This window comes from Planomicrobium stackebrandtii (assembly GCF_030814955.1).
Taxonomy (GTDB): Bacteria; Bacillota; Bacilli; order Bacillales_A; family Planococcaceae; genus Planococcus; species Planococcus stackebrandtii.
In genome coordinates this window covers 171,238-228,908 of the sequence record NZ_JAUSWB010000002.1, presented here as the reverse complement: position 1 = coordinate 228,908, position 57,671 = coordinate 171,238, and the positions used below count along the sequence as shown (strand labels likewise).

Sequence of the window (57,671 nt, the reverse complement as noted above, 5' to 3'; positions counted from 1 at the left end):
CCTACAAAAATCCGGCATTGCATTGTGCAGAAGCACGACCCGACCGATACCTTAATTTCTTCGTATTCATCAGCTTCATTTTTCACTTTTCCAAACAAACGGGAAGAAAAATGCAACCCAACTTGTTCATCCTGCAAAACTCCGTCCACAAACAGTTTTTCATTGGTCCATGTATTGACGACTCGGATTGTGTGTTCACCATACTTCACTGTCCATACATCCTTCATATGCTGGCCCCCTGTTCCTGCTTTTGACAACAGTATAACAGAAAAAGAAATATTCCACTGCAGCGGTTTGGTTCATTCTTCTCCAGTGTAAGTTTAAAAACCGTAAACTACTCGATTACTCAAGTAATTTACGGTCTAGTTTATGAATAGCGCACACTTTTTGTTGATTTCTTACTGGATTAATTCCAATTCTACCGGAATTGAAGCTTCAACTTCTTCTCCATCAAGTGATTGGACTGCTGTTTCAACAGCCATTTCTCCGATCATTTCAGGTTTTTGTGCAATCGTCCCACCGAGACGCCCATCTTCTACAGCTTGGACAGCATCGTCAGTGGCATCAAATCCGACAACAGTAATATCTTTTCCAGAAGCTTCGATTGCTTCAAGAGCTCCTAGGGCCATTTCATCGTTATGAGCAAAGACTCCCGTAATGTCAGGATTAGCTTGAAGAATATTTTCCATAACCGACAAGCCTTCTGCACGGTTAAAGTTCGCAGTTTGCTTAGCCACAACATCCAGGCTATCAGCAGCAATAGTATTAAAGCCTTCTCCACGTTCACGTGCAGCGGAAGATCCTGGTACGCCTTCCAGCTCTGCAACTTGTGCCCCTTCACCCACGATTGAAACCAAGTGTTCTCCTGCCATCTCACCGCCTGCAATGTTGTCAGATGCGATATGGGAAACCACTTCGCCTCCTGCCGCACTACGGTCTACTGTAATGACTGGAATGCTTGCAGCATTGGCTGATTCTACAGCCGCCGCAACTGCTTCAGAATCGACAGGATTGATCATGATCAAATCCACTTCCTGCTGAATCAAATCTTCTATATCGCTTGCCTGCTTTGAAGCATTGTCCTGTGCATCTACTACCGTTAGATCAGCGCCCAGCTCTGCAGCTTTCGCTTCAGCGCCTTCATTCAATGTAACGAAGAAAGGGTTGTTCAATGTCGAAACTGAAAAACCGATTGTATAATCTCCGCCCGCTTCGCCGCCATTGGTGCTTTCCTCTTCAGAACTTGACCCTGGAGCTTCCATCGAACACGCTGCCAAACTTGTCATTGCCAATACCATGAACCCCAATTGCATTTTTTTCATTTTCCTGCACCCCTTATGTTGTTTTTTTACGGTCCAGAAGAACCGCTAATAATATGACTGCACCCTTCACCACTTGCTGGAAAAAGGACGGAACCCCGATTAAGTTCAAACCATTATTCAGTACCCCTATGATCAATGCGCCGATTAACGTACCGACAATCCACCCACGGCCACCAGTAAGGCTCGTGCCTCCCAGGACAACTGCCGCAATCGCATCGAGTTCAAACATTTCACCCGCAGTTGGCTGGGCCGAATTTAGGCGGGACGTTAAAATCAGCGATGCCAATGCCGCCAATAATCCGAGCAGCGAGTAGACATAAATCTTGATACGATCTGCATTGATTCCCGATAGGATCGACGCTTCTTCATTGCCGCCTATCGCATAGACCCGGCGACCAAAGGTTGTCTTTTTCAAAATGAAGTACAATATTCCGAAACTGGCAATCATGGTCACTACCGGAATTGGAATTCCAAGGAAATATCCTTTGCCGAGCATCTGGAACGTCAGGCTATCGCCCAATCCGGAAATTGGCCGTCCGTCAGTGTAGACGAGAGTCAACCCTCGATAAATGGTCATCGTTGCCAATGTTGCGATAAATGGTGCTACTTTTCCTTTTGCGATGATGATCCCGTTAATTGCTCCCAGCACAGCTCCAAGCAAGAGTCCCAACAGCATCGCAAAAATAGGATCGATTCCGCTTGCCATCATTCCGGCTGTTACAGCTCCCGTCAGCGCAAGCGTTGCCCCGACTGATAAATCAATGCCTCCTGTCAAAATAACAAAGGTCATTCCGAAGGCAATCAAAGCGTTGATGGAAACCTGCCGGAGTACGTTCATCAAATTGGATACGGATAAAAAGCCTGGATTTAAAATAGTAATAATCACGATGATCAAGATCAAGCCGATAAACGGGGCAATCTTCTGAAGCAATGATTGATTATTGGTTTTCAATTGCAAGTTTTCCACCTCCTGTAGCAAAATGCATAATTCGTTCCTGTGTCATTTCTTCTTTCGGCAAATCAGCTGTTATTTTCCCTTCATGCATCACCAATACACGATCAGCCATGCCAATCACTTCCGGCAGTTCGGACGATATCATCAGAATGGCAACGCCACGTTCAGCCAGCTCATTGATGATCGAATAAATTTCTTTTTTCGCTCCGACATCAACTCCGCGTGTCGGTTCATCCAATATCAAAAGTTCCGGTTCAATGCCCAGCCATTTCGCGATGACCACTTTTTGCTGATTGCCGCCGCTTAAAGATTTTGCTGCTTGGTCAGGTCCAGATGTTCGAATACCCAGCCGTTTGACCATAGTGTCATAAAGCTTGCGTTCTTTATCCTTGGAAATCAATCCATTTTTAGAAATGGCAGCGAAGTTGGTCATGCTGACATTTTCTTCTACCGTAAAATCGACAACCAAACCTTCTGATTTACGATCTTCCGTTACATAGCCGATGCCCATTTCCTTGGCTTTTCTCGGCGTATCGATTTTAACTTGCTTGCCGTCAAATTCAATTGTGCCGCCATTCAACTTCTTATAACCGAACAACGACTGTGCCACTTCTGTCCGGCCAGCACCCATTAGACCTGCAATCGACAGCACCTCGCCTCTTCGAAGTTCAAAAGAAATGTCCTCGAAGCAATCTTTCCGGTTTAATCCTTTAACAGCCAGTTTGATTTCGCCCATCGTTGATTTCCGTTCTGGGAAACGATCTCCAAGTTCACGGCCGACCATCATCTGAACAATTTCATCAAAGGAAGTTTCACTGATTTTGCGCTCTCCCACAAATTCGCCATCGCGCAAAATTGTAATCCGATCGCATAAAGAGAAAATCTCCTCCATCCGGTGAGAAATGTAAATGAAGGAAACACCGCGTTTCTGAAGTTCGCGTATGGTCTTGAACAAGCTGTCAATTTCCCGGTCTGTTAAGGCCGCAGTCGGTTCATCCATGATAATCACTTCCGCATCCACCGAAATCGCTTTGGCAATTTCAACGATTTGCTGTTTTCCGACTGACAGGGTGCTTGCCGGTTCAGAAGGATTTACATCCAGTCCAAGATCCAATAGAATTTGGCGTGTCTTTTTTTCCATTTGCTTAGTTTTCAGTATCCCTGTGCGCCCAATTGTCTCTTCACGTCCGAGAAATAAGTTATCAGCAATCGATAAGTGAGGCAGTATATTCAGTTCCTGATGAATGACTGCAATGCCTGCTTCTTCTGCTTGCTTCGGAGAAGTGAAATCGACTTTTTGGCCTTTCACTTCGATGGTCCCAGAATCCCGTGTATAGATTCCAGACATGACTTTCATCAAAGTCGATTTCCCTGCACCATTTTCACCCATAAGGGCATGAATTTCGCCCTTTTCTAACGTGAAGTGAACGTTTTTTAAAACTTTATTGCCGCTGAATGATTTGGAGATATCGGTCATTTTGATCATTAGAATCACCTGCCTCCTTTAAAAAATAACGCCGGAACGAAGGACGATGTTGGCATATGGTGTCGCTTCTCCTGTGCGGATAATCAATTTTGCATCTTTGCTGAGGGTTTTCAATTCATCATGTGTAATATAATCTGCAGCTATTTTTTCCATAATTGCTCCTTCCACAACAGGATTTCCAGCAGTAATTTCCCGGGCAATAGATGCTGCTTCTGCCTCGAAATCATCCAGTACAGCATCGAGTATCGTCAAAAATGCAGGTTCACCTATTTTATAGGACAAGTCAATGCACGGGACGCCTTTTGGAATCGGCAAACCACAGTCACCGATGACCAATAAATCGGTATGGCCAAATGAAGCTAAGGCTGATGCAATATCACGGTTAATGATGCCATGCTTTTTCATAAGCTTCCGCCTTTCAATCGTTCATTTACCGCTTTTCGATCGGGCATGCCACCCTGGGCACCGAATTTTTCCACAGACAGCGAGGCTGCCGCATTTGCAAAGCGCACTGCTGCTTCAAAATCCTGGCCTTCTGCCAGTGCTGCAGCAAGTGCTCCATTAAAGGTATCGCCCGCGCCTGTGGTATCTACTGCGGTAGTCGGGAACCCTTCAACAATGACGTGCTTTTCTCCGTCATAAAACTGCGCGCCTTTTTCTCCAAGGGTCACTACAAGACGATTTGGATAATCGAGCAGCGCCTTTTCCCAATTACCCCCAAAAAGTTCTTCTGCTTCTGTTTCATTTGGTGTCAAGTATGTGCAAAAAGGAAGAAAATCAGCCGTGAATCCACTTGCAGGTGCTGGATTTAAAATTGCAGGAACACCGTTTTTATGGCATATTTCCAAGGTTCGTTGAATAACTGGAATCGGCATTTCCAACTGCATGATAACCAAATCACTGTCCGCTAACTTTTCTGCAAAAGCATTAATTTCTTCAACTGTTACGCTATGGTTAGCACCCGGCACTACAATGATTCGATTGTCTCCTTGCGACAAGAGGATATTGGCAATTCCGCTTGCACCTTCACTTTGTTTGACGTTCTGCACCTGGACTCCTTCAGCTTCTAATCCTGTCAATAGTTCGGTTCCAAAAGCATCCTGTCCGACCGCCCCGATCATCTGGACTGCTGTTCCCAATCTTGCGGCTGCCACTGCCTGGTTTGCTCCTTTGCCTCCTGGAACTGTCGTATATAAATTTCCTAAAGTTGTTTCACCCTGCTTGGGAAAATGATCTGTCTGTATGACCAAATCCATATTGATGCTGCCGACTACTGTAATCATTCCTCCACACTCCTCGTTGTTCCGCGAATAATCAATTTCACTGGCACTTCATAAAATCTCTGATCGATTTTCTTATTTTCAATTTGTTTAATTAAGACACGAGCTGCAATAGCGCCCATCTTATAGACGTCTTGTGCGACTGTGGTTAAGCCGGGCGATAGCATTTCACCCATTGCCACTCCATCAAAACCAACAATTTGCAGTTCTTCCGGTACACGCTTTCCTACCAGACTTGCAGCTTTTAAAGCCCCTGCAGCCGAAACGTCACTGCTGGCAAAGATGCCATCGATTGTCGGGTCTTCCTTTAGCACGCGCGCTACAATTTCCTGCGAGTCAGCAAAATGGAAGGGGCAAGTCACGACTTGATACTGCAAATTCGAACTCTGAATAGCTTCCATAAACCCCTCATACCGATCATTTGCCGGGTTCAATTCTTCAGGGCCTCTCAAGAAAAGAATATTTCGGCATCCTCTTTCAAGCAATGCATTCGTGCCCATGATTGCCCCTTCTTTGTTGTTGGAGGAAACCGTTGGAATTTTCTCGTTAATAGTCCGGTCCAGCGCCACAATTGGTACGTTGGCATTAGCGTAATGCGGCGCATCGAGCTGGTTGGACGTCACAATAAATCCGGCAATGTATTTTTTCTTTAAAGTTTCAATATAGTTTTTTTCTTTCTCAGGGTTTTCATCTGAGTTGCATAGCACCACTGTGTAACCATACGTTAAAGCAACATCTTCGACTGCACGTGCAAGTTCCGGAAAAAATGGGTTGGTTATGTCCGGAAGAATCAATCCAATCAAGTTTGATTTTTTGGTGTTCAATGAGCGCGCCACCGGATTTAATTCATACTTGAGCTCTTCTACTGCAGCGGTTACCGCTTTGGCTGCTTCTGCGCTAACATATCCACTGTCATTTAAAAACCGTGAAACAGTAGCTACTGAAACTCCTGCTTTTTTTGCTACGTCTTTGATCGTGGTCATCTATAACGACTCCGTTTCTTTTCGGTGTGTAACCGGTTACACATAATATATAATGCTGTATGTTCATTGTCAATGCAGAAATTTTCCTGTTGATTAGGTAAATATAACTGTTTTCTTCATAACAAAAAGAGTTCCCACATCTCTGCGGGAACTCTCTATGATTAAGCGTTCATATTTTCCAGACGTTCGTCTCTGTCTTTTTCTGTCTCTGCTACATAAACTGCGCATGCGGCATCCCCTGAAATATTGACAGCTGTTCGGGTCATATCCAACAAGCGGTCAATACCGATAACGAGGCCGATCCCTTCAGGAGGAAGTCCCACACTGCCTAATACCATGGCAAGCATAATCAGTCCAACACCCGGAACCCCAGCTGTACCAATACTTGCGAGTACCGCCGTCAATACGACAGTTGCAAGATCTACCGCAGACAATTCAATGCCATAGGCCTGGGCAATAAACATTGTTGCGACCCCTTGCATAATGGCAGTGCCGTCCATATTGATCGTAGCGCCTAAAGGCTGAACAAACGAGCTGACAGACTTCGGCACCCCTAATTTATCCTGCGCCACTTCCATCGAAATCGGCAGTGTAGCGGTACTGCTCGACGTACTAAAGCCGACACTCATTGCAGGGGCAAAGTTTTTGAAAAACCAGATGGGGCTTTTCTTTGCCAAAAACTTAATGGTTCCACCATATGTGAAAATCGCATGAATCAAAAGAGCTGCTAAAATAACCAGCATATAAGAACCCATCGCTTTCATTGCTGAGAATCCTTGAGATCCCACGGCTGTAGCGATCAAGCCGAATGTACCGTAAGGAGCGAACTTCATAACAATCCCAACAAGATACATCATGACATCATTGCCCTGTTCAAACAAATGAACCAGCCCTTTGGTTTTTTCGCCAAGAGCTGTCAATGCCAAGCCGATAAAGACAGCAAATACGATAATCTGCAGCATATTGCCTTCACCTAAAGAGGCAATCGGGTTGGTTGGAATCATGTTCAACAAAGTTTCTCCGACAGAGGGTGCCTCTTCTGCTTCAAACTCCGCACTTGTCAAATCAAAGTCACCCGCAAGTCCGGGCTGAATAACTGCTGCCAGCGACAATCCAATCAAAATCGCAATAGTAGTGGTCACAAGAAAATAACTGACCGTTTTAACACCTATCCGTCCCAATTTGGCTGGGTCGCCCAATCCCGCTGTTCCAAGAATGATCGAAAACAATACAAGCGGAACAACGAGCATATTAATTAAACTCAAGAATATTTGGCCAAGCGGCACAAACAAGTATGTATTCAACGTTTCAAATGAATCAGGGATAAATAAGTTGATCAGCAAACCAACAATTGCTCCCAAAACTAGTCCAGTCAGTACTTTTACGGTTAATCCAGGCTTTTTCATTCATTTCCCTCTTTCGTTTCTAGACGTAAAAACTATTTTATATGAAAGTATCTCTTTCTTACAAGCTTTAATTAATTCACAAAATATACTGTTTATTCTAAGCAAAACCATTATTTCAAGATAGTAAAACTCATAGAAAATGAGTGCCTATTTACACAGTTTCCAGGTGCTAACGCATAATATTCTAGTTGGGCATTTTTTTATAGCTCTGCAAAATTTGATGGTACGCTAGGGTGACGGAAACAGCAAGAGCTTTATTTCAAAAAACTAAACTCTTCATTTTAGCGTCTATCACTCCACCAAAATATAAATTGGTAGGACAAATTCACTATTGAGCTCCACAAAAAAAGCAACAGCTATCCTTCTCAAAAGAAGCATAGCTGTTGCTTTTAAGTTTCAGAATAACTTTGTTCAATCAATCATCTCACTTTTTCTTCAATTACCAACTCATATACTTTTTTAGGACGCCCTGGTCTGCCGGACCCCTGTTCTTCAGCAAGAGTTCGGATCAAACCGATTTGCTCCATTTCATTTAAAATACGCCTTGTATTGCGATCAGTATTTTTAAGTAAAGCCGTTATTACTTCACCAGTAAAATGAGTGAAATTCTTCAATTTTATATAATGATAAATTTTGGCAGGAATTGTTTCTTTGTAATTATGTTTTTTCAGGACAGCTTGCCAGTACTCCGGCAGTTGATAGCTGCTTTCGTAGGTATAATTTAAGATCGTCAAATTTGTAAACACGTTATCCTCATTTACAAACGCGACTTTGCAGTCTTCTCTTGAAGCAGCATATTCAAAAGCCAGCTGAACATGCTGTTCAGCATCGTAAATGGTATAGCCTGCTCCAATTCCTATGTGGAAGTTCAAAGAAGTTCTCATATTAATTTCTTCAGCAATAAAAGAGATCGTATTCTTCGAAGTCAATAATTCATAATCGCCCTGAGTCGTATAGATAAAATAAGTTCCGCCCCCTTTGTCCACTAGAGAACCATTTAACACTTTTGTTACCCGGAGCAGTTCCTGTTGAAATTCCAGCATTTTTTTACTTTCTTCAAAACTGAATACAGCCTTCTTGGAAATTCTTCCTTCAGAAAGCAAGTCAACGCCAATAATAGCCACTTTCTGCTTTTCGTAAACATGGCTCTGCGCTCTTGAAAAAAGGATATCAAAAATTGTCTTTATAGCCATTCGGGAAGGGACTACTCTGTAAACTGGTATTCCGAGCCGCTTCAATTCCAGGTATACCTTCAGCAAACAAGTGAGTGCAAGCTCAGATTTTCCGGCACGATAATTGCTCACATGAAAATCAATTAATTCATTATGATCGGTATATCCTTTAAACGACGATAACTCAAAAGAAATATTATTCAATTGATATTCATTGAATAATGAATGGACAACATGTTCGTCGACCGTATCCAAACTCATTTTCTCAACAAACCGGCCATGATCCTGCATCACTTTTAAACATGTTCCGAGCAGAGCCATCCCGTGAAGTGGCGGAAAGGAAGCTTCATCTGGTGTGATCAGCCCCAGTTCTAGACAATAATGGTATGGGGTAGGTCCTGAAAATATCCATTTTGCAACGTCGTATCGGTGTTTGTTCAAAATATTAGGCAACTCTTCATGATGGAAGTATTCAAAAGCTATAAGCTCGATGCGTGGATCATTGGCGGCAACTTCACGTATGACCTTTAACGAATCGGCGGGCCCTATTGCTCCTATCCGTACTTTCATGCTTTATTACACCCTCTTCATTTTACTTTGGAAATACCTGAATCGGGCAACACATTCGTATCTTCCTGCAAGAGAGGATAGTGACAGGCGACAAAATGATTTGGCAAGATTTCCCGATATTCCGGAACTTCTATTTTACACTTTTCAGTTGCAAAAGGGCATCTCGGATGAAAAGGGCAGCCTGAAGGAGGGTTGATCGGACTTGGAATTTCCCCTTTTATCAATTGGTGCTCTTTTCTTAGTTTTGGATCCGGTATCGGAACTGAGTCCAGCAATGCATACGTATATGGATGCAGCGGGTGTTCAAATAATTCATTTCGGTCAGCAAGTTCGACCATTTTTCCTAAATACATTACACCGATGCGGTCACTTATATGGCGGACGGCAGGCAGCCCGTGCGCAATGAATATATATGTTAGATTCATTTCTTTTTGTAACTTTTTCAATAAATTTAAAATCTGAGCTTGAATGGATACATCTAAAGCTGATACAGCTTCATCACAGACTATTACTTTTGGCTTTAATGCCAGCGCACGTGCAATTCCTATACGCTGTCGCTGGCCTCCACTAAATTCATGAGGATATAATTTCATTTGGTGTTCTCTCAAACCAACAAGCTTCATAAGTTCACGAACCTGTTCTTTTAACTCTTTGCCAGATGCCAAACCGTGCACCACAAGTGGTTCTCCGATAATTTGCTCCACTGTCATCCGCGGATTTAAAGATGAATATGGATCCTGGAAAATTACTTGAAGGTCTCTTCTGGCTTTACGCAGCTCTTCTTGTGACATCGCTGAAATATCTTCATTTTGAAAATAAATATGCCCTTCAGTTGCGTCCAATAGACCCAGCATCAATTGACCGGTAGTTGACTTGCCACATCCCGACTCTCCTACTATGCCAAGCGTTTCCCCTTTGTAGACTTGAAAATTCAAACCATCTACAGCTTTTATTTTTGAATGCGTTTTTTTAATGAAGCCCTTTGTCAAATCAAAATGCTTTTTCAAGTCTATAACTTCCATAATCACTCTTTCCTCTGTTGATTGCATACCGCTACCTCCTAACCTTTAACTTTTATACAGCGTTTTGCATGCTTTTCTGAAATGTATTCTAATTCGGGATGAACTTTTGTGCATTCAATATCCGCTAATGGACAGCGCGGATGAAATTTGCAACCGGTTGGCATATTGGAAGGATTAGGAACTGTCCCTTCAATTGAATATAATTCATCCACCACATCGTGAATTTTCGGAATTGAAGAAATCAGCCCTCTTGTATAAGGATGCCGAGGATTATCAAATAATTCCTGGATAGGCGCCACTTCCACTACTTCACCCGCATACATGACAACCACACGGTCTGCCAGTTCAGCAACAACACCTAAATCGTGGGTGATGATTATGATGCTTGTATTCGAGTTTTTCTTTAAATTTCTCAATAAGGTTAAAATTTGAGCTTGGATAGTCACGTCCAAAGCCGTTGTCGGTTCATCTGCAATAAGCAGTTTGGGATTGCAGGATAAAGCCATTGCAATCATGACCCGCTGGCGCATCCCTCCTGACAACTGATGCGGAAATCTTCCCATTACTCTGTCTGAATCTGGTATGCCAACTGTTTCCAGCATCTCAATGCCCTTCTTGTGTGCTTGTTCCTTATTCATATTATTATGCACAATCAGGGTTTCCCTCAATTGATAGCCGATTGTAAAAACCGGATTCAATGCAGTCATCGGTTCTTGAAATATCATGGCAATATCGTCGCCGCGCATTTTTCGATATTCTTTTTTGCTTAGGCTTCGTAAATCTTTATCTTCAAATGTAATCGCACCTTCATAAATCTCTCCATTAGCCGGCAAAATTCCCATCAAAGCAAGAGAAGTGACACTCTTCCCACTCCCTGACTCTCCAACAATCGCCAAGGTCTCCCCTTGTTCCACTGAAAAACTTACGCCATTGACTGTCGAGACATAGCCTTCATCTGTTTTAAAACGAACTTTTAAGTCGTCGACTTTTAACAGTTCATTGTTCATGATGCCACTCACCTCCATTTATTCTTTAATTTTCGGATCCAACACATCACGCAGCCAGTCCCCCAGGAATATAACACCGAGGACTGTTATGGTTATGGCAATCCCAGGAAATGTGGCGACCCACCAGCTAGTTGCAATGTATTCTCTCCCATCGCTTAGCATCAGTCCCCAGGAAACGTCGGGAGGCTGGATTCCAAGCCCGAGAAAACTCAAGCTGGCCTCAAGAATAATTGTCGTAGCAACATTCAGCGTGGCAATAACAATAAAGGACGAAATAACATTCGGTAAAATGTACTTCATGATAATACGAAAATCCTTTGCTCCGATTGCTTTCGCCGATTTTACATAATCGCGCTCTTTAATGCTCAGCGTTTCACTTCGCACCATCCTTGCATAAACCACCCAGGTCGTTCCGCCCAGCACCAAAATTAATGTTGTAAGGCTTGGTCCAAGAACTGCCAAAATGATTAGCATGAAAAGAATGTTTGGAATTGCCAGCAGGGCATCTACAGTTCTCATAATCACAAAATCCCATACCTTGCCGTAGTAGCCTGCAATTAATCCCAGTGCCATGCCAATAGCACCTGCAAGTAAAACTGCTGAAACACCAATAAATAGTGAAATGCGTGAACCGTAAATAATGCGGCTCAAGATGTCTCTTCCTAAATTATCTGTTCCAAGAAGAAATTCAGGTGACCCACCTTCGCTCCATGAAGGGGGCAACAAGCGATCTACTACATTGGTTTGAGCAGGATCATGCTGTGCCAGTAAAGGGGCAAATACCGCCATCAATATGACCGTCATTACAATTACCAATCCGGTCATTCCAGTTTTGCTTCTGAATAAGCGTGTAGCCAGTTTCCTAAAGGAGGATTGAGCCACACCTTTTTGTTGGTTGATCGTAGTTTCTGATGCTTGCGTCAACTTGAGCCCCTCCTTTATTCATATTTAATGCGCGGATCAAGGAACCGGTAAATTAAATCTGCCAATAGATTGCTGAGAATAACAAAGATGGCAATGATGAAAGTAGCAGCTTGTACAACTGCCATATCCCGCAAGTTCACTGACTGTACAAGCAATTGGCCGAGTCCCGGCCATGCAAAAACAGTTTCCGTAATTAGGGTTCCGCCTACCAGCGTAGCGGTTTGAAGGGCCATGATGGTAACTACTGGGATCAAAGCATTGCGAAACGCATGTTTATTGACAATAATCGATTCGCGTAATCCTTTACTGCGGGCCGTACGAATAAAGTCCTGCTCTAAAATCTCCAACATACTGGACCTGATAAGCCTTGTCATCTCTGCAGCTATTCCTGTCCCCAGCGTAATTGCTGGCAGCACCAAATGCCCCAACGTCCCTCTTCCAGATACAGGGAAAATTTGGAATGTGACAGATAAAAAGAGAATCAGCATAATCCCCAGCCAAAAATTGGGCATCGCCTTCCCTAAAACTGCCCCTCCCGTAATAAATAAATCGAAAAAACTGTTCCGTTTAACTGCCGATAAAATGCCCAGAGGCACAGAAATTATAATGGCTACAACCATTGAGGCAATGGCCAACTCAAAGGTTGCCGGCAGCCTCTCCAATACCAGGCTAAGTGCATCTGTGTTGTAGCGGAAGGAATCTCCAAAGTCTCCGGTCATCAAGTCTCCCAGATAACTGAAATATTGAATCGGCAAAGGCTCATTTAACCCCATCGACTCTCTTAAAGAATCACGCTCTTCTTCGGTAGCGGTTTCTGGAAGCATTAAGGAAACGGGATCCCCAGTCACACGTATAAGCAAAAATACAATTAAAGTTATGAGGAGTAGTACAGGAATGGTCTTTATCATACTTTGGACTAAATATTTCATCGATTTCCTCCTCCTATCGAAAAAAAAGGGGGAATCCCCCCTTTTTACTTCAGTGTAATTGAGTCAGCATAGAACATTTCATTTAGAAGCGGCTCAAATTCAAGTCGTTCGTTGATGCCTGTAATAGCGTCCAATTGGAACATATAAATTTGAGGACGATCTTCAGCAATTATTTCCTGAGCTTCTTGATATTGTTGTGCACGTTCTTCCTCATCCATGTTCTGTTCTGCAGCAAGCAATAAATCATTTACCTGTTGATTGTCATAATCTGTTTCTCCTTCAGCATTTTCAATGGTTAGTCGATCCAATGCCAACGAAGCATCAAACATTGAGTTGCCGTAACCAATGTAAAACATTTCAGCAAAATCACGTTCTTGGTAGCGTTGGTTGAAGGCACTCCATTCAATCAACTCCTGATTGACTGTGATTCCCACTTCAGATAACATGGCAGCGATTAACTCTACCGTTTCTCTATCCTTTAAATATCTTCCATTCGGTCCCGTTAATGTCAGCTCAAAACCATCTGGATATCCAGCTTCTGCAAGCAATTCTCTAGCTCTTTCCGGATCATACAGCGACTCTCCGTAAAGATCTTCATTGGCCCCAACGTTTCCTGGAGTGACTCGGGTGCGTGTAACCGTCCCTGCGCCTTCCAATAATGAATCGACCATTGCCTGTTTATCAATTGCCAAGTCAATTGCTTCACGTACCAGAGGGTCTCCCGTCACACTATCTTCATCTGACCGCAATACCAGCATCATGACCCGCTGTGTCGGCGACTGGACTGTAGTGACTCCTTCTGTTTCATTGATGCGCGCCACGTCCGTTGGCGGAATGTTTACTGCGACATCAACTCCACCCGTCAACAGTTCAGAAACGCGTGTCGAATCTTCTGGAATGCTTCTGAAAACGAGCTCTTCCCATTTTGGTGCATCACCAAAGTATTCCGTATTCGCTTCAAGTGTCAAACGGTCATCCCTTTGCCAGTCCATAAATTTGTAAGGACCTGTTCCAACTGGATTTTCTAAGAATACTTCCCAGCCTTCTGTTTCAATATATTCCTGCGGCAAAATAGCTGATCCTAATCGGGACAAGCGATTTAATAGTGCCGGTTCCGGATTTGCCGTAACAATTTCAAATTCATAATCACTTATTACATTCACAGCTTCAATCTGATTGTAATTGCCGTGTTCCAGCAGCGTGTCGTCTTTCGCTACTCGTTCTAATGTAAACTTCACATCATCAGCGGTCAGCTCTTCCCCATTATGGAAAGTCACTCCTTCTTTCAATTTGAAACTCCACGTTGTATCGTCAATATTTTCCCAGCTTTCGGCTAAATCAGCCTGGAAGCCTTCCTCTCCCTGGTTAGTCACCAAGTAATTGAACATGTTGACATGGACAGCTTCCGTAGAAGTTGTATTGTGGTCATGAATATCAAATGTCACAATGTCAGTACCATTCGCGATCACCAAAGTTTTGCTGTCGCTTGTTTCTACCGGTTCTTCCCCTTCTGTGCTGTTTGTTTCTCCACCTGAACACCCTGCAATAATCAGCGTCAATACTAAAAGCAATAACCATAGCTGTTTCTTCATTCTTTTTCCCCCTTTGTGGTTTGTAAGAATTTATGTGTCAACAAACTTAAAACCGAAATACCGTACAAAAATGATTGTTCATCTACATCAAAACGACTGTTGTGATTTGGAAAAGCCGTCTGTTCACCATTGTTTGTCCCTAAACGGAAGAAGACCGAAGGCACCTCTTGGGAAAAGTAAGAAAAATCCTCGCCTCCCATTGAAGGAGTGGTGATCTGCAGCGCATTGGCCCCAAACAACTCACTCACTGTTTCAGTCAACAGTCCTCGCATTTTTTCGTCAATTTTAATGGATGGTGTGACATGATGATAAGTAAGAATAGCATTGCCTTTAAAACTTCTTGCAATCCCTGCAGCAATCGATTCGATTTTTTCCGGCATTTGAGCCCTTGTCTCTGGTTTTAATGTCCGTACAGTTCCCTTCAGCAACACCGAATCCGGAATAATTGTCGCTTTAGTGCCGCCTTCGATTTGCCCAAAGCTTAGAACTACAGAATCGAGGGGATCGGTTTGCCGGCTTACGACTTGCTGTAAGGCAATCAGGACTTGAGCAGCAATTATAATAGGATCTATCGTTTGGTGCGGATGCGCTGCATGGCCTCCAGCTCCTGTTATGACCAGTTCGAAAATATCAACAGCAGCACAGCTGTATTCTGTATCAGTTACTGAAAACTCACCAGTTTTCAAAGTAGGATGGACATGAAGCCCAGCCATTGCATCGACAGAAGGATTATTCAACACACCATCCTTGATCATTGCATCTGCGCCTTGCCCAATTTCTTCAGCCGGTTGAAAAATCAGTTTCAAAGTTCCCGATTCCAGCCCTTTCGAAGCGAATAACTTCGCCACTCCCAATAGGATGGAAGTATGTGCATCATGTCCACATGTATGGGCCGCACCATCATTTATACTGCGGTATGGCTGATCTATTTTGTCGGTCATGGGAAGAGCGTCCATATCGGCTCTCAAGCCAATCACCGGTCCTGGAGCTGTTCCATGAAGCACACCAATCACTCCGGTTTTCCCCACCCCTTCCCTGACCTCGTATCCCCATTCTTTTAATAAATCAGCGACGATTCTTGCTGTTCTGGTTTCTTCGAAAGCCAGTTCGGGATGCTTATGAAGGTCGCGCCGGACAGCGACTACTTCATCAAAAACAGCTTCTATAGAATTGTGCCAATCGGGATGTGATGATTTCAATTGTTTGAATTCTTTTATGCTGCCCGCCTGTGCTGTCATCGATTCACACTCCCCTGTTTTTCAAATTGCCTGCTGAACTCAAAAACTAATGCTGCAATCATTTTTATTCCTTCGATATAATCCTCCACAAAGATATTTTCATTTGGAGCGTGATTATTCGATTGGAAATTTCCGACGCCAAACGAAGCTGAAGGAATCCCAAGAGCTTGGCATAATTCGTACATCGGTCCGGTTCCTGGAGTATTGGGAACAATATTCGGTTTTTTATCCGAATACTGCTCAGCTACCTCTATCATGGCTTTAACAATTTCCTGATCCGGTTTTGTTCGTGCAGCACGCTCGGAACTGGTGACTTTTATCTTAATGTCTTTAAAGCCTTGATTATTCAAATGTTCCCGCAGCTGCATTAATATTTTTTCCGGGTCTTGCCCGGGTACTAAGCGAAAATCCAACTTTGCTGCAGCTGAAGAAGGCAACACTGTCTTTGTACCTTCTCCTATGTAGCCAGAAACGATTCCACAAATGTTGCATGTCGGTTCAAAAATATGCTTTCTTTTTAGTTGCTCTCCTTCTAGATTCAGTAAAAAGCTATCAAGGTCCAACTTTCTTAAAGTCTCTCCTTCGTCCAACCGATAATTCGCCAGCATTTCTTCATCCAACTGCGTGATTGGTTCGATATCGTCATAAAATCCGGGAATCGTTATTTTTTCCTCCCGATCTTTTAATGTACTAAGTGCCCAAACCAGTTTCCAGACCGGACTTTCTATAATTGCCCCTTGTGCCGAGTGCAAGTCTGTATTTGCTCCTTCCACAGACAATTCAACATACAACATGCCTTTGACACCAAGAGAAACTTGAAGTGCACCATCCGCATCCCGGTAGCCAAACTCCCAGACACAACCATCTGCATGGATTTTCTCTGCATAGTTTTTCGCAAATGCCGGTAAATTCAAACTTCCAATTTCTTCTTCACCTTCAAAGATAAACTTAATATCAACCGGCAATTCCATGCCTAATTGTTTGATGGCATGAATGGCCGCTATTCTGGCAACCAAATTCCCTTTGTTGTCCGCTACGCCTCTGGCAAAGATTTTTCCTTCTCGGATCTCGGGTTCAAAAGGCGGGCTATTCCACAACTCCATCGGATCTTCCGGTTGAACATCATAATGATTATAAAAACTTAAAATTTTATCGGATCTTCCTTCGAGCTCTGCGTATACTACCGGGAATCCTGCAGTAGGCAGCTTCTCTGGTGTTAATGAAAATGCTTTTTGGAATAAATCATCCAGATAGGATACCGCATCTTCCATCCCTCTATTTTGGGCTGCGACACTTGGAATCTTGCAAAATTCAGTAAGCCATTTAATATACATCTCTCGATTTTCTTCAATAAACTCATCAATTTTTGATGCCAAAAGCTCTCCCCCCTTTTTATTTATGGACAATTTCCTTAATTTTTATTAACTTTACCTTCTTTTAGTACTAGATGTCAATATAATTATCAGTTTTTTCAAAATAAATTGATTTTTTTATTTATTTGTGTTTATGTATAAATATCATAAATTATAGGAGGAGAATGATATGAACACTTATAGAAGTTACTTGTCATCCCAAAATTCCGAGGTAAAAGAAGATCTCTTAAGGTTAATCCGAGCTCAATCACCAAGCCATAATAAATTATTAGTTGATCAATGCGGGGATTTATTAAAGGAAATATTCCACAATAGATTAAATGGCAAATGGAATTATAAAACTTTTGAACAACAAGAAACCGGTAATCATTTTTCGTTTGAATTGGAGGATGGCAATAACAAACCACGAATTTTGTTTTTGTCCCACTTCGATACTGTATGGGACGTTGATGCCATTCCTTTAGTGGAAAAAGAGAATGATATATACGGGCCTGGTGTGTTCGATATGAAAGCAGGTTTGCTGTCTTCCATTTGGGCAGTTCGCGCCCTTCAATCCGAACTTGATGAATTGCCTTTTACACCCGTTTATCTGTTTACCGCTGATGAAGAAATTGGCAGCAAAACTTCACGGACCATCATTGAACAAGTAGCTGAGACCTGTGATGCTGTTTTAGTGATGGAACCGCCTGTCTTCGGTTCCAATGCTTTGAAAACTGAAAGAAAAGGTGTAGGCAGGTACACACTCAAAGTGCAAGGAATCAGCGCACATGCGGGAAATCATCATGAAGACGGGGTCAGCGCGATCCTCGAGTTGTCACGGCAAATCATAGAACTCGAAAAGCTGACAGATTACGAAAAGGAAACTACTTTGAATGTTGGGGTTATCAAAGGCGGCACCAGCAGCAATGTTATATCTGCAGTGGCGGAAGCGGAAATTGATTTTCGTGTCACTTCTTACGAAGAAGCCGAAAAAATTATTCATACTCTTGAGAATTTAAAACCTTTTAATAATGCCGCTGTTCTCAGTATTAGCGGAGAGCTGAATCGGCCGCCACTGGAGAAAACAGAAGCGAATGCCTTGCTCTACCAACATGCAGTAGCGGCGGGAGAACGAGTTGGGATTAGCATAGAAGAGGCGAAAGCAGGAGGCGGCAGCGATGGAAACTTCACATCAGCGCTTGGCATTCCCACACTCGATGGTTTAGGGATACCAGGCGACGGCCCGCACGCAATTCATGAACACATTCACTTTGACCATTTTAGTGAGCGCTGCGCCTTGATCAGTGAAATTTGTTTAGAAGTTGGAACAAAAGAAGCAAAATAAAAAGAACTGGATTTTATACAACCGACTTTTCAGTATCGGAAGTATAAAATTCAGTTCTTTTTTTACGGGATAGAGTCATTCAAAAAAATCCGGCAGTTGACTGGCCTTTAGCGGAAATTCAGCTTTTCGTTTATCAACAAATGAACCAATGCCCTCATCAGCATCCGCATTCTGACCTGCCCAATGCAAAAATTTTGATTCGACCAAATGGGAAGCGTATGGATGTTCCTGGCCCAGCATCTTCCACAGCAGTTGGCGGGTAAAGCTATTGGAAGTAGCAGCGGTGTTTTCAGCAATTTCCCGAGCGATTTCATAAGCTTTCTCCAATGGATCTTCCGATTCATATTGCATCAGTCCGGCTTCCACTGCTTCAGCGGTAGGTATGTAACGCCCGGTCAAAGTCCATTCAAGCGCTTTGCCGATCCCGACCACTCTTGGCAGAAACCAGCCTGAGGACGCTTCCGGACCAATGCCGCGGCGGCCGAAGACAAAGCCAATTTTGGTGTCCTTTTTGACGATCCGGATATCCATCGGCAATGTCATCGTCATGCCAATTCCGACAGCCGGTCCATTAATGGCTGCAATGATCGGCTTATTGACTTCGTAAACCTGTAGGCTGACCTGTCCTCCAAGGTCCCGGTATTCATCAGAGGATTGCTCAGAGGAAAAAGTCGAGCCCCCTTCCGACAAATCCATGCCTGCACAAAATGCCCTGCCGCTGCCCGTCACCACTATGACGCGCACGTTATCATCGTGATTGACTTCCTTATAGAAATGCAGCAGCTCCTCGTTCATTTTTTCCGTATAAGCATTCATTTTATCGGGACGATTCAAAGTCAGCGTTAGAATTCCAGCCTGCAAATCGGTTTTAATCGTTTCGTACAAGGCCAGCCACCCCTTTCTCATATTCAGCAAGCAATTGATCCACGATTTCTTTGGTTGTCTCACGTTTGGTGATAGTAGTAACTCCATGTCCTGCCGACCAGATATCCCGCCAGGCTTTAGCATTGACCAAATGCGACAAATCGATTTCATCTTTCGGCTTTAAAGTTTTTGGATCGATTCCCTGCTTGACTAGGCTTGGAATCAACACGTTGACCGGTACACCGCTGAAAGAATCAGTATAGAGAACGTCTTCCACTGTCGAATCAATGACCATCTGTTTATACTCTTCAGGCGCACTGCTTTCTTCAGCTGCCAAAAAGCGCGTACCCATATAAGCGTAATCCGCACCCATCAACTTAGCCGCAGCCACATCGGATCCCGTAGATAAAGAGCCGGATAAAATGATTGTTCCGCTGTAGAACTTTTTCACAGCTGCAATAAAAGCGAAAGGATTGATCGTGCCGCCGTGCCCCCCTGCTCCTGCACACACAAGGATCAGACCGTCAACTCCGCTCGAAGCCGCTTTTTTTGCATGCCGAACATTCGCCACATCCGAATAAACCAGACCGCCGTAAGCATGGACAACTTCAATGACATCCCCTGGAGATCCGAGAGATGTAATGACAATAGGTGGTTCATACTGGCGGATCATCTCGAAATCTTCTTCGTATCGTTTATTCGAACCGCGGTGGCAGATAAAATTGACTGCCCAGGGCTTTTCTCCAAGCGATTCTTTCACTTCCTTCAGCCATTCCCCACAAGCTTCAATCGGCCGCGCATTCAGCAAAGGAAAAGAACCGACGACACCTGCATTTGATGCTTCAATGACCATTTTGGGTGTTGACACCAAAAACATCGGCGCCACAATAACCGGCAGTTTAAGCATGCTCAATCACCACCGCAATTCCCTGGCCTCCGCCTATGCACAGGCTCGCCACTCCATATTTGCCGCCGCGGCGCTTCAGTTCATAAGCAAGCGACAATAAGACACGCGCTCCACTCGCACCAACCGGGTGGCCAAGAGCAATCGCTCCGCCATTGACATTCACTTTTTCACGGTCCAGGCCAAGCTCCTTCTCCACCGCCAAATATTGCGCCGCAAATGCTTCATTGAGTTCGAACAAATCGATATCATCAAGCGTCAATTTGGCGCGCTCCAATGCCTGCTTGATGGCCGGAACGGGTCCAATTCCCATGATGGTCGGATCGACTCCAACCACTCCCCAGGAAACAATCCGCGCCATCGGCTTCAGGCTATGCTCCTTCACCGCTCTTTCGCTTGCCACAATAAGAGATGCAGCGCCGTCGTTGATGCCCGAAGCATTGCCTGCCGTCACTGTTCCATCTTTTTTAAATGACGGACGGAGTTTCGACAAAGTTTCTGTTGTGGCATCCGGTTTGATATGTTCATCCTGGTCCACCACGACAACACCTTTTCGCGTTTTCACTTCGACACCGATAATCTGTTCCGCAAATGCACCAGATTCAGTTGCCCGTGCGGCTTTTTGATTTGATTCCACTGCAAAAGCATCTTGTTCTTCACGCGAAATATCGTATTGTTCCGCCAGTTTTTCTGCCGTCATGCCCATGCCGCTGCCTGTATACTGATCCGTCAATGTTGCAGTGAGCATATCTTCAAATTGCAAATTGCCCATTTTCGACTTGCTGAAGCGCTGGTCAAAGCTGGAGTATGGAGACATTGACATATTCTCTGCTCCGCCCGCCAGTACCAAGTCAGCCTCGCCCAACAGAATATGCTGCGCTGCCGCCACGACTGCCTGGGCACCCGATCCGCATAAACGGTTCAAGGTCAATGCCGGCACTTCCTTCGGCACTCCTGCTTTTAACCCGATATGGCGAGCGATATAGGCAGCATTCAAACTGGAATGGATGACATTGCCATAAAAAACGTGGTTAATATCCGCCGCTTTGACGTTCGACCGCTTCAAAGCTTCCACTGCAGTCGCCGCTCCGAGTTCAGTGGCGTCCGTATTGGCAAACGCTCCCCCAAATCCGCCAAAAGCTGTTCTCGCTCCATCTATTAAGTAAACATTGTTCATGCTCCAATTCCCCTTTCTTTTCTGCATTTTCAGAGCTGCTGTTTTATAAAATCCATTCTATGGAATCAGCAATACCTTGCCGATGCTTGTCCGGCTCTCAATATGGGCATGTGCATCCGCAGCATCCCCCAATGCGAAGCTTTTGGAAATGACAGTCTTCAGCTGTTTTTGCAGCAGGTATTCGGTTATTTTTTCTGCGCCTTCCCTGAGGAATTCAGGACGATTCTTCCGGTACGTACCAGTACTGTAGCCAATGATGGAACGGCAGCTTGAATGAAGCTGATCCGTTTTTGCGATTCCTGGAATCGATCCATCGTTCGCGTGCCCGAAAGAGATGATTCGGCCGAATGTTGCCAGACAGTCTAAACTCCTTTCAAAATTCTCTCCTGCAATCGTATCAAGAATGACATCTACTCCTTTTCCTGCAGTCAATTCATTAACTTTCTCCACGAAATCTGTCGATCGATAATTAATCACTTCATCAGCTCCAAAAGATTTGGCACGGTCTATTTTTTCATCACTGCCGACAGTTCCGATAATCTTAGAAGCCCCAAGAATTTTGGCTAATTGAATGGCGGTTGAACCGATGCCTCCAGCAGCTGCATGGATCAAAATGGTTTCACCTTGTTCCAGCCTCGCCATCTTTTGAATGACGTTATAGGCAGTGATTCCGACGGTCAATGATGCCGCAGCTGTTTCGCTGCTGATTTCATCAGGTACCGCATACGTTAAACTTTCGGGCGCTACGACAAATTCGGCGTATGAACCGCCTGCCGGGAACGCCATGACACGCTGCCCGGGTTGGAACCGGTTTACTTGATCTCCGATTTCCACAACCACTCCTGCACAATCCAGCCCAGGCGTAAATGCGGCATCTGCTGCCACGCCGTGATACTGGCCTTGCCGGGCTTTAATATCCGCAAAATTAACGCTGATGGCCTCCACCCGGATCAGCACCTGGCCTGGGCCAGGTTTTGGCTTATCCACTTCCTGCAGTTTCAATACTTCAGGTGTACCGGTCTTTTCGACAACGATTGCTTTCATATTATTCACTCCTCATTCCTTTAGAAAATCAACATGCAGGCTCCAATAACCAAACCTCCATAAATTAAAGCAATCATGGTGTACCCCATGATGTCACGAACCTTCAAATGTAATAGCAGAGCAGATTCCTTTACCGCCTCCAACAACGACTGCTTATTTATTAGCAAAATCAAATGCGGGATATGTATAGCTTTAAATCACAGTCCTTAAACTCCTTATATTAAACGAATATTCCGTCTTTAATAATCAGGTAGAACCGTTCTTCAAAACAAATGTCCCCATCAGCTTTGTTTGACCCTGCTGATCTTTAATGAGGATTTCCCCTTCCTTGTCGGTCAGCATTGACCCATTAATGACAAGCACTGTTCCTGGATGGGTGACAGCTTGAAAGCGAACGCCAAAAGATTGCAGCTGCCGGTCCGGAAACCACTCTTCTACAGCCGCTGCTGCCCACCCCATAACGAACATGCCATGCGCAATAGTATCATCAAGCCCTTTTTCTTCAGCAATGGCTGGCACCGTATGAATCTCGTTGAAATCACCAGATGCACCTGAGTACTTCACCAAATCAATTGGTGCGATCGGTTTTTTAATGATGGCCGGTAATTCTGTCATGCGGTCACCTCCGGCATTTCAATAATCGTGGCCCGTCCCACTGCCATCGTTTCATTCTGTTGGTTCCGGTATACCGTCTCCAATTGAAAGAAGTTCTTCCCTTTTTTATGAAACTGGTCTTTTACCGTCACTTGAGCAGAAATGATATCCCCAGCTATTATGACTTTATGATAGTCGTATGCCTGTTCTCCGTGGAGAACGTTGTTCGGGTTCAGTTTCAGAAAATTTGAGAACAGTTGGTAAAAATTGCGGTCGTTCCAGAAATCAATGACTGTTGTAAATGTTGGCGGCGCCGGTATTCCCCGATATCCTGCTGATTTAGCCGCTTCTGCATCGAAATAAATCGGATTTTCCAGCTGCAAAGCTCTCGCAAATTCCTTTATTTTTCCGGCCTCGACCAAAAAAGGGGCATAGTCGAAAACCATCCCTTGTCCACTCATAGATCCACCCGCTTTTTGAGAGTTGTTATTAAATCAATTGGCCGTTTCTCGTTCGATTGGCCATATCCACTAAATTCGCAACCGCCTGGTTCAAATCACTAAAGCGATCATCATCGATTTCTCCGATTTTCCAACGATAATGGATTTGCTGCAAAATAACGGCAAGCTTATAAAATCCGAATGTTACGTAGTACTGGACGTTGGAAACATCACGCCCACTTTGTTTTGCATATTCCTCAATAAACTTTTTCCTGCTGAAAAATCCCGATTGGCTTGTAACGATGTTAATGCCCATATCAGGATCTTCCGGTCCACCCCAGTAAGCAACCGTCGAGCCTAAATCGCTTAAAGGATCACCTATGGTTGACAGTTCCCAGTCCAAAATGCCGACTGCTTTGCCCGGATCTTCTTGGTCCAGGACCATATTGTTCAATTTAAAATCATTATGGACAATTGTCGTCTCCGGATTAACTGGAATATTGGCCGACAACCATTGCTCCAAGTCATCCAAATCCGAAATTTCTTCAGTTTTCGCTTGGCTGTAACGCTTGATCCACCCCTTAACTTGCCGTTCCATGAATCCTTCCGGTTTACCCATTCCGGCCATTCCAGCTTCTTGGTAGTCGATGGATTGCAGCTGAACCAACGTGTTGATAACGTTTTTTGATATTGCTTCTCCAACCTGCTCGGAGCTGCCATAGGATTCAGGAAGCTTATCATCAATTACCACGCCTTGTTTTTTCTCCATTACATAAAAATGCTTATCCATAATTTCAGGATCTTCACAATATATATAAGGCTTTGGCGCCAACGGGAAAACCGGATTCACTTTTTCGAGCATCCGATACTCCCTTTCCATGTCATGCGCGCGCGGCGGCACCTCGCCAAAAGGAGGACGCCGCAGAACGCCTTCCCAACTGCCGATGCTAATTAAATACGTCAGATTCGAATAGCCCTCTGAAAATTGCTGAACAGCCATTTCTCCTTCAGGCAAGTCTGGCATTGACTTGCGCAAGTGCTTTTCAACTTTTCCCCAGTCAATCGGTTCGACCGTTTTATTTGTTGCACTCATCCTATCCACTCCCCGATCATCAGTCATAAGTAAAAAATCCCTGGCCTGATTTTCTGCCTAACCGGCCAGCCCGCACATATTTCTTCAATAAGGGTGCCGGACGGTATTTCGAATCGTTGGTTTCGTTATAAAGAGTTTCAGCTACAAACAGCATCGTGTCCAAACCAATCAAATCGGTCAAAGCGAGTGGTCCGATCGGATGGCTGGCCCCCAGCATCATGCCTTTGTCGATGTCTTCCGCCGAAGCTATGCCTTCCGATAAGACAAAAATCGCCTCATTGATCATCGGAGTTAAAATGCGATTGACCGCAAATAATGGTGCTTCCTTCACCGAAATAGCAGTTTTATTAAAGCGGCCAGCTACTTGGTGAGCGGCCTCGAAGGTTTCATCACTCGTTTGTTCCCCCCTTATGATTTCAACCAGCTGCATAACAGGTACTGGGTTAAAAAAGTGCATGCCGATCACTTTGTCGCTCCTTTTCACAGCGCTGGCCATTTCGGTAATACTCAAACCGGATGTATTGGAGGCAAAAATGGTAGAAGGCTTGCATATGGCGTCGAGTTCAACCAAAAGACTTTTTTTGGGTTCAATTTGTTCAATGATGGCTTCAATAACCAAATCAACATCCTTCAAATCGCTGATATTTCCTGTCGGTGTGATTCTCCCACGAATATCATCACTTTGGCTTTGATCAATTTTCTTCTTTTCGACATTCCGGGCCAAAGTCTTTTCAATTCTGGAGACTCCCCGCGCTAAGCCTTCGGCGTTGATATCATACAAGAAAACTTCGTAATCTCCTTCGGCCGCTACTTGGGCAATGCCGTTCCCCATAATTCCGGCACCAACTATCGCAATGCTTTTCATCGCTCCATCTCCATTCAAGCTTTATTTCCCCTGAAAATTAGCCGTCCGCTTTTCAGTGAATGCTTTGACGCCTTCCTGCATATCCTGCGTTTCGGCAAGCTCTGAAAACATTTGTGTCTCTAGCTCCTGTCCTGCCGCTAAACTTAGCTCCACTCCTCCATCAATCGCCTTCTTGGCGTTCGCTATTGCCAGTGGAGCTTTTGACGCTATGGACTGCGCCAACTTTATGGCATTTTCGAAAGCCTCACCCTGGGGGACAAGCCTTTCGACCAGACCTGCTTCGAAAGCGGCTTTGCCGGACAAAGGCTCACCGGATAAAATCAGCTCTTTTGCTTTTCCCGGACCAGCCAGACGGGTTAACCGCTGTGTGCCGCCATAGCCTGGCAAAATGCCGAGCCCTGTTTCTGGCAAGCCTAATTTCGTGGTTTCTTCGGCAATCCGGATATCACAGGCAAGCACCAGCTCTAGTCCGGCCCCGAGAGCCAATCCATGAACTGCACAAATAACCGGTTTTCCGCCTGCCAGCTTGTCAAAGATCTTTTTGCCTTTTTCCACCAGCGCTATCCCGCTTTCTTTTGTCAGGCTTGGAAACTGGCGAATATCAGCACCGGCAGCAAAAGCTTTTTCCCCAGCTGCCCTCAAAACAATTGCCCGAATTCCGGGATCCCGATCTATGTCGTTGATGGCTTCATCTAATTGGTTCAGCAGTTCATCTGTCAGGACATTTAGCGGCGGGTTATTTAAAGTCAGCACTGCAACGGTTTCCCGGCGTTCCAAACTAATCACTGTCCAATGTTCTTTCTGCAATGGCTTTCCTCCTTTACCTTCTTTTAGTAGTTATTTTCTGATGGTCATTAACAATTTTTCCGTCTCTATACAATGGAACAACATCCACTGCTTCGTGATGCCGCAGCACAAATTCCACAGAACCGGTAAAATCGAAACGCTTCAATAAATGCGCTGTTTCGCACTCGTACAAATCTTTAAATGACGTCTTATGGGCATGGCGATATGCTTCCCTGGCCAATTTTGAGGAATCGGATAAGCTGTAGTTTCCCTTCCGGGTCAGGTGTTCGACTATCTGTCCTGCTCCGATAAAGTCTTCCATAGAGAATCGATCATCATTTCCTGAACAGACCAGCACAATAGAAGAATCATCTTCCTGCAGGTGGATCCGCTCTGCGATCAAATGCCCGTTCACCAGGGACGAGATGAAAAGCACGTTTGCTTTGCTTGCTTTCTCGATGGCGATTGTACCGTTTGTAGAACAAATAATGGCCGCCTGCTTATCATCGTTTAGCTGGATCAGGCAAGGGTCAGGATATTGAAACCCCTGGATAGATTCCCCTTTTGTTTCCCCCAGCAGAATATGGGATTCGTTCTGATGCTTTGAGAGCTTTATTGCCTGGTCACTATCCCTAACAGCGTAAATGGGTTCGTAATTATTTTCGAGCAAAAAAGCAACCGTCGAAGTCGCAAGTAAGACGTCGATGACTGCTGCTGTACAGCCTTTCAACTTCTCTTCTGCTACTGCTTCTTTTTGAGTAATGACATGAACCTTCCTCATTGCAATCAATCCCTTTTGTGTTATCCCGTTTTACCGGGGGGAGCAAGTCTCGTCAGGAATGAAGAAACTTCCCACTCATCAAAAACTTCTTTCTGCCTATTCACAACAGCATCTTCAAAAAATAATCGGCGTAAATGTCTTCTATTTTTTCTTTGCTGAACTTTCCTTCAGGCGAATACCAAACCTGCACCCAGTTGGTGGCACCTAGTATAATCATGCGCGCCATCTTTTTGTCGGACACCTTAAATTCTCTGCGCTTCACGCCTTCGGCTATGATCTTGTCGAAAATTCCGGCATACTGATCGCGCTTTTGAATAATCTCTTCGATATGCTCTGCTGAAAAAAGCTGTTCCGGCTTTACAATCAAGTTAAACACTTCTTTTTCACGTATCGCAATGTCCAAGTGGGTCTTGATCGCTCGTTTCATTTTGTCCATTGAAGATGATTCTTCTAAATAAATGGCTTCCATCTTTTCCATAGCTGCTGACAAAATCAGGTCGTGGCAGCTGTACAAGAGTTCTTCTTTATTTTTAAAATAATAATAAAGCGCGCCCTTAGTCATCAGTAATTCTGCAGCAATGTCTTCCATCGTCGCATTCTGGTAGCCATTGCGTGAAATGACCAAACTCGCGGAACGAAGAATATCTTCTTTTTTCTTGGCTGCTTTTCGTTCCCGGAGACTCATTCCACCACCTCATTCATTCAATTTTAAAGCAGTTCTTCAGGTTTTCCTTCCGTTTCCTTCATGACCATCGATGGTTTGTTTTCCAGGATATTTCGTATCAGGATAAAGACGTTTTCAACAACAATCATGGCAAACGCGATAGGAATCAGGAAAAACAACGGGTACAGAGGATACAAAGTGCCGGCAGCAGGAAACGCGGTCTTGCGCTCAAAGCCGCTCATGGCATATTCCCAGCTGAACTGTACAATCAGCACAAGGACAAACAATTCAAGAAGCAGCATAAAGAAAATCAAAATTCTTTGTGCTGTGTTATTCAGTTTTTCAAGGATTAAATCCATCTTCGGCAATACACCGGACGCGTAGACATAGGCGAGGCCAGGGAATACTACCAAAGGCATCATGTAATTCTGGATGATTTCAAACCCTCCACGTATGGAGCTTGAGAAGAAGGTCCGCATCGCAACGTCGTAGACAATCATCAGCATCATCAAAAGCACACTGATGCCACTGATCCATATTCCCGCCAGTTTTATATAATGAAAAATATTATAAGCTTTCCATACTCCATTCATTCAAGTCCACTCCCTTCAATCACTCACATGGAATTCGGCAGCCATGTGGCAAGCCCTGGAAACGCAATCATTAAGCCACAGACGACGACCATCGCGACAACAGCGAAAACCATGGAAATGCGGAATATTGATCCTGAACTGATTCCGCTGACTCCGGCAACCGCATAAACACTCAATCCGACAGGCGGCGTAATCAATCCAATCGTACAAATGACGGCAACAAATACCCCGAACCAAAGGATGTCGACCTGCAGTTCCTGAATGATGGGAAGGATAACTGGAATGGACATCAATATTACAGCCGCACCTTCTATAAACATGAACATGATGAACAAAACAACAGAAATAGCAATCAGCACCAATACCGGTGTATCCATGATCGGTTCGATCAATTCTATCAATCGCCTCGGCAGCAAGGACAAGGAAACAAAACGTCCAAAAATCTGGGCACCGATCATGATGATCATGACCATTCCTGTCAGTTTTACCGTTTCGACAACAGAAGTTTTGAAAAATTGTAAATTGACTTTCCCCAGAACCAGCGCAGCAAGCAAACCTACGAATGCTCCCACTGCACCGGCCTCAGTCGGTGTAAAGATACCTGAGTAAATGCCGCCAAATATTACCAGAACAATGAGTATGGCAATGACGCTTACAATGATCAACCGGATGGCAGACAGCTTTTCCGGCAATGGTGCGTCTTTAATTACAGGCTCTTCAATATGCGTCTGCACCTGTTTTTTTCGATCCAATCTGAAATACACGAGCATCACCAGAATAAACACAATCATAGTCAATATTCCGGGAATAAATGCTCCAACAAACAGGCTGCCTACAGGTGTTTCAGTGGCTACTCCGTACAGAATGAGAATAATGCTTGGCGGAATAATCCCTGACAACGAGCCGCCTGAGGCCGCAATTGCACCAGCAAGCGGTGCACTATAGCCATGTTTCCGCAGTTCCGGAATCGCGACTTGCCCCAATGAAGCTGACGTAGCGGTTCCCGAACCGGAAACTGCTCCCAGCATTCCGCCGATGATCAAGGTCAAAACACCAAGCAAACTGTTCTTCCCTTTGGATACCTTATGGACCATGTAGAAAATATCCTGAACCAGCCCCGATTGAAGAATAAACTGAGCCATTAAAACGAAAAGCGGAATGGTCGTCAATGTGTAACTGGCTACCCGGTTAAAAGGCTCGTTGCCGAGCAGTCCAGGAAGAATCCCGAATCCTTCCAGCAGGATCAAACCGATTATGCCACTGGCAAGGAGTACAGAATGTATATATAATCCTGCTATCAGCAAGACAATCATCATTATTAAAATAATTCCTATGACCAATAAGTTGTCCATTTCAAGACCTCCTTGCATCAAATTATAAAAAGAAAAGGGAATGGCTTTTTAGCTGACAAGCTATTCCCTTTTCCCAAAACGGCTATTCCAGATTCATAATAGCTTCTGGTACTTCGCCGCCTTCTTCAATTAGAAGATCTCTCCACATCTTAACTAATTCATTTCCAGGCATTCCACTTTCCTCTAGCAATGCTGCATAATCGGTCCATGTTTCTTCGATTCCTTGGTTGAAGTGATCTTGGACTGCTGGATCCAAGTCCGCAAAATCAACGAATGTACCGCCATTCGCTTCATTTTCAGGAATGATTTCTTCTGAACGATCAATCCATTCCTGGGCGCCTGGTTCGAAAATCTCTTCATTTGCCTGAGTCATTGCTTCCTGAACATTTTCAGGCATTTCATCCCATTTGTCCTGACTCATCCCAATAAATGCATTGAAATGTCCGAAATTGATGCCCGTTAACGTATAGGTGAACAAATCCTGGAAGCCATAGCCTGTCCAGTCAGCAATACTGTAAAATGCTCCTTCAAATGTGCCTCTGCTCAAAGAATCATAAATTTCGACTGCCGGCATAGTGACACTGTTAATGCCCGTTTTAGCTGAGTACATTTCATGGATTCTAGAAGGTGTGCGAAGTGAAGTTCCTTCTACATCACTGACTGCATTGAATTCGTGTCCAGTTGTAGAAATAGAGTATTCCTGGGTTGTAGAAATCGGAAATACTTTGAAATTGCCAAATTGCATTTCTGTATACGTCTGTCCATCTGCCAATTCCTCTTCACTTTCAAGAAGGTTTTTCCATGCATTGGAAGCAATCAGCGTATCGGAATGATTCAGCGGCAGCATGGTAACTTCCGCCATTGGAAATTGATCCGGCTGATAAATCGGCAGGACAATCGCTACATCCACAGTACCGGTTTCAAGTGCTTCTGCTTCATCCGGAACTGCCACCAATTCTCCCCCGGTAAAGGATTCAAATTGAACCTGGCCTTCCGTCAATTCTTCCACTCTTTCCATCCAAGGCACCATCGATGCTTCCCACCAAGCGTGCTGGGCACTAAGCCCAGTGGCCGCGCGCAGGGTGATCGTTTCTCCCTCTGAAGAAGAGCCACCCGATTCTTCACTGCCTCCACATCCTGACAACAAAAGCACTAAGCCCAAACCAGCTACTGAGAATTGAGATTTGAATGATTTCATAAATTTCCCTCCATCCGTTTAATGTATTGTTTTTTGTATCCGCTTACAAAATCCAATTCTAATTGCCATTAAATTGAGGAATACGTTTGCCAAAAAAAGCCGCGACGCCTTCCTGATGATCCTTTGTCTGAAGCAGCATTGCCTGAATCATATTCTCCTGCATAAATGCCGTTTCTTTATGCAAGTCACCTGTATGATTCACAAGGTATTTAACATATTTATTGCTGATTGGAGGACCTTTGACGATAAAGTCCGCAAACTCAGCCGCAGCCTCCACCACTGAACCTGTAGAAATTTTATTGATGAGGCCGTGGCTGCGAGCTTCTTCAGCTGACAGCGTCTTGGCTGATGAAATCCATTCTTTGGCAATTGGCGGCGACACACGCTCTGTCAGTAATTTGATCAAACCTAAATCAGGAATCAGGCCAATATTTGAGAAACTCAACGCAAACTTGGCATCTTCATCTGCCACAATAAAGTCCGCAGCTAAGGCGATACTGAACCCTGCCCCTGCCGCATAGCCATGAACAGCAGCTATGACGTATTTATTCAGGTCCATGATTTTCTTCGGCAAGCCTGAAACATACTCGATCCACTCCGCCACTTCAGCCGCATCTGCCAGCTCCCTCATGGAAGATATATCGCCGCCTGCAGAAAATGCTTTGCCTTCTCCTGATAAAACGATGACTTTGACTGTCTGATCGGCGGATAAATCATCCAAGGCATCCATGACTTCCTGAACCAATTCCCATGACAAGGCATTCAACTTTTCAGGCCTATTCAATTTCAGATAACCGACGGCATCTTGCACGTTGATTTCTACCAGTTTGGTCATTCATTTCCCTCCCTATCAGCTAAGGTTTTACAACAAGTTTTCCATAAGTTTTCCGGTCACCCAATAAATCCAGTGCATCCGGAACTTTATCAAATGAATACTCTTCATATATCATCGGACGGATAGCTCCATTTTCGTAAAGAGCCATCAATTCATAATGAGCTTTCATGACTTCTTCTGGATATAAATTCCGGAACAGGCCAAAATGGACGCCCACAACCGAATAGTTTTTTATTAATGCATGATTGGTCGGCGCATCTGCAATCCGACCGCCTGCAAATCCGATGACCAGTAAACGTCCTTCAAAAGCAATGCACTTTCTCGAGCGATCGAAAGTGTCGCCGCCGACCGGATCAAAAATGACATTGGCTCCTTTTCCCCCTGTTGCTTCTTTCACGATAGAGACGAAATCTTCCGTTCGGTAGTTGATGACCTGATCAGCGCCAAGCTCTTTGCATATTGCCGTTTTTTCATCGCTTCCGGCTGTCGCAATGACAGTAGCTCCTGCCGCTTTTCCGAGCTGGATGGCTGCAGAGCCGACACCGCCTGAACCTGCATGCACCAATAGGGTTTCACCTTTTTGAAGCCGGGCTGTCCGGTGCAGGGCGAAATACGCTGTCTGGTAAGTGATGAATAAGGCTGCCGCTTCGCTGTAGGAAAGCGATTCTGGAATCGGGAACACCCCTTCTTCCTTGACGACTGCCCATTCCGCAAGACCGCCGCTTGGCAGCTGAGGCGTTGCCAAAACACGTTGCCCTGGACTTATGCTCACTCCTTCTCCAACCTTTTCGACTACACCTGAAATTTCCGCTCCTGGTGTAAATGGCAGATCAGGTTTTTCCTGATACTTTCCTTGGCATTGAAGGATATCGAAAAAGTTCAAGGCCGCAGCCTCCATTTTCACGAGTACTTCACCAGCTTTGGGTTCTGGAATTGGAAGTTCTGCAAGTTCGAGCGCTTCCTGCGGATCTCCTATTCGGACCACTGTCCAAGCCTTCATCACAACATCCCTCCTTTATTTTACGTTTGAACTTTCCTTCAATTGTTCCCGCAGTTCCAAACGGCCAATGTCGCGCAAGTGGACCTGGTCCGGACCGTCAACCAAGCGTAGTGTGCGGGCATTGGCGTAATGTGCCGCGAGTGGAAAATCTTCCGTTAAGCCGGCTCCGCCAAAAACCTGCATAGCACGATCAATAACGTTCAGTGAAACTCGTGGTGCAGCAATCTTGATCATCGCGATTTCTTTGCGTGCTGCTTTAGCGCCTTCCATATCAATTTTATGAGCAGCGTGCAAAGTCAACAGACGCGCCTGCTCAATTTCAATCCGGCTTTCAGCGATGATTTCTCTAATAACATCCTTTTCAGCCAGTGTGGAGCCGAACGCTTCTCTGCTATCAGCGCGTTCGCACAGAAGCTCAAGTGCCCGCTCAGCAGCTCCAATGGCACGCATGCAATGGTGGATGCGCCCTGGCCCTAAACGGCCCTGCGCAATTTCAAACCCGCGCCCTTCGCCCAGCAGCATATTGGAAGCCGGTACACGGACATTGGTGTAGTGGACTTCGGCATGCCCTTGAGGCGCATCGTCATAGCCGAATACTGTCAGCGGACGGATAATTTCCACTCCCGGTGCATCAAAAGGCACCAAAATCATCGACTGCTGCTGATGCTTCGCTGCATTCGGATCTGTTTTCCCCATGACGATCGCAATCTTGCAGCGTGGATCCTTTGCAGCCGTGGTCCACCATTTTTTCGCATTGATGATATATTCGTCGCCATCACGGACGATGCTGCTTTGGATATTAGTAGCGTCGGAAGAAGCAACTGCGGGCTCCGTCATCGAGAAGCATGACCGGATTTCCCCGCGCAATAAAGGCTCCAGCCATTGCTTTTTCTGCTCTTCAGTTCCGTATTTGATGAACACCTCCATATTGCCGGTGTCCGGTGCATTGCAGTTGAACAGTTCCGGCGCAATCAAGGAACGGCCCATGATTTCGCATAGATGGGAATAGTCATAGTTTGATAAGCCTGCTCCGTATTCCGGGTGGTCCAAAAATAAATTCCACAAGCCCTGCTCTTTCGCTTTTTCTTTCAGCTCTTCGATAATCGGCGGAATCGTCCAGCGGTCTTCTGCTTCTTCTAAGTATTTTTCGACTGTTTTTTCATTTGGATAGACATAGTCGTCCATGAATTTCAGTAATTTCACTCTTAACTCTTCGGCATTCGGTGATAATTCTTTAAGCATTTGCTTTTCCTCCAATGTTTTTCAATGTATTTTTCAAGATTTTTCCGGATGCGTTTCTCGGAAGGCTATCGATTAGCTCGAATTCTTCGGGAACTTTGAATTTTGCCAATGATTTTCTGCAATGTTCTCTTAAATCGGTAAAATCATCGGCATCCAAATTCGGACCCACCACGAATGCTTTTACTTTTTCTCCAAAAACCGGGTCGGGCTCACCGATGACTGCAGCTTCCACCACATCAGGATGGGCTTTTAAGACGTCCTCGACTTCAATCGAGAATATCTTTTCACCTGCACGATTGATCATATCTTTTTTGCGGTCCCGAATATAAATAAAGCCGGCATCGTCTTGTATGCCAAGATCTCCGGAATGCCAATAACCATCTGTAAAACTGTTTTGATTGGCCATCGGATTGTCCCAGTATTCCTTGATGACCATAGGCCCTTTAATATAAAGTTCTCCAGATTCTCCAAGCGTACACTCTCGGCCTTCTGGATCCATTATTTTAATGTCCGCTACTGTCATTGGAAGCCCAACCGAAGTCACTTTGGATTCCGGATAGTCCATCGGCATCAAGGTTGCGGGCGAGGTTGTTTCCGTAGCGCCATAGGCATTGTGCAGATGTGCATTCGGAAATGCTCTTTTCAACATTGTGAATGTCTGCTGGTAGATTGGCGAACCCCCAAAAGCCACTTTCTTCACAAAGTCAAACGAGTGTTTTTGGAACTCTTCACTGGTGGACATCATGATGAAAATGGTAGGTACATTGAAAAGGAAGTTAATCTTATGATCGAGTATCCGTTTGATATACTCTTCATTTTGGTAGCGTTTCATGCTATAGACCGTGCCGCCGACATAAAACATATGCAATAGCTGCCCGACCAATCCGGTGACATGGAACATTGGCACCGCAATCAAGGTAGTGAATTGATCGTCGGTTTCAAAAAACAATTTATAATTCATTAAGCTGTGGATGACATTAATATGAGTCAATACTGCACCTTTCGGCCGTCCAGTAGTGCCGGACGTGTAGAGGATGAAAATTCCATCTTCTTCTGTGACTTTGGTTTGATGAAAAGGAGTGTCTTTCGCCAACAGCTGTTCATATGAGTTTTCTCCGCCGATGACAAGAATATTTCCTTCTGCTACGGCTGAAGCATTCTGATTGGCTTTTTCCACTTTATCCAGAAATTCCTGTTCGCTGATAATAACGCTCGGTTTGGAATGTTCAATAATATATTGAAGTTCTTCTACAGCCAGTTTGACATTGATTGGGACCATGATCGCTCCAATTTTAGCGCATGCAATGACCAATAAAGGAAATTCAGCACAATTGCCGACTACAGATGCTATGCGGTCGCCTTTTGTGATGCCCAGCTTTTGAAGATTGGCTGCAATAGCGGTCGCCAGCTCTTCCAGTTGCCGGTAGCTTACCGATTGTTCTTCTGTTACAACTGCAAGTTTTTCACCATATATTTTGCTGCTGGCACTGATGATTTCTCCAACAGTCTGTGGCCGCTCTTTGAATACCTTGACGCCTTCTCGTCCAAACAAGCTGATCTCTTGAAGTTTCATAGAACGCCCCCTCCTTAAAATGAAAGCCCTTACATTTAATTTTAAAAAATATATTGTCAAAATTTTTATACTATTGCTTCAAAGTTAGTATAATCGGTTTTTTTTTGAATTACAAGTCAAATTTTTAATTATCAGAATATTTTTCGCATAAAAAAAAGAGAGCTCTGATTTAATCAAAGCCCTCTCATGCTATTACTCCCCTAAATCTACGTTGTGGTAGACCTGCTGAACATCTTCCAAATCCTCGATAGCATCAATCATTTTTTCGAACTGTGCCTGCGCATCTTCCGGCAGCGGCAGTTCATTTTGAGCAAGCATGGTCAACTCTGCTACCGTAAATTCAGTGATTCCTGCATTTTTGAATGCTTCCTGCACCAAATGGTATTGATCGGGTTCAGCGTAGACGATGACGCCGTCTTCTTCTTCCATAACGTCACGGACATCAATATCCGCTTCCATCATCAGCTCCAGTACTTCGTCAGCTGTTTTGCCTTCGATTCCGAACACTGCCGTATGGTCAAACATGTAAGCGACAGATCCGCTGACGCCCATATTTCCGCCATTCTTGCCGAACGCGGCACGCACATCTGATGCCGTACGGTTAACGTTATTTGTCAACGTATCCACAATCACCATAGAGCCATTTGGCCCGAATCCTTCGTAGCGCAATTCATCATAGCTTTCTTCCGATCCGCCTTTAGCTTTTTCCACTGCACGGTCGATAATCGCTCGTGGAATGCTATAGGTCTTTGCACGCTCCAAAACCACTTTCAATGCTTGGTTCGATTCTGGATCGGGTTCGCCCTGTTTGGCAGCTACATATATTTCACGTCCAAATTTTGCGTAAATCCGGCTTGTATTGGCATCTTTGGATGCTTTCTTTTCTTTGATATTGTTCCATTTGCGTCCCATTAAATTTCCTTCTCTCTATAAATTCTCATTTTCTATGAAGTTCACTATGTACTATTATAGTACAAATCTTCCGGATGTAACGCATTTTACAGTCAAAAACCGCAGTTTCTATCCAACCCTATACTTTGAATTCAAGACAAATTAGGAGTAGAGTTGTGTTGTAAAGAAAGTAACAACTTTTATAGGAGGAACTCATAATGACAGAAAACAAAGTCTTGATCATCACAGGCGGTGCCAGCGGGATTGGGCGTCACGCTTCCTACCAATTAGCAAAAGAAGGCTACGCAATTGTAGTAGCTGATTTCAATGAAGACGGTGCAAATGAAACCGTAACCCATATCGAATCCGAAGGCGGCAAAGCTGCTTCATTTAAAGTGGATGTGTCGAAAGCGGAACAAGTGGAAGCGATGGTTGATTTCGCAGTTGAAAAATTTGGCACCTTGAACGGTATTTTCAATAACGCGGGCATCGGACTCGTCAAGCCTTTGCTTGAGATGGATCCCGCCTCCTACCATAAAGTCATCGATGTCGATCAGCACAGCGTTTATTACGGCATCTATTACGGCGCGAAGAAAATGGTCGAACTCGGTACAACCGGCACGATTGTTAACACTGCTTCGATCTATGGCTCAATGGCAGCCAAAGGCAGCTTTAACTATAACGCCGCGAAAGCCGCAGTCGTGATGATGTCAAAATCAGGTGCGTTGGAGCTGGCGGAACATGGCATTCGCGTAGTCGGCGTCGCTCCAGGATTTATCGATACACCTATCCTTGGAGATGATCCGGAAATGAAGAAAGCCCTATCCGCTCTCCATATGCACAACAAGCTGATCCAGCCTGAACAAGTGGCTAATGTAGTCAAGTTCCTATTTTCTGAAGGGGCTGCAGCCATCAATGGCTCTACCGTTGCAGTAGATGACGGATTCTTAAGCTTTAAATAAAAATAGCAGCGCTGCTATTTTTCAAGCATTCATTTCTTAGAAAGAGCCTTTTGCCAGTGGGCAAAAGGCTCTTTTCTGTCTTCAGATGCAGGCACTGCGAATTTATGGGCGTTCGTGGGAATTTGTGGTCGTTCAAATAAATTTATGGGCATTCGTGCGGATTTGCAGTCGCTCAGCTGAATTTGCAGTCGTTTAATTCAATTTGCAGTCGTTCACCCAAAATTCTCACAAAAAAATGCTTGGACGTTAGAACAGGCAGCGCTGATATTTTTCACACTTTATCCGTTCGATGATATTCCGAAATTTGAATGACGCGAACGCTCCTTGTATTCAGCTCATGATAAATTCCGCGGTTGTCATGAAACGAAATGTATTGATCCCGCTCACTTTGTATCAGCTGTTCCGCTTCAGTCTGTGACTCCAGGTGGACAAAACGGCGGATATAATGTTCTTCATCAAAAAAATAGGTTACTTTGAATTCTTTCATAAGATATCCTCTCCTTAAAATTGATAGGGAGCTTTTTGATGGAAATAATTTGGTTTAACCAGATCGTTCTTATAAGGCTTATGGAAAATATGGGTTGTGGCCGGTGACATGGGTGGAATCAGCCATGCCCAGTTTCCGGTGACATCGCGCCCTTCCACTTCTTCTTTTTTCTCAAAATTCTTGAACTGCTTGGCTGCTGTGTGGTGATCGACGATGGTCACACCTGCTTCCTGAAAAGATTCCAGCACAGCGATATTCAATTCGACTAAAGCTTTGTCTTTCCACAGGGAACGGTTCGACTGCATATTTAATTCCATGATTTCTGCAACGGCGGGCAAGAAGTTGTATCGATCCTCGTCTGCGAGGTTTCTGGCACCAATTTCAGTGCCCATATACCAGCCGTTAAAAGGCGCCATTTTGTATTCGATGCCCCCAATTTCCAGCATCATGTCTGAAATGATCGGAATCCCGTACCATTTGATGCCCAACTGTGAAAACTCGGGAATTTCAGGGTGTCCGATTTCGACCTCCATAATCGACTGACGTGGAATCTCCTTCAGAAAAGGCTCTTCACCACGCAGTTGAATGACCAATGGCAAAATATCAAAAGCTGTTCCCGCTCCCTCCCAGCCCAGTTCTTGACAGCGCTTTGTAAACTCTAATGAACTGGAATCGCCAACAATGCCTCTTGCAGTTTCATATCCGGCATAGCGGATCAGCTGGTGGTTCCATAAACGCATGGATTCCCCATTTTCCTGTGCGGCGCGAAAAACCGTAATGGCAGGACGGATTTTTCCGTTATTCCCAGCAAAGTCGATATGCTGGACCAACGCATCAAAGATTCCCTCTGCCGTCGTTTGATGGCGCTCATCAAAGACGGTCAGCGAATTCCAAAATAATCTGCCGATGCAGCGGTTGTTATTGCGCCAGGCCATGCGCGCTCCATGCTCCAATTCCTCGAAGCTATGCGTGTAGGTTCCTGTGTGCTCGATTTCCTTTTTGATTTCCAGCAGCCTAACCTCCTTCTGGTAATCGCTCTTTCCCAGTTCCTCGTAGCAAATTCCTATATAGTCAGTGGCTTCTTCCAATAAAAGCATTGTTGAATTGCTTATCATCATTGTTTTCACTCCTTGCACATATCATATCACTCAGCCCTTGCTCTTTTCAGTGACAGAACTCTGAACACCCTATGTTTTTGGAGGCTTTTCCAGTACACTAGAGCAAAGTAAAAATATTGTCAGGAGGAGCTCCTACCGATGGTCAAAGCGATTTTTTTCGATTTAGATGATACTTTGTTATGGGACAAGAAGAGTGTTGAAAAAGCATTTCAGGAAACGTGCCGTTTGGCTGAAGAACTAACGGGCCAAGACTGTTCCGGTCTGGAAGAAGCGGTGCGGGCTGCGGCAACTGAGCTCTATATGGGATACAATACATACGATTTCACAAAAATGATCGGCATCAACCCTTTTGAAGGGCTGTGGGGAACATTTGACGATGAGGGAACAGATTTTCAGCAGATGAAAACCATCGTACCCGCTTATCGGCGGGATGCCTGGACTCGCGGCTTGAAAAAAATCGGCATCGATAACTCCGAACTCGGCGGCCAGCTTGCTGAATATTTCCCCGAAGCACGAAAAAGAAACCCTATCCTGTATGAGGAAAGCTTAAAGGTGCTGGAAGACTTGAAAGGCCATTATCAATTGCTGTTATTGACCAATGGGTCGCCGAGCCTGCAGCAGACCAAGCTTGAAATCACACCGGAAATCGCTCCTTTTTTTGATCACATCGTAGTGTCTGGCGCATTTGGAAAAGGCAAACCAGATCCGGACATTTTCTATCATGCCTTATCAAAATTTGGTTTGTCTGCAGAAGAAGTTTTGATGGTTGGAGACAACCTGATGACAGACATTATCGGTGCGGAAAAAGCCGGAATCCGTTCTGTCTGGCTTAACCGTGAACAAAAAGCTCCGCACGAATCCATTATTCCAACATATGAAGTCCAGCACTTGGAAGAGTTGCTGCAGCTGCTGGAACAGATTTAGGAAGCAAACTCCCGTTAAATACGGAAGATACATCACGCTTCGTTCCTAGAGGATGTTATACTCTAGAACACTGCAATAAAAAGACTGGGAATTCAAAGCCGAATTCCCAGTCTTTTTATTGCCATTTTACTATCCCGGCTTGCAAACAGAGCCCATTAACATCTTGGAGTTTTTTATAATCGATGCTTCATGGTGTCGGATAGTCCGCAATAATTTTTACATCTGAACCTAAAAGACAATAATTTGATTGAATTAATAAAATAACGATATTTCCAGTTGTTGTATATGCTCCTCCCACCATATAATGGAACTAACATACATATATACTTGCGTAAAAAAATAGAAAGAAGGGAATCGTTATGGATGTTCATTTGAACGGAAGACACCTAGTGAAGCTCAGTATTCCACTTTTGACTTCAGTCATGATCATCACGTCCTGTCAGGAATTTTTTGGACTTTCGCCCCATTCTGTACCTGAAATCGGAGAAAACCCACTCAACACTCAACCTGCAGTCGCAACAGGAACAGGAGAAGACTTGGAACAGCAAACCGACAAGGAACATTTTGAAACATTTACGATACCTGAACTCAAACGCATTCATCATGAGATTTACTCCAGTTGGGAAGAGCATTTTGGAAACCACAATCCGGATCCTCACCTGAATAAAGTGGACGGTATGGTGATAGAAGCAGACGAGTTTATTTCCGAATACAGCGAAATTCAATTGGCGTTGGAGAGTTTGGAGTTTTTAGGAACTCCGGAAGAAGTACAAGCACTAAATGGATATCGGGAGAACATGTTGGAAGCCATCAGCACAAGATTGGCCGCAGCTGCAGCATCCGAAGACGCTCCACATTCAGACAACGAGGCCAATTGGGAGCACTTCCGTCAGTTGGTGCAAGTCTCTTACAACTATATAGAAGATGCCAATATACATCTCTCTAAATACGAAGACCAAGGAAATCTGATGTTCTCTGAATAAGCGGTCTAGCTAGAGCGACTTCTTTTTCGGTAATCGTTAAGTCTATCACCGGAGTAGTATATAAAGTGTCAGAAAGAGAAAATTGGCTCACTTTTGCTTTAAAAGAATAAAATCCTTTAAAATTTTAATACTGCAACACAAAAAGACTGGGAATTCAAAATGAACCCCAGTCTTTTTATCCGTTTTAATTATCCATACTCGTTCCCAGAACACTGTATGCACCATGAAAATCTGTTACTCCTATAAATTGATAGGAGTGACCCCTTCAATTTCTTCCAGTTTCGCTAATTGCTCCAAGCTGCTTGTTTCTGCAGGTTTATCGATTGACAGCATCATAATGGCGTCTCCACCAATAATTGAACGCCCTACCTGCATCGTGGCAATGTTGACATTTTCTTGGCCAAGCAAAGTTCCGACACGGCCGATAACACCTGGACGGTCATTATGGCGAACATACAGCAAATGCCCTTCTGGAACGACATCCACCAAGTAATCATCCACTTTGACGATGCGGGCGCCTTGTCCGTTTAACAAAGTTCCGGCTGCTTTTCTGGTTCCTTTTGCAGTTTTCACTTCCACGGTGATCAGGCTCGTAAACCCTTTCGATTCCGTAGTCTTTTGTTCGCTGACGACAATGCCTTTTTGATTGGCAATATACATCGCGTTGACATCATTGACATGCTTGCCAAGATGGCGTTTGAGCATGCCCTTCAGCATATTGCGCGTTAATGGCCCAACTTCCATATTGGCCAAATCGCCAGCATAGCGAACTGTAACTTCTTCTGCAGCTGCTCCGGTTAAATCGGTTAAAAAAGCACCCAAACGCTCGGACAAATCAAAGTAAGGTTCGATTTTCTTCATGATTTCTTTCGGTACAGATGGCAAGTTCACGGAATTCCGGACAGTCCCTGTCGTGAAGTAGCTGACGACGTCCATGCTGACATCTACGGCCACACTTTCCTGGGCTTCAAAAGTGCTGGCACCCAAATGAGGTGTGGCAATAATTTCCGGAAGATCCAATAAACGAAAATCAACCATCGGCTCCTGTTCAAAAACATCAAGCGCAGCCCCAGCCACTTTCCCTGATTTCACGGCATCAAACAATGCGTTTTCATCGATGATGCCGCCGCGTGCACAGTTGACAATTTGTACGCCGTCTTTCATGATGGCGAATGCTTCTTTATTGATTAAATGCTTGGTTTCTTTCAGCAACGGTGTATGGACAGTTACGAAATCCGCCACTTTCAGCACATCTTCCACCGACCCGAAATCCACTCCAAGCTTTTCCGCTTTTTCAGCCGTCAGGAAAGGATCGTAAGCAATGATGTTCATCCGCTGCCCTTTTGCACGTGCTGCTACTTCCTGGCCGATTCGGCCAAAACCGACCACTCCGAGTGTCTTGTTTTTCAATTCGACGCCCACATAGGATTTGCGGTCCCATTTTTGATTGCGCAGCGCGTGGAACGCCTGAGGAATTTTGCGAGCCATTGACATCAGCATCGCCATCGTATGCTCAGCAGCTGAGTTGGTATTGCCGTCCGGTGCATTGACTACAATAATGCCGTGTTCAGTTGCTGCTTCCAAATCGATGTTGTCGACGCCGACACCTGCGCGTCCGATAATTTTCAGGTTTGAAGCTTTTTCAATCAATTCCCGTGTCACCTGCGTTTGGCTCCTGACAAGCAACGCATCAAATCCGTCAATCCGGTCGCCCAATTGTTCCGGCGTCAAATTGGTTTCCATGACAATATTTACGCCGTTTGCCTGACGCAAGGGATAAATTCCTTCTTCGCTGAGTGGATCACTGATTAAGACGTGAAAAGTCATTTAGTTTCCTTCCCTTCTGTCAAATAAACTTGCTGTGCTGCTGCAATTCCTTTGCCGAGTTCGATCTTTTTCCCAACTTTTATCAAGCCGATTTCCATCGCTGCCAATGTCTGCAGCATATCTGCCGGAGAGCAATAACCCATATGGCCGATGCGGAAAATCTTTTTCGCTAGATGCTGCTGGCCGCCTGCCACTTCCAAAGAAAATTCTTTCTTCATCACTTTCCGGAATTCTTCGGGATCAAAGTCATCCGGCATTACAGCGGTAACTGTCGGGGAAGCGTCTTTGTCGGAAGTAAGCAACGGAATTCCAAGTGCTTTAAATGCTGCGCGGGTCATATCTTTCATCAAGTGGTGCCTTGCGTATACCTGTTCCAGCCCTTCTTCCTCCAATAATTGGAGCACCTGCTGCAAGCCGAATAAAATGGACAGTGCCGGTGTGAAAGGCGTTGTATCTTTTAAAATATTGTCTCTGTGCTTTTTGAGGTCCAAATAAAAGCGCGGCTGTGGATTGGCTTCGATTTTCTTCCAAGCCCGGTCACTTGCTGCAATGAACGAAAGGCCCGCTGGAAGCATAAAGGCCTTTTGTGAGCCCGTGACGACTACATCGATTCCCCATTTATCCATCTCGGTTTCCGTACCTGCTACGCAGGATACGCCATCAACGATGACCAGGGCATCCGATACTTCTTTAACAGCAGCAGCCAGTTCTTTGATCGGGTTCAAGACGCCGGTGGAAGTTTCACAGAACGTTGAGAAGACCACCTTGATTTCAGGATGTTCCAGAAGAAAGTTTTTTACTGCTTCCGGGTCTACCGCTTGACCCCACTCTACTTCGAATACATGGGTCTGAATTCCATATGCTTTACAAATTTTCGCAAAACGGTCTCCGAATGCGCCTGTTACTAGAACCAGAACTTCTTCGCCAGGAGCAACCGTATTAACCACGGCTGTTTCCAGTCCTGCGGTCCCGCTGCCTGTTAGAATGATCACTTCCTGTTTGGTTCCAAAAACGCGTTTTAATCTTGGTCTGATGTCACTGATCATTTCGGATGTACTTTGTCCGCGGTGCCCGATTATCGGTTGTGCCATTGCACGCTGAACACTTGGCGGAATTGGCGTTGGTCCTGGGATTCGTAAAATTTGTTGGTCTGTCAGCATAATGAAGCTCATTCCCCTCTCGATTTCCCGCTTTGGCGGGCAGTGTTTGTGTAAAGACGACAAAAAAGACTCTTCGCCCTTACATAAAGATGCAAGGGGCGAAGAGTCTTTTATTTCGCGGTACCACCCTAATTCACTGTCAACAAACTGACAGCCTCATTGGTTCACATGCGTAACGGACATGAAGCGGATGGACCTACTGGGGTATTCAATCCATCTATTCAGGAGTGCTGCGAAATGCCGAAACCACTGATTCTCACCAACCATCAGCTCTCTTGAGATTTCCTTGCAAAAAGCGTATCTCCATCAACATAGTTAATCTGTATATTTGAATTGACTCCATCATATACAGCCCGAAATTCATTGTCAATATATAAAAAATATTTAGACTTCTTTGTAAACGTTTCCATTATCATAAACGCAGAAGGCGCATGGCTCTAAGGAAACTTAAAAATATTTTCACAATTCAAGAAAGTGGATCAATTCGGATTCGTTTCCGGAAGGTAACATAATTTTGTTATAATGATTATGAATTTATTCCAAAGGAGGAACTGATATGGCAACTGACTCTGCAGTCAGCAACTACTTAACAAGCAACAGGAAACGCTTTGAATCCATCAGTCAATATGTTTGGGAGCACCCGGAAACACGCTACGAAGAATTTGAGTCGGCTGCATTTTTGGCAGATGAATTGGAAAAGGAAGGATTTTCAGTCGAACGGGGAGTTGGCGGTATTGAAACCGCATTTGTCGCATCTTTCGGGACAGGCAAGCCAGTCATTGGATTTCTCGGGGAATTCGATGCCTTATCAGGACTCAGCCAAAAAGCCAATCTAACCAAGCAGGAACCGATCGAACCAGGAGGCATTGGCCACGGCTGTGGACACAATTTGCTCGGGACCGGTTCTCTGGCAGCGGCATATGCCGTAAAAGCTTATCTCAGTGACAACAACATCAGTGGAACCGTAAAATTTTACGGCTGCCCAGGTGAGGAAGGCGGCTCTGGCAAAACTTTCATGGTGCGCGAAGGCGTCTTTGATGGCTTGGACATCGCTTTGACCTGGCATCCTTCTTATTCCAATTCCATCATGAGCCTGTCGAGTCTTGCCAATTATCAGGTCTATTTCCGCTTCAAGGGAGTGGCTTCACACGCGGCGAACTCACCGCACTTGGGACGCAGCGCATTAGACGCAGTGGAATTGATGAATGTAGGCGTCAATTACCTGCGTGAACATGTCGTGCAGGAGGCGCGGATGCATTACGCCATCACCAACAGCGGCGGATTTTCACCCAACGTCGTGCAATCGGAAGCGGAAGTTTTGTATTTGATCCGCGCGCCTAAAGTTGCACAGGTTGATGAAATCTACAAACGCGTCTGTAAAATTGCGCAAGGAGCTGCATTGATGACCGAGACCGAGATGACCATCGTCTTTGATAAAGCCTGTTCCAACTATGAGCCGAACCGGACATTGGAAACCATTCTGAACGAAAAACTGCTCGAAGCCGGAGCTGTCCAGCCGACTGAAGAAGAAAAGGAATTCGCCGCAGGGATTTGGCAAACCTTGTCCGAAGGTGAGAAGAATAATTTCCTCGCCGGCATGAAAACCTTCGGATACAGCGGGGATGGCAGCGAATTCGGGGGCAAATATCTTTCGGATATCATTTCCGATTATGTTCCTTCCAACGAAGTCATGGCAGGTTCCACAGATGTTTCGGATGTCAGTTGGATTGTTCCGACAGCCCAATTGACTACTGCCACTTCAGCCATCGGCACGCCCCTTCACACGTGGCAAATGGTGACGCAAGGCATTGGTTCATTTGCCCACAGCGGCATGCTCTTGTCTTCCGAAGCCATGGCGAACACGGCTATCCATCTGTATCATCATCCTGAAGACCTTCAGGCGATCAAAGCTGAACATGAAGCGAGACGGGCAAAGGAAGCCTATACCTGTCCGATTCCCGAAGGCGTCCAGCCTTCCGCTGTAAAATAGCATATGAAAAAGACGGCAGAAATTTTCTGCCGTCTTTTCTTATGGACATTAGTAGGAACGCGGCATCTTCAGCACATTCTGTCCGAGATAAGCCAAAATCATATTGTTGCTGACCGGAGCCACTTGATACATGCGGGTTTCCCTGAATTTCCGCTCCACGTCATATTCGTCGACAAATCCATAGCCGCCGAACGTGTCCAGGCAAACGTTTGCCGCTTGCCAGCTTGCTTCACTCGACAGGAATTTTGCGAGGTTGGCCTGTTCCCCGAACTTCTCGCCTTCATCAAACTTTCTTGCCGCTTCATAGCGCATCAAATCAGCCGCTTTGACCGCAGCGTAAGCCCGGGCAATTGGAAACTGGATGCCTTGATTTTCGCCGATTTTTCGGTTGAAGACGACGCGTTCATTGGCATAGCTGGTCGCTTTATCGATGAAAAAATAACCGTCTCCAATTGCTTCCGCCGCCAGCAAAGTCCGCTCTGCATTCATTCCATCAAGCACGTAGCGGAAACCATTGCCTTCTTCTCCGATGAGGCATTCTGCAGGAATCTCCATATCTTTGTACCATACTTGGTTTGTGGCGTAATTGAACATTGCCCGAACCGGTTCAACGACTAAAGATTCCGGCTGTTGCTCACGGATGATCCGCAAATCCACCAAGAACAGGCTAAGCCCTGCCGCCCTTTTTTCACGCACATCCTCAATCGGTGTGGTACGCGCCAAAAGCATCACCAAATCCGATTGCAGCAGCCGGCTTGTCCAGTTTTTATGGCCATTGACCACATAGCCGTTTGCCGTTTTTTCAGCAAATGTTTCGATGGCTGTTGTATTGGAGCCGGCGTTTTCCTCAGTTACCGAAAAGGCCTGGAATCGGATCGAACCGTCCGCTATGCCCGGCAAATACTGCTGCTTCTGTTCTTCGCTGCCGTGTTTTAATAATGCACCCATTGTATACATCTGCGCATGGCAGCCAGCCGCATGTCCTCCGGAACGGTTGATTTCCTCCAGAATAATGGTTGCTTCTGTCATGCCATAGCCTTTGCCGCCATACTGTTCAGGAATCAGGGCTGACAGATAGCCGCTTTTTGTCAACGCATCTACAAACTCATATGGATACTCGCGATCAAGATCCAGTTTTCTCCAATAGGAATTCGGAAACTCCGAACACAATGTCCGTACTTCTTGCCGTAAGTTTTCTCTTGCCTCTGTTGTTAACTTAACCATTGTCATTTTCCCCTTTCGAACACAGTCTTTTCGTTAGGTAGTCAATTTGATTATCTGCTCTTCCGAAAATCCAAGCTCCGACAAGATTGAGTTTGTATGTTCGCCCACTTCCGGAATCGGATTCATGACGGTGTCGACTTCATCTGAAGTGACGGGTGGAATTAGCGCCTTTAACTTCCCTACTGGTGAATCCACTTCCCGCCAGCGGTTTCGGGCTGCGAGTTGTGGATGGTCGACAAGTTCATTCATTGTATTCAGTCGTGCACTGGCAATCCGCGAAAGCTCCAGCCGCTCGATGACTTGTTCAGAATCCATTGCCTGAAAAACATCTTCGATGATGTTTTTTAATGCAGTTTTGTTGACCACGCGCTGGGAGTTGCTGTTGAACAACGGATCAGAAGCCAGTTCGGGATTACTCAGTACGGTTTCACAAAACTCGCCCCATTCACGTTCGTTTTGAATACCCATAAAGACCATTTTGCCATCGCCTGCTTTAAAAGGTCCATATGGATAAATTGTGGCATGGCTCGCACCGGTTCGAGGCGGTTCATTTTCTCCGTAAGCCGAATAATAGAGAGGATAGCCCATCCACTCGGCCAGTGCTTCCAGCATCGATACTTCAATAATTGCCCCTTTCCCCGTTTTATAGCGTGAAATGATGGCGGTTAGCACCCCGGTATAGGCATACATTCCTGCCGCAATATCCGCGATGGAAATTCCTGCTTTGGACGGGGTGTCTTCTGTTCCGGTGACAGATACCAATCCTGCTTCACACTGGATCAACAGATCATAGGCTTTTTTATTGGTGTACGGCCCGAAAGTGCCATACCCGGAAATTGAACAAATGATCAGTTTGGGGTATGTGGCTTTCAGCTCTGCTGCACTGAACCCAAGCCGGTCAACCGCACCGGGCGCAAGATTATGAAGGAATACATCTGCCTCCTCCAACAGTTTATGCAGAACTTCTCTAGCTTCCTCCTGTTTCAAATCCAGCGCGAGAGACTCTTTGGAACGGTTGATCCAGACAAAATGGCTGGCCATTCCTTTGACCGTTTTATCGTAGTTTCTGGCAAAATCTCCAACTCCCGGCCTCTCCACTTTAATGACCCGGGCGCCCAAATCAGCCAGTTGTCTTGTCGCAAAAGGGGCTGCGACAGCCTGTTCCAAAGAAACGACGGTTATGCCTTCCAATGGCAACATAAAAACTCCTCCTTTTATAATCTTTTAGTGAATAAACAACTATTTATCTGAGCTAGTGAGAAAAAATCGCTCCAGGCGGACGCTGGTTTGCGCAATACCTACAGCAAAATAGTATCGATTTAAAACTTGATCAAATTAACCCAATCCAATTCCACCAGGTAGCAGCTACAAGAACCGTTGCTGCCATTGAAATGATGGTGGCGTATAAACCGGGTTTTAAAAAATCCTTCTGTGAAATCATTCCGGTGCTATGGGCGATCAAGTTCGGCATAGACTCAACAATCAAGACAAAACCGAAAAGACAGGTCAAGCCTGTGGTAAATGAAATCGCCAGCGGATTAATGCCGGCATTTTGAGCAACACTTATAACAATCGGCACCAGCACAACCACCGCAGTGGCGACATTGGAAATCATTTTGTGAAAGATTTGAGCCAGGATAATGACAATCACCACAGCTGAAAATGGATTTTGGATAAGTTGCATAAACCAGCCGACACTCAAATACTGGCTGATGGTGGTTGCCGCGCCTGAATCTACGAACGTATAGCCCATGGACAGCGTAACGCTGATCAACAAAACAGTATTGTAGTTGATGCGGACAACCGGCTCCCAGGCGGCAACGCCGATAATGGGCAAGGTCATCAGCACTACACCAGCCAGTGCGGGAACACTCGGGTGCAGTCCATGAAGAGGTTCTGTCAACCAAAATATTACAATCGACAGCAGGATGGCTAAACAGCGAATTTCCCTGGCGTTGATGGGACCTAACTCCGCCAGCTTCTCCGTCATTTCTTCTTTGATTGCAGGAAAATACTGCTGTTCTTCAGTCAATGGAAAAACTTTTAACAGCATTAGCCAAATAGCCGGAATCAAAATCAGCCAGATGGGAAATGTGTAATAGAACCATTGAAAATACGTGATATTGATTCCCGCAAACCGATTCAGCAGTTCAACTGTCAAAATATTGCCGATTGCCGCTGTCATGACAGACGTTCCGCTAATAATGCCACCGAATGCGACACCCAGCATAATCATTTTCCGCAAATTACCACCGGGCTCAGCATGTGTTGTTTCAATGATCATGGTTGAAACCGGTAGGATTAACGCAGATCGGACAGCGGTAGAGGGAATAAAAAAAGCCTGAATCTGCTGGATGATGATGATGCTGCCGAGCAAGCCCGCTGAGCGGCTCCCCCATTTTTTTAATATTGTATAGCTCATCCGTTTAATGAGGGCGGTTTCGTTGACTGCAGTGGCGAGCATCATGCCACCGACGATGAGATACGTTGCGGGTGATGAAAACCCGCTGAAAATCACCGATGCATCAGCAATACCGAATAACAACATCAGCAACAAGATGATCAATGCAGTCAGCCCGATCGGTATCGGCTCTAATGACCACAAGATAATTCCGAGTGTAATGATGCTCGTCATCACTTTTGCTTCGTAGGAAAATTCATTTGGCAATAAAAAATAGGCAGCAAGGAAACCTAAAACCGCTATACCTATAAACAAGAGGGTCCTCCTGTTTTCCGCCGTATTGCTTTTCATGTTTCCTTCCCTCCTCTTCACAGCCAACAGCTTTTCTTGAAACAGAGAGAAATGGTATCTACTTTTTTAAGCCGCGTAGCAGATCCAGCCGCCAAAATGGTTGGTCTTGAAGAAATTGGCTACCCGTTGGAATCCTGAATCCTTCAATAATGTACGAATTTCGGATTCAGAAATCGACGATTCGGTCAGCGTTCCTTTCATCAGGTCCTCTACTTGCTGTTCTGGCAGATTTGTCATGTCCAGCCAATAATTTTTCCATAGGGCCACCAGCTCTTTAAATTCGGGATCATTCGGGTCACCGAATTTGCTGACCAGCACAAAAGGTGCACCGGGATCCAAGTGGCTTCTTATTTTCATCAACAATGCCCTTTTCTCTTCCATTTCAGGGACAAAATGCAGCACCAGAATGCAAGTCGCACCATCAAAGCGTTTTTCTGTCGGCACATCCATTACGGTGCCATTCACCCATTCGACGCGCTCTTCAATTCCTGCATGCGCTGCTTTAGTCTTAGCCGCTTCGAGCATGGCTTTTGCAGGATCCACAGCTGTAAAGCGCCATCCGGGATTCGGCACACCAAAAGCTTTTAATTCATTTCCTCCACCGCAGCCAACCACCAGGACTTCCGCCTGCTCTTTTAGCGCATAGCGAAGAAAGGTTTGTGACAAGCGCAGCATCGGATCATAAGTCGGCAACGTTCGCCGGACCCCTTTATCGTATTCGGTCGCGATTTCCTGGTTGAACTCCATTTTCTCTGCCATTTCTGCACCTCCGATCAAGCCGCCAAATTTATTTACCAATCGTCAATAACAAGTCATACAAATTAGATTTTTCTTCAAAGCCGATGCCTGGTACTTCAGGAAGCCGGACATAGCCATCCTCCACTGCATAACGATCCGCAAATCCGCCAAAAGGTTCGAAGACACCCGGGTACGATTCATTTCCATGAAGCTCCAGGCCTGCTGCAATATTGAGGGACAACTGGTGTCCGCCGTGTGGTATGCAGCGGCGTGAAGACCAGCCATGCTCTTTCAGCATATCGAGGATTTGTAAATATTCCACCAGTCCATAACTGAGTGCGCAATCGAACTGCAGGAAATCTTTTTCCGGATTCATGCCGCCGTAGCGGATCAAATTGGTTGCATCCTGAAGCGAAAATAAGTTTTCTCCTGTTGCCATCGCATGGGGATAGCGTTTGGAAAGCTCCGCCTGCAGGTGGTAATCCAGTGGATCGCCTGCTTCCTCATACCAAATCAGTTCGTAGTCCTTTACCTTTTCACCAAACTCGATGGCATAATCCAAGTCGAAACGGCCGTTGGCATCCACCATCAAACCGCTTCCTTTCGGCAAAATGTCCAGAACCGCTTCAATCCGCTTCACGTCTTCATTTAGTGAAGCACCGCCGACTTTCATCTTCACGTCACGATACCCAAGATCCAAATAGCCTTTCATCTCATCCTGTAATTCAGTCAATCCTTTATCTGGGAAATAATAGCCGCCTGCTGCATAAATATAAACCTTGTCATCGGTTTTCCCTGTACCGTAGCGGTCTGCCAATAGCTGGTATAAAGGCTTTTCCTCAATTTTTGCGACCGCATCCCAAACGGCCATATCGATTACTCCAACCGCAACAGCACGTTCGCCATGGCCGCCCGGCTTTTCGTTGGCCATGATGATTTTATGTATTTTATGGGGATCCAGGTTGGATCCATCGTCTGTTACAAGATCTTTTGGATTTGCTTCCAACAGCCGTGGGATAAAACGTTCTTCCAGCAGACAAGTAGGGGCATACCGTCCGTTCGAGTTAAATCCGTAGCCCACTACAGGTTTGCCATCTTTCATAATATCTGTGGTGATCGCCAATGCTGAAGTGGTCATTTTGCTGAAATCTATATACGCGTTTCGAATAGGACTGCTGATCGGCACCGTTTTTACATCAATTTTCACTATTTTCACTGTGCTCACCTCATTTTTTAGTGGGTTATTGCTTAATTATTCTGTTCTGCAGGATTTTTTTTGCTTTTTTATACACGGGATAATCGACAAGCTGACCAGCTATTTTAATCGAAGCGACACCGTTTTTTTCAGCTTTTTCAAATCCCTCAACAATTTCTCTTGCTAGCGTGAGTTCTTCTTTTGACGGTGAAAATACTTGATGGACAACAGCCAATTGTTTCGGATGAATGACCAGCTTTGCTTTAAAGCCCAGCTGCTTTGCGAAAACCGTTTGCTTTTTCAGACCTTCTTCATCCCTTAAATCGGGATACACGGCATCAATTGGCGATCCTTTTCCTGCTGCCTTTGATGCAATTACCAACTGTGAACGGGCAAACAGCAATTCCAGTCCTTCCGGCGTCAGTTCGCAGCCGATGTCCAGTGAAAAGTCGATGGATCCGAAAGCCAATACGGAAACCATAGGATCAGCAGAGGCGATGGCAAACGCGAACTGCACACCTTTTGCGCTTTCTACCAACGGAATCAATTCAAAAGCTTTATCTTTTCCGCCGCTGATTTGCCTTATTTTGTCTGCGACTTTTTGGACTCCCTGCTCATCTTCTGCTTTTGGAAGCATGATACCCGCGGCTCCGCCATTGATCGCAGTTTCCACATCGGCTTCCCAAAAAGCCGTATCCAGAGCGTTGATGCGGACGATGATTTTTTGTTCCTGTTTATGGGCTTTCAATGCTTCTTTCATCACTTTTCTTGCCGTTTCCTTTTCGGATGAAGCTACTGCATCCTCTAAGTCTATGATGACAACATCAGCCGCGGATGAAACCGCTTTCTTTATTAATACAAGATCGGTTGCCGGTACAAATAAGTAGGAGCGTGATGCATCCATTGCGCTCACTCCATTCTTTGGATATTGGATACAATATGTGTTTAACTTTATCTTACTAAACAATTTATGTACTGTAAATTGATTTCAGAAAATTTCGTACTTTAAAAATGGCAGACCCTGCCTTTTTCAGCAGGGCAGCTATACTTATTTGTTTCGCAAATTGGCAATAATTTCGTCAGTTACTTCAGAGGTAGAAGAACTACCCCCAATATCAGCTGTTTTGATACCCGATTGCATAGAAGATTCAATAGCTTCGAGCAGCAGCGTACCCATTTCAAGTTCTCCGAAATGGTCCAGCATCATTTTTGCTGTCCAGATTTGTCCAATGGGGTTGGCGATTCCTTTGCCAAAAATATCTGGCGCTGAACCATGCACCGGCTCGAACATGGATGGATATTTACCGTTCAGATTGATATTTCCAGCAGGCGCTATTCCGATACTGCCCATTATAGCAGCACCGATATCACTCAGAATATCTCCAAATAAATTGCTGGCCACTACGACATCCATCGTCTGTGGCTTGGTGATGAAGAAAGCCGAAAGCGCATCAATATGCTCACTGTTTGTTTGGACATTCTTATAATTCGTCGAGACTTCTTTAAAAACTTCGTCCCAAAATGGCATCGAATGAACAATTCCATTCGATTTTGTTGCACTGGTCACGCGGCCGCTCCGTTGCTGGGCCAATTCAAATGCATATTGGATAACCCGGGAAACCCCTTTTTTTGTGAACACCGCGTTTTGGATGACAATTTCATCTTCTCCGCTGTGAACACTGCCTCCAATACTGCTGTATTCCCCTTCGCTGTTCTCGCGGACGATCATGATGTCGAAATCCCTTGGATTCGCCAAAGGTGAGACAATCCCTTTTAGCTGTTTGGCGGGGCGGATGTTGATGACTTGTTCAAACTCTCTGCGGATTTTCAACAGCAAGCCACCGAGCGAGATATGATCGGCCACCAACGCGGGGTCTCCAACAGCCCCCAGGAAAACTGCATCACTTTGTGTGAGTTGGCTTAAGCCGTCTTTTGGCATCATTTCTCCATGTTCCACATAATACTCCGAGCTCCACGGATGGTGCGTCGAACTGAACTTCAAACCGCCGTGAATCTCTGCTATTACATCCAGAACACGCAATGCCTCAGGCACGACTTCTTTTCCGATGCCATCTCCTGGAATGACCGCTAACTCCATTTGCTTCATACAGCTTGCCCCTCTCTTTTTGTCGAGCTGATCTACCTGTTTTTTTATTTCTTCATCATCATTTCAATTAAGTTCTCTTTGGTTCTCAGAATATGCTTTTCGGTAATTCTTCTTAATTGGACTTCGTCTTTCTGTTTTACGTATTCCAGCATCAAGCGATGCTCTTCATTCGAATCGGCTAAATGGTTAGTCAGGAGGCTTGGTGTATATGGAGGGATCCCTTTCCATAAAGTTTCAATAAATCCTTGAATTCTTCTCCATGGACAGCTTTCCCTTAAAATCCGGTGAAACTCTGAGTTCAGCTTCATAAAAACTTCAACATCGCTTTCATCAGCTTTCAGTTTGATCATTGCATGGTAGAGATCTTCAAGCTCTTGTATTTCTTCATTTCCCAAATAAGGAAGTGATTTTACTACGGCCTGACCTTCCAGAAGGGCTCTCAATTGATAGATCTCTTCGATATCTTCAACAGAAATCGGCGTAACCACAGCGCCTCTTCTAGGTTCGATTCTGACCAAACCTTCCACTTCCAACTGACGCAGCGCTTCTCTCAGCGGCATGCGGCTGACACCCAATTTTTGGGCCCACTCCTCCTGCATTAACCGCTCGCCCATTCTAAACTCACCTTTGAGGATCAATTCCCTCAGTTTGTTTGTCACTTTGTACTGCAACGTGGCCCTATCCTGTTCTGTTAATTTAAATTTCTCCATATGGCACCCCTTAAATACGTTTCCTTTTAAATATAGGAAAGAATACTTGTATTTTACCATTAAAGACCACCTTCGAATATGAGAGTAGCTAGGATCCTTTGATTTCCACGGAGAACATTTCTTCGATATATTTTACTATGGCTGTATGATCCTGGTCACCGCCACCTTGGGACCACGCATGTTTCCAAAGCTGGAACGATGCACTGGAAATGAACATTGGCACCTTTTCCTCTTCCGCCATCGCCATGGCGATCTTCAGATCTTTGACCATCAAATCCAAGGTAAAGCCAACTTCAAATTTCCGGGTCAACACTTGATTTGGAAATTTAAAATCACTGGAAAAGCTCCTGCCGGTGCTCGCGTTAATGACATTCAGCATTTTCTCAGGGTCAAGGCCTAACTTAACGCCAAGCGCCATCGCTTCTCCCGTCGCAGCTAAAGTAGTGGCGGAAATCATGTTATTTAATGCCTTGATCGTGTGTCCCGCTCCTGCTTCTCCGACATGAAAAATATTGGAGCCCAGACATTCAAGCAGCGGTTTTGCTCTTTCAAAATCTGCTTCTTCGCCGCCGACCATGATAGACAAAGTTCCTTCTTCCGCCTTTTTGACGCCTCCACTCACGGGGGCATCAATCATCTTCAGTCCTTTTTCTTTCAGCAAAGCACTCAGTTCTTTTGTCACAGAAGGAATAGATGTTGTCATCTCGATCAGCAAGCTATCGGAATTCATACCCTCCATCAACCCCTCCGGACTCGTCAATGTTTCTTTGACAATAAAAACATTCGGCAAAACCGTCAGAACGTATGGATAGTTTCTTGCTAAATCAGCGGGACTTGTTGCCTCTTTTGCCCCAATCTCTACAAATTTCCGGACAAAGTCTTTATTGAGGTCGAAAACACCGACTTCCACCCCTTGCTCCAGCAGCCTTTTCACCATACGGCCACCCATATTGCCCAATCCGATAATTCCTGCTTTCATCTTTGCGGCCCCCCTTGGATATCCCGTTGTTTATCCTTTATTGCTTGTATTTTGCGACTCCGTCTTTGTAAATGTCGCCGCCATGAATATCATTGATGACAAATACCGGAAAATCTTCAATAGTCAATTTCCGGATGGCTTCCGTCCCCAAATCTTCATAGGCAACGACTTCCGCCTTTTTGATCGAACGGGCAATCAATGCAGCAGCCCCACCAACAGCACCAAAATAAACCGCATTGTGCTTCAGCATGGAAGCGATGACTTCTTCACTTCGATAGCCTTTGCCAATCATTCCCTTTAAGCCTTTTTCGAGAAGTGCCGGTGTATACAAATCCATTCGGCCGCTTGTTGTTGGTCCTGCAGAACCAATTACTTCGCCAGGTTTTGCAGGAGTCGGTCCTGTATAATATAAAACTTGTCCATCCAGTTCAACAGGCAGTGGTGTTCCTTCTTTTTCCTGTTCCACCATTCGCTTGTGGGCTGCATCCCGCGCGGTGTAAACTACACCAGAAAGCAAGACACGGTCTCCTGCTTTCAGCGATTCAATATCTTCTTCGCGTAAAGGCAGGCGGATTTTCTTCTGCATATCCATTCACCTCATTTCATTACGATCGTTTGGTGGCGGCTGGCGTGGCAATTCAGGTTGACCGCCACCGGCAACGCCGCAATATGGCAGGACTCCAGTTCCACTTTGACGTCCAGGGCAGTTGTGCTGCCGCCCATGCCTTGAGGACCGATGCCTAGCCGGTTGATTTGTTCCATCAATTCCATTTCAAGTTCTGCAACTGCGGGATCTTCATGGCGGACACCTAAAGGGCGAAACAACGATTTTTTCGCCAAAAAAGCACAGCGCTCAAAATTGCCGCCGATGCCGATGCCGACGACCAGCGGCGGACAGGCATTAGGACCCGCTTCTTTAACGATCGACAAAATATATTCTTTGACCCCTTCCATGCCATCAGACGGCTTCAGCATTTTTAATGCACTCATGTTTTCTGCACCGCCGCCTTTAGCAGTCATATGAAGCGTCAATTCTTCTCCTTCTACCAAGTCAATATGGACAATAGCTGGCGTGTTGTTTCCGGTATTCTTCCGGTTCATCGGATTGTAGACCATGGAATTTCTTAAATAGCCTTCACCATAACCTTTTTCTACGCCTTCATTGATGGCATCCACCAATCTCCCCCCGGCAATGTGGCAATCCTGGCCCACTTCTACCATGAAGACCGCCGTTCCGGTATCCTGGCACATGGGCACTCTTTCCGCCTTGGCAATATCTGCGTTATCAATCAGTTGGGTCAGCACTTCCTTGCCGGTTTCCGAGCGTTCGGTCTGCAGTGCTTGCTTAAACGCCGAATAGACGTCTTCTCCGAGATTGTAATTGGATTCCATGCACATGGTTTTTACTTCTTCCACAATTTTTTCATATGCAATCTCTTTCATCCTTCTCCCTCCTTTCTTTTTGGTGAGCCGCTGATATAAAAGGTGCCCAGCGCTTTTGCCACCAATTTTCCCGAATCGTCGTGAATGGTGCATTCAGAGACGACAGTAGTTCTGCCTTGCCTTAATATAAGAGGAGTCGCGATCAGACGGGAACCTTGGCCCTTCTCAATAAAGTTCACTTTCAGTTCCAGCGTAAAGACCTTTTCTCCCGCTGTTAAGTTCTGCAGAATGCTGAAGCCGATTGCCACGTCAGCCAACGTATAGATAGAACCGCCTTGCGCTACTCCATAAGTATTTTCATTCTGGAAACCCAGTGCCATTTCAGTCGTTCCATCCTGATTTTGCACCATCCCTAAAAATCTCCCAAGCAAATGCATCGGTACAGCATTATCTGCCGAGCCAGCCTGTGGCTCCTGCAAAAGCGATAACAGGTAAGCAGCCTGCTCCAGTTCGGTTGAATTAAAGGTTTCCAATTGCTTTTGCAGATTTTCAACTTTTGTGGATTGCTCAATATTCCGTTCCATAGAAGCGCCCTCTTTGCATGAATTCTTTTGAATTAACGTTTTTGATTTTTATAGTGCGGCCATTAGATC

Annotated in this window: 57 protein-coding genes and 1 other annotated feature (2 of these 58 only partly in view); of the genes, 5 read left to right on the top strand and 52 right to left on the bottom strand. The window is 45.1% G+C overall.

What is annotated here, in order from left to right:
- The 16 genes from QOZ98_RS04705 to QOZ98_RS04630 all read right to left on the bottom strand — a co-directional run.
- Positions 1 to 227, bottom strand: the 5' portion of a protein-coding gene (locus QOZ98_RS04705; protein ID WP_308786346.1) for a hypothetical protein. Its footprint begins 43 nt before the window's first position; only the first 227 of its 270 coding nucleotides appear in the window; the start codon lies at positions 225 to 227; the stop codon falls past the left edge of the window.
- A gap of 171 nt (positions 228 to 398) precedes the next feature.
- Positions 399 to 1,322, bottom strand: a complete 924-nt coding sequence (gene rbsB, locus QOZ98_RS04700; protein WP_308786345.1) for a ribose ABC transporter substrate-binding protein RbsB — start codon at positions 1,320 to 1,322, stop codon at positions 399 to 401.
- A gap of 13 nt (positions 1,323 to 1,335) precedes the next feature.
- Complete coding sequence (locus QOZ98_RS04695; RefSeq protein WP_308786344.1) at positions 1,336 to 2,280, bottom strand: ABC transporter permease subunit; 945 nt, start codon at positions 2,278 to 2,280, stop codon at positions 1,336 to 1,338.
- Positions 2,261 to 3,763, bottom strand: coding sequence for a sugar ABC transporter ATP-binding protein (locus QOZ98_RS04690; RefSeq protein ID WP_308786343.1), 1,503 nt, complete (start codon positions 3,761 to 3,763; stop codon positions 2,261 to 2,263). Before QOZ98_RS04690 ends, QOZ98_RS04695 begins: the two co-directional genes overlap by 20 nt.
- 18 nt (positions 3,764 to 3,781) lie before the next feature.
- Positions 3,782 to 4,168 (bottom strand): D-ribose pyranase, encoded by a 387-nt coding sequence (gene rbsD / locus QOZ98_RS04685; protein ID WP_308786342.1) that lies wholly within the window; start codon positions 4,166 to 4,168, stop codon positions 3,782 to 3,784.
- Entirely contained in the window at positions 4,165 to 5,046 is an 882-nt protein-coding gene (rbsK, locus tag QOZ98_RS04680) for a ribokinase (RefSeq protein ID WP_308786341.1), read from the bottom strand. The genes rbsD and rbsK overlap by 4 nt, the downstream gene beginning before the upstream one ends.
- Positions 5,043 to 6,026, bottom strand: a complete 984-nt coding sequence (locus QOZ98_RS04675; RefSeq protein ID WP_308786340.1) for a LacI family DNA-binding transcriptional regulator — start codon at positions 6,024 to 6,026, stop codon at positions 5,043 to 5,045. The genes rbsK and QOZ98_RS04675 overlap by 4 nt, the downstream gene beginning before the upstream one ends.
- A 161-nt stretch (positions 6,027 to 6,187) precedes the next feature.
- Positions 6,188 to 7,432 carry a dicarboxylate/amino acid:cation symporter gene (locus QOZ98_RS04670; protein WP_308786339.1) on the bottom strand — a complete coding sequence of 415 codons (1,245 nt, stop codon included), beginning with the start codon at positions 7,430 to 7,432 and terminating at the stop codon, positions 6,188 to 6,190.
- A gap of 419 nt (positions 7,433 to 7,851) precedes the next feature.
- Entirely contained in the window at positions 7,852 to 9,174 is a 1,323-nt protein-coding gene (locus QOZ98_RS04665) for a hypothetical protein (RefSeq protein ID WP_308786338.1), read from the bottom strand.
- Positions 9,175 to 9,191: 17 nt separating this feature from the next.
- Complete coding sequence (locus tag QOZ98_RS04660) at positions 9,192 to 10,223, bottom strand: ABC transporter ATP-binding protein (RefSeq protein WP_142826954.1); 1,032 nt, start codon at positions 10,221 to 10,223, stop codon at positions 9,192 to 9,194.
- A gap of 11 nt (positions 10,224 to 10,234) precedes the next feature.
- A complete protein-coding gene (locus QOZ98_RS04655; protein ID WP_308786337.1) occupies positions 10,235 to 11,203 on the bottom strand; it encodes an ABC transporter ATP-binding protein in 969 nt (322 codons plus the stop codon).
- Positions 11,204 to 11,221: 18 nt separating this feature from the next.
- Entirely contained in the window at positions 11,222 to 12,127 is a 906-nt protein-coding gene (locus QOZ98_RS04650; RefSeq protein WP_308786336.1) for an ABC transporter permease, read from the bottom strand.
- 14 nt (positions 12,128 to 12,141) lie between these two features.
- Entirely contained in the window at positions 12,142 to 13,056 is a 915-nt protein-coding gene (locus tag QOZ98_RS04645) for an ABC transporter permease (protein WP_308786335.1), read from the bottom strand.
- Positions 13,057 to 13,100: 44 nt separating this feature from the next.
- Positions 13,101 to 14,648 (bottom strand): ABC transporter substrate-binding protein, encoded by a 1,548-nt coding sequence (locus QOZ98_RS04640; protein ID WP_308786334.1) that lies wholly within the window; start codon positions 14,646 to 14,648, stop codon positions 13,101 to 13,103.
- Positions 14,645 to 15,886, bottom strand: coding sequence for a M20 metallopeptidase family protein (locus QOZ98_RS04635; RefSeq protein ID WP_308786333.1), 1,242 nt, complete (start codon positions 15,884 to 15,886; stop codon positions 14,645 to 14,647). Before QOZ98_RS04635 ends, QOZ98_RS04640 begins: the two co-directional genes overlap by 4 nt.
- On the bottom strand, positions 15,883 to 17,262 hold the full coding sequence (locus QOZ98_RS04630; RefSeq protein ID WP_308786332.1) for a M20/M25/M40 family metallo-hydrolase: 1,380 nt from the start codon (positions 17,260 to 17,262) through the stop codon (positions 15,883 to 15,885). The genes QOZ98_RS04635 and QOZ98_RS04630 overlap by 4 nt, the downstream gene beginning before the upstream one ends.
- 166 nt (positions 17,263 to 17,428) lie before the next feature.
- Between QOZ98_RS04630 and QOZ98_RS04625 the strand changes: the two genes are divergently transcribed.
- On the top strand, positions 17,429 to 18,583 hold the full coding sequence (locus QOZ98_RS04625) for a M20 family metallopeptidase (protein ID WP_308786331.1): 1,155 nt from the start codon (positions 17,429 to 17,431) through the stop codon (positions 18,581 to 18,583).
- Between the two features lie 75 nt (positions 18,584 to 18,658).
- Here QOZ98_RS04625 and QOZ98_RS04620 read toward each other — a convergent pair whose 3' ends face one another.
- The 19 genes from QOZ98_RS04620 to QOZ98_RS04530 form a co-directional block, all read right to left on the bottom strand.
- Positions 18,659 to 19,468, bottom strand: a complete 810-nt coding sequence (locus tag QOZ98_RS04620) for an enoyl-CoA hydratase-related protein (protein WP_308786330.1) — start codon at positions 19,466 to 19,468, stop codon at positions 18,659 to 18,661.
- Positions 19,452 to 20,354 carry an NAD(P)H-dependent flavin oxidoreductase gene (locus tag QOZ98_RS04615; RefSeq protein ID WP_308786329.1) on the bottom strand — a complete coding sequence of 301 codons (903 nt, stop codon included), beginning with the start codon at positions 20,352 to 20,354 and terminating at the stop codon, positions 19,452 to 19,454. The genes QOZ98_RS04620 and QOZ98_RS04615 overlap by 17 nt, the downstream gene beginning before the upstream one ends.
- Positions 20,347 to 21,528 (bottom strand): acetyl-CoA C-acetyltransferase, encoded by a 1,182-nt coding sequence (locus QOZ98_RS04610; RefSeq protein WP_308786328.1) that lies wholly within the window; start codon positions 21,526 to 21,528, stop codon positions 20,347 to 20,349. The genes QOZ98_RS04615 and QOZ98_RS04610 overlap by 8 nt, the downstream gene beginning before the upstream one ends.
- Before the next feature lie 57 nt (positions 21,529 to 21,585).
- Positions 21,586 to 22,572, bottom strand: a complete 987-nt coding sequence (locus QOZ98_RS04605; protein WP_308786327.1) for a quinone oxidoreductase family protein — start codon at positions 22,570 to 22,572, stop codon at positions 21,586 to 21,588.
- A 246-nt stretch (positions 22,573 to 22,818) separates the two neighbouring features.
- The gene (locus QOZ98_RS04600) at positions 22,819 to 23,187 is read right to left on the bottom strand and encodes a MaoC/PaaZ C-terminal domain-containing protein (RefSeq protein ID WP_308786326.1); all 369 of its coding nucleotides are present in this window, start codon (positions 23,185 to 23,187) and stop codon (positions 22,819 to 22,821) included.
- Entirely contained in the window at positions 23,184 to 23,627 is a 444-nt protein-coding gene (locus QOZ98_RS04595; protein WP_308786325.1) for an FAS1-like dehydratase domain-containing protein, read from the bottom strand. Before QOZ98_RS04595 ends, QOZ98_RS04600 begins: the two co-directional genes overlap by 4 nt.
- A gap of 28 nt (positions 23,628 to 23,655) precedes the next feature.
- Positions 23,656 to 24,699, bottom strand: coding sequence for a phosphotransferase family protein (locus tag QOZ98_RS04590; RefSeq protein WP_308786324.1), 1,044 nt, complete (start codon positions 24,697 to 24,699; stop codon positions 23,656 to 23,658).
- A 19-nt stretch (positions 24,700 to 24,718) separates the two neighbouring features.
- Positions 24,719 to 25,564, bottom strand: coding sequence for a 3-hydroxybutyryl-CoA dehydrogenase (locus QOZ98_RS04585; protein WP_308786591.1), 846 nt, complete (start codon positions 25,562 to 25,564; stop codon positions 24,719 to 24,721).
- Between the two features lie 21 nt (positions 25,565 to 25,585).
- Positions 25,586 to 26,371, bottom strand: a complete 786-nt coding sequence (locus QOZ98_RS04580) for an enoyl-CoA hydratase/isomerase family protein (RefSeq protein ID WP_308786323.1) — start codon at positions 26,369 to 26,371, stop codon at positions 25,586 to 25,588.
- Positions 26,372 to 26,384: 13 nt separating this feature from the next.
- Positions 26,385 to 27,131 carry a 2-phosphosulfolactate phosphatase gene (locus QOZ98_RS04575; RefSeq protein ID WP_308786322.1) on the bottom strand — a complete coding sequence of 249 codons (747 nt, stop codon included), beginning with the start codon at positions 27,129 to 27,131 and terminating at the stop codon, positions 26,385 to 26,387.
- A 100-nt stretch (positions 27,132 to 27,231) separates the two neighbouring features.
- Positions 27,232 to 27,816: a TetR/AcrR family transcriptional regulator gene (locus QOZ98_RS04570; RefSeq protein WP_308786321.1), complete on the bottom strand. Its 585-nt coding sequence runs from the start codon at positions 27,814 to 27,816 to the stop codon at positions 27,232 to 27,234.
- Between the two features lie 23 nt (positions 27,817 to 27,839).
- Complete coding sequence (locus QOZ98_RS04565) at positions 27,840 to 28,388, bottom strand: TRAP transporter small permease (protein ID WP_308786320.1); 549 nt, start codon at positions 28,386 to 28,388, stop codon at positions 27,840 to 27,842.
- 23 nt (positions 28,389 to 28,411) lie between these two features.
- On the bottom strand, positions 28,412 to 29,740 hold the full coding sequence (locus tag QOZ98_RS04560) for a TRAP transporter large permease (RefSeq protein WP_308786319.1): 1,329 nt from the start codon (positions 29,738 to 29,740) through the stop codon (positions 28,412 to 28,414).
- A gap of 82 nt (positions 29,741 to 29,822) precedes the next feature.
- Entirely contained in the window at positions 29,823 to 30,938 is a 1,116-nt protein-coding gene (gene dctP, locus QOZ98_RS04555) for a TRAP transporter substrate-binding protein DctP (protein ID WP_308786318.1), read from the bottom strand.
- A 58-nt stretch (positions 30,939 to 30,996) separates the two neighbouring features.
- Positions 30,997 to 31,773 (bottom strand): enoyl-CoA hydratase/isomerase family protein, encoded by a 777-nt coding sequence (locus QOZ98_RS04550; protein WP_308786317.1) that lies wholly within the window; start codon positions 31,771 to 31,773, stop codon positions 30,997 to 30,999.
- 19 nt (positions 31,774 to 31,792) lie between these two features.
- Positions 31,793 to 32,773, bottom strand: coding sequence for an NADPH:quinone oxidoreductase family protein (locus QOZ98_RS04545; RefSeq protein WP_308786316.1), 981 nt, complete (start codon positions 32,771 to 32,773; stop codon positions 31,793 to 31,795).
- 15 nt (positions 32,774 to 32,788) lie between these two features.
- A complete protein-coding gene (locus QOZ98_RS04540) occupies positions 32,789 to 34,015 on the bottom strand; it encodes an acyl-CoA dehydrogenase family protein (RefSeq protein ID WP_308786315.1) in 1,227 nt (408 codons plus the stop codon).
- On the bottom strand, positions 34,008 to 35,588 hold the full coding sequence (locus QOZ98_RS04535; RefSeq protein ID WP_308786314.1) for a class I adenylate-forming enzyme family protein: 1,581 nt from the start codon (positions 35,586 to 35,588) through the stop codon (positions 34,008 to 34,010). Before QOZ98_RS04535 ends, QOZ98_RS04540 begins: the two co-directional genes overlap by 8 nt.
- A 192-nt stretch (positions 35,589 to 35,780) precedes the next feature.
- Positions 35,781 to 36,500 carry a YebC/PmpR family DNA-binding transcriptional regulator gene (locus QOZ98_RS04530; protein ID WP_142826927.1) on the bottom strand — a complete coding sequence of 240 codons (720 nt, stop codon included), beginning with the start codon at positions 36,498 to 36,500 and terminating at the stop codon, positions 35,781 to 35,783.
- A gap of 197 nt (positions 36,501 to 36,697) precedes the next feature.
- Between QOZ98_RS04530 and QOZ98_RS04525 the strand changes: the two genes are divergently transcribed.
- Positions 36,698 to 37,441: an SDR family NAD(P)-dependent oxidoreductase gene (locus tag QOZ98_RS04525; protein ID WP_308786313.1), complete on the top strand. Its 744-nt coding sequence runs from the start codon at positions 36,698 to 36,700 to the stop codon at positions 37,439 to 37,441.
- 271 nt (positions 37,442 to 37,712) lie between these two features.
- On the opposite strand, the gene QOZ98_RS04520 is transcribed toward QOZ98_RS04525, so the two are convergent.
- Complete coding sequence (locus QOZ98_RS04520; protein WP_142826925.1) at positions 37,713 to 37,928, bottom strand: hypothetical protein; 216 nt, start codon at positions 37,926 to 37,928, stop codon at positions 37,713 to 37,715.
- A gap of 14 nt (positions 37,929 to 37,942) precedes the next feature.
- A complete protein-coding gene (locus QOZ98_RS04515; protein ID WP_308786312.1) occupies positions 37,943 to 39,046 on the bottom strand; it encodes a nitric oxide synthase oxygenase in 1,104 nt (367 codons plus the stop codon).
- Between the two features lie 138 nt (positions 39,047 to 39,184).
- Here QOZ98_RS04515 and QOZ98_RS04510 point away from each other — a divergent pair, with 138 nt between their 5' ends.
- Both QOZ98_RS04510 and QOZ98_RS04505 read left to right on the top strand, forming a co-directional pair.
- Entirely contained in the window at positions 39,185 to 39,970 is a 786-nt protein-coding gene (locus tag QOZ98_RS04510; RefSeq protein ID WP_308786311.1) for an HAD family hydrolase, read from the top strand.
- A 359-nt stretch (positions 39,971 to 40,329) separates the two neighbouring features.
- Complete coding sequence (locus tag QOZ98_RS04505; protein WP_308786310.1) at positions 40,330 to 40,953, top strand: hypothetical protein; 624 nt, start codon at positions 40,330 to 40,332, stop codon at positions 40,951 to 40,953.
- Between the two features lie 240 nt (positions 40,954 to 41,193).
- On the opposite strand, the gene serA is transcribed toward QOZ98_RS04505, so the two are convergent.
- Positions 41,194 to 42,780, bottom strand: a complete 1,587-nt coding sequence (gene serA / locus QOZ98_RS04500) for a phosphoglycerate dehydrogenase (protein WP_308786309.1) — start codon at positions 42,778 to 42,780, stop codon at positions 41,194 to 41,196.
- Entirely contained in the window at positions 42,777 to 43,940 is a 1,164-nt protein-coding gene (locus QOZ98_RS04495) for a pyridoxal-phosphate-dependent aminotransferase family protein (protein WP_308786308.1), read from the bottom strand. Before QOZ98_RS04495 ends, serA begins: the two co-directional genes overlap by 4 nt.
- A gap of 91 nt (positions 43,941 to 44,031) precedes the next feature.
- Positions 44,032 to 44,259: a binding site (T-box leader), on the bottom strand.
- 237 nt (positions 44,260 to 44,496) lie between these two features.
- On the opposite strand from QOZ98_RS04495, the gene QOZ98_RS04490 reads away from it, so the two are divergent.
- Entirely contained in the window at positions 44,497 to 45,930 is a 1,434-nt protein-coding gene (locus QOZ98_RS04490) for a M20 family metallopeptidase (protein ID WP_308786307.1), read from the top strand.
- A 48-nt stretch (positions 45,931 to 45,978) separates the two neighbouring features.
- Here QOZ98_RS04490 and QOZ98_RS04485 read toward each other — a convergent pair whose 3' ends face one another.
- The 13 genes from QOZ98_RS04485 to QOZ98_RS04425 all read right to left on the bottom strand — a co-directional run.
- Positions 45,979 to 47,154, bottom strand: coding sequence for an acyl-CoA dehydrogenase family protein (locus QOZ98_RS04485; RefSeq protein ID WP_308786306.1), 1,176 nt, complete (start codon positions 47,152 to 47,154; stop codon positions 45,979 to 45,981).
- Positions 47,155 to 47,187: 33 nt separating this feature from the next.
- Positions 47,188 to 48,354 carry a CaiB/BaiF CoA transferase family protein gene (locus tag QOZ98_RS04480; protein WP_308786305.1) on the bottom strand — a complete coding sequence of 389 codons (1,167 nt, stop codon included), beginning with the start codon at positions 48,352 to 48,354 and terminating at the stop codon, positions 47,188 to 47,190.
- Between the two features lie 130 nt (positions 48,355 to 48,484).
- Positions 48,485 to 49,906 (bottom strand): SLC13 family permease, encoded by a 1,422-nt coding sequence (locus QOZ98_RS04475; protein ID WP_308786304.1) that lies wholly within the window; start codon positions 49,904 to 49,906, stop codon positions 48,485 to 48,487.
- A 66-nt stretch (positions 49,907 to 49,972) separates the two neighbouring features.
- Positions 49,973 to 50,665: a class I SAM-dependent methyltransferase gene (locus QOZ98_RS04470; protein WP_308786303.1), complete on the bottom strand. Its 693-nt coding sequence runs from the start codon at positions 50,663 to 50,665 to the stop codon at positions 49,973 to 49,975.
- 28 nt (positions 50,666 to 50,693) lie between these two features.
- Positions 50,694 to 51,860 carry a mandelate racemase/muconate lactonizing enzyme family protein gene (locus QOZ98_RS04465; RefSeq protein WP_308786302.1) on the bottom strand — a complete coding sequence of 389 codons (1,167 nt, stop codon included), beginning with the start codon at positions 51,858 to 51,860 and terminating at the stop codon, positions 50,694 to 50,696.
- 25 nt (positions 51,861 to 51,885) lie between these two features.
- Positions 51,886 to 52,743: an HpcH/HpaI aldolase/citrate lyase family protein gene (locus tag QOZ98_RS04460; protein WP_308786301.1), complete on the bottom strand. Its 858-nt coding sequence runs from the start codon at positions 52,741 to 52,743 to the stop codon at positions 51,886 to 51,888.
- Positions 52,744 to 52,887: 144 nt separating this feature from the next.
- The gene (locus tag QOZ98_RS04455) at positions 52,888 to 53,946 is read right to left on the bottom strand and encodes a tartrate dehydrogenase (protein WP_308786300.1); all 1,059 of its coding nucleotides are present in this window, start codon (positions 53,944 to 53,946) and stop codon (positions 52,888 to 52,890) included.
- A gap of 44 nt (positions 53,947 to 53,990) precedes the next feature.
- A complete protein-coding gene (locus tag QOZ98_RS04450; RefSeq protein ID WP_308786299.1) occupies positions 53,991 to 54,656 on the bottom strand; it encodes a GntR family transcriptional regulator in 666 nt (221 codons plus the stop codon).
- A gap of 88 nt (positions 54,657 to 54,744) precedes the next feature.
- Positions 54,745 to 55,635 carry an NAD(P)-dependent oxidoreductase gene (locus QOZ98_RS04445; protein ID WP_308786298.1) on the bottom strand — a complete coding sequence of 297 codons (891 nt, stop codon included), beginning with the start codon at positions 55,633 to 55,635 and terminating at the stop codon, positions 54,745 to 54,747.
- A gap of 37 nt (positions 55,636 to 55,672) precedes the next feature.
- On the bottom strand, positions 55,673 to 56,221 hold the full coding sequence (locus tag QOZ98_RS04440) for a Fe-S-containing hydro-lyase (RefSeq protein WP_308786297.1): 549 nt from the start codon (positions 56,219 to 56,221) through the stop codon (positions 55,673 to 55,675).
- 11 nt (positions 56,222 to 56,232) lie between these two features.
- Positions 56,233 to 57,078 (bottom strand): fumarate hydratase, encoded by an 846-nt coding sequence (locus QOZ98_RS04435; protein WP_308786296.1) that lies wholly within the window; start codon positions 57,076 to 57,078, stop codon positions 56,233 to 56,235.
- Complete coding sequence (locus tag QOZ98_RS04430) at positions 57,075 to 57,602, bottom strand: PaaI family thioesterase (protein WP_308786295.1); 528 nt, start codon at positions 57,600 to 57,602, stop codon at positions 57,075 to 57,077. The genes QOZ98_RS04435 and QOZ98_RS04430 overlap by 4 nt, the downstream gene beginning before the upstream one ends.
- Before the next feature lie 48 nt (positions 57,603 to 57,650).
- Positions 57,651 to 57,671, bottom strand: the end of a protein-coding gene (locus tag QOZ98_RS04425) for an MmgE/PrpD family protein (RefSeq protein ID WP_308786294.1). It continues 1,320 nt past the right edge of the window; 21 of the gene's 1,341 nt are visible here — the last part of the coding sequence; the start codon falls outside the window, past its right edge — the gene reads right to left on this strand; it ends in the stop codon at positions 57,651 to 57,653.

Excerpts from the sequence above, each read along its gene's own strand:
- rbsB (WP_308786345.1), bottom strand. The coding sequence starts at position 1,322 with ATGAAAAAAATGCAATTGGGGTTCATGGTATTGGCAATGACAAGTTTG.
- QOZ98_RS04690 (WP_308786343.1), bottom strand. The coding sequence starts at position 3,763 with ATGATCAAAATGACCGATATCTCCAAATCATTCAGCGGCAATAAAGTT.
- rbsD (WP_308786342.1), bottom strand. The coding sequence starts at position 4,168 with ATGAAAAAGCATGGCATCATTAACCGTGATATTGCATCAGCCTTAGCT.
- rbsK (WP_308786341.1), bottom strand. The coding sequence starts at position 5,046 with ATGATTACAGTAGTCGGCAGCATCAATATGGATTTGGTCATACAGACA.
- QOZ98_RS04675 (WP_308786340.1), bottom strand. The coding sequence starts at position 6,026 with ATGACCACGATCAAAGACGTAGCAAAAAAAGCAGGAGTTTCAGTAGCT.
- QOZ98_RS04670 (WP_308786339.1), bottom strand. The coding sequence starts at position 7,432 with ATGAAAAAGCCTGGATTAACCGTAAAAGTACTGACTGGACTAGTTTTG.
- QOZ98_RS04665 (WP_308786338.1), bottom strand. The coding sequence starts at position 9,174 with ATGAAAGTACGGATAGGAGCAATAGGGCCCGCCGATTCGTTAAAGGTC.
- QOZ98_RS04660 (WP_142826954.1), bottom strand. The coding sequence starts at position 10,223 with ATGCAATCAACAGAGGAAAGAGTGATTATGGAAGTTATAGACTTGAAA.
- QOZ98_RS04655 (WP_308786337.1), bottom strand. The coding sequence starts at position 11,203 with ATGAACAATGAACTGTTAAAAGTCGACGACTTAAAAGTTCGTTTTAAA.
- QOZ98_RS04645 (WP_308786335.1), bottom strand. The coding sequence starts at position 13,056 with ATGAAATATTTAGTCCAAAGTATGATAAAGACCATTCCTGTACTACTC.
- QOZ98_RS04640 (WP_308786334.1), bottom strand. The coding sequence starts at position 14,648 with ATGAAGAAACAGCTATGGTTATTGCTTTTAGTATTGACGCTGATTATT.
- QOZ98_RS04635 (WP_308786333.1), bottom strand. The coding sequence starts at position 15,886 with ATGACAGCACAGGCGGGCAGCATAAAAGAATTCAAACAATTGAAATCA.
- QOZ98_RS04625 (WP_308786331.1), top strand. The coding sequence starts at position 17,429 with ATGAACACTTATAGAAGTTACTTGTCATCCCAAAATTCCGAGGTAAAA.
- QOZ98_RS04615 (WP_308786329.1), bottom strand. The coding sequence starts at position 20,354 with ATGCTTAAACTGCCGGTTATTGTGGCGCCGATGTTTTTGGTGTCAACA.
- QOZ98_RS04610 (WP_308786328.1), bottom strand. The coding sequence starts at position 21,528 with ATGAACAATGTTTACTTAATAGATGGAGCGAGAACAGCTTTTGGCGGA.
- QOZ98_RS04605 (WP_308786327.1), bottom strand. The coding sequence starts at position 22,572 with ATGAAAGCAATCGTTGTCGAAAAGACCGGTACACCTGAAGTATTGAAA.
- QOZ98_RS04600 (WP_308786326.1), bottom strand. The coding sequence starts at position 23,187 with ATGACAGAATTACCGGCCATCATTAAAAAACCGATCGCACCAATTGAT.
- QOZ98_RS04595 (WP_308786325.1), bottom strand. The coding sequence starts at position 23,627 with ATGAGTGGACAAGGGATGGTTTTCGACTATGCCCCTTTTTTGGTCGAG.
- QOZ98_RS04590 (WP_308786324.1), bottom strand. The coding sequence starts at position 24,699 with ATGAGTGCAACAAATAAAACGGTCGAACCGATTGACTGGGGAAAAGTT.
- QOZ98_RS04585 (WP_308786591.1), bottom strand. The coding sequence starts at position 25,564 with ATGAAAAGCATTGCGATAGTTGGTGCCGGAATTATGGGGAACGGCATT.
- QOZ98_RS04575 (WP_308786322.1), bottom strand. The coding sequence starts at position 27,131 with ATGAGGAAGGTTCATGTCATTACTCAAAAAGAAGCAGTAGCAGAAGAG.
- QOZ98_RS04570 (WP_308786321.1), bottom strand. The coding sequence starts at position 27,816 with ATGAGTCTCCGGGAACGAAAAGCAGCCAAGAAAAAAGAAGATATTCTT.
- QOZ98_RS04565 (WP_308786320.1), bottom strand. The coding sequence starts at position 28,388 with ATGAATGGAGTATGGAAAGCTTATAATATTTTTCATTATATAAAACTG.
- QOZ98_RS04560 (WP_308786319.1), bottom strand. The coding sequence starts at position 29,740 with ATGGACAACTTATTGGTCATAGGAATTATTTTAATAATGATGATTGTC.
- dctP (WP_308786318.1), bottom strand. The coding sequence starts at position 30,938 with ATGAAATCATTCAAATCTCAATTCTCAGTAGCTGGTTTGGGCTTAGTG.
- QOZ98_RS04550 (WP_308786317.1), bottom strand. The coding sequence starts at position 31,773 with ATGACCAAACTGGTAGAAATCAACGTGCAAGATGCCGTCGGTTATCTG.
- QOZ98_RS04545 (WP_308786316.1), bottom strand. The coding sequence starts at position 32,773 with ATGAAGGCTTGGACAGTGGTCCGAATAGGAGATCCGCAGGAAGCGCTC.
- QOZ98_RS04540 (WP_308786315.1), bottom strand. The coding sequence starts at position 34,015 with ATGCTTAAAGAATTATCACCGAATGCCGAAGAGTTAAGAGTGAAATTA.
- QOZ98_RS04535 (WP_308786314.1), bottom strand. The coding sequence starts at position 35,588 with ATGAAACTTCAAGAGATCAGCTTGTTTGGACGAGAAGGCGTCAAGGTA.
- QOZ98_RS04530 (WP_142826927.1), bottom strand. The coding sequence starts at position 36,500 with ATGGGACGCAAATGGAACAATATCAAAGAAAAGAAAGCATCCAAAGAT.
- QOZ98_RS04525 (WP_308786313.1), top strand. The coding sequence starts at position 36,698 with ATGACAGAAAACAAAGTCTTGATCATCACAGGCGGTGCCAGCGGGATT.
- QOZ98_RS04520 (WP_142826925.1), bottom strand. The coding sequence starts at position 37,928 with ATGAAAGAATTCAAAGTAACCTATTTTTTTGATGAAGAACATTATATC.
- QOZ98_RS04515 (WP_308786312.1), bottom strand. The coding sequence starts at position 39,046 with ATGATGATAAGCAATTCAACAATGCTTTTATTGGAAGAAGCCACTGAC.
- QOZ98_RS04510 (WP_308786311.1), top strand. The coding sequence starts at position 39,185 with ATGGTCAAAGCGATTTTTTTCGATTTAGATGATACTTTGTTATGGGAC.
- QOZ98_RS04505 (WP_308786310.1), top strand. The coding sequence starts at position 40,330 with ATGGATGTTCATTTGAACGGAAGACACCTAGTGAAGCTCAGTATTCCA.
- serA (WP_308786309.1), bottom strand. The coding sequence starts at position 42,780 with ATGACTTTTCACGTCTTAATCAGTGATCCACTCAGCGAAGAAGGAATT.
- QOZ98_RS04495 (WP_308786308.1), bottom strand. The coding sequence starts at position 43,940 with ATGCTGACAGACCAACAAATTTTACGAATCCCAGGACCAACGCCAATT.
- QOZ98_RS04490 (WP_308786307.1), top strand. The coding sequence starts at position 44,497 with ATGGCAACTGACTCTGCAGTCAGCAACTACTTAACAAGCAACAGGAAA.
- QOZ98_RS04485 (WP_308786306.1), bottom strand. The coding sequence starts at position 47,154 with ATGGTTAAGTTAACAACAGAGGCAAGAGAAAACTTACGGCAAGAAGTA.
- QOZ98_RS04480 (WP_308786305.1), bottom strand. The coding sequence starts at position 48,354 with ATGTTGCCATTGGAAGGCATAACCGTCGTTTCTTTGGAACAGGCTGTC.
- QOZ98_RS04475 (WP_308786304.1), bottom strand. The coding sequence starts at position 49,906 with ATGAAAAGCAATACGGCGGAAAACAGGAGGACCCTCTTGTTTATAGGT.
- QOZ98_RS04470 (WP_308786303.1), bottom strand. The coding sequence starts at position 50,665 with ATGGCAGAGAAAATGGAGTTCAACCAGGAAATCGCGACCGAATACGAT.
- QOZ98_RS04460 (WP_308786301.1), bottom strand. The coding sequence starts at position 52,743 with ATGGATGCATCACGCTCCTACTTATTTGTACCGGCAACCGATCTTGTA.
- QOZ98_RS04455 (WP_308786300.1), bottom strand. The coding sequence starts at position 53,946 with ATGAAGCAAATGGAGTTAGCGGTCATTCCAGGAGATGGCATCGGAAAA.
- QOZ98_RS04450 (WP_308786299.1), bottom strand. The coding sequence starts at position 54,656 with ATGGAGAAATTTAAATTAACAGAACAGGATAGGGCCACGTTGCAGTAC.
- QOZ98_RS04445 (WP_308786298.1), bottom strand. The coding sequence starts at position 55,635 with ATGAAAGCAGGAATTATCGGATTGGGCAATATGGGTGGCCGTATGGTG.
- QOZ98_RS04440 (WP_308786297.1), bottom strand. The coding sequence starts at position 56,221 with ATGCAGAAGAAAATCCGCCTGCCTTTACGCGAAGAAGATATTGAATCG.
- QOZ98_RS04435 (WP_308786296.1), bottom strand. The coding sequence starts at position 57,078 with ATGAAAGAGATTGCATATGAAAAAATTGTGGAAGAAGTAAAAACCATG.
- QOZ98_RS04430 (WP_308786295.1), bottom strand. The coding sequence starts at position 57,602 with ATGGAACGGAATATTGAGCAATCCACAAAAGTTGAAAATCTGCAAAAG.